50 protein-coding genes and 1 pseudogene are annotated in these 57,357 nt (G+C 35.8%); 35 read left to right on the plus strand and 16 right to left on the minus strand.

From position 1 onward, the window contains the following. Positions 1-167 precede the first annotated feature (167 nt). Complete coding sequence (locus EGI22_RS14580) at positions 168-2,174, plus strand: hypothetical protein (protein WP_255069198.1); 2,007 nt, start codon at positions 168-170, stop codon at positions 2,172-2,174. A gap of 503 nt (positions 2,175-2,677) precedes the next feature. Here EGI22_RS14580 and EGI22_RS14585 read toward each other — a convergent pair. The 3 genes from EGI22_RS14585 to EGI22_RS14595 are packed head-to-tail and all read right to left on the minus strand — an operon-like array spanning position 2,678 to position 5,161. Beyond that, positions 2,678-3,748, minus strand: coding sequence for a hypothetical protein (locus tag EGI22_RS14585; RefSeq protein WP_255069200.1), 1,071 nt, complete (start codon positions 3,746-3,748; stop codon positions 2,678-2,680). A 1-nt stretch (position 3,749) separates the two neighbouring features. Beyond that, entirely contained in the window at positions 3,750-4,589 is an 840-nt protein-coding gene (locus EGI22_RS14590; protein WP_255069201.1) for a hypothetical protein, read from the minus strand. An 11-nt stretch (positions 4,590-4,600) separates the two neighbouring features. Then, positions 4,601-5,161, minus strand: coding sequence for an RNA polymerase sigma factor (locus EGI22_RS14595; RefSeq protein WP_255069202.1), 561 nt, complete (start codon positions 5,159-5,161; stop codon positions 4,601-4,603). 75 nt (positions 5,162-5,236) lie between these two features. Here EGI22_RS14595 and EGI22_RS14600 point away from each other — a divergent pair, with 75 nt between their 5' ends. From EGI22_RS14600 to EGI22_RS14625, 6 genes are all read left to right on the plus strand, one after another. After that, the gene (locus EGI22_RS14600; protein ID WP_255069203.1) at positions 5,237-5,809 is read left to right on the plus strand and encodes a Crp/Fnr family transcriptional regulator; all 573 of its coding nucleotides are present in this window, start codon (positions 5,237-5,239) and stop codon (positions 5,807-5,809) included. Positions 5,810-5,820: 11 nt separating this feature from the next. After that, positions 5,821-6,615 carry an indole-3-glycerol phosphate synthase TrpC gene (trpC, locus tag EGI22_RS14605; protein ID WP_255069204.1) on the plus strand — a complete coding sequence of 265 codons (795 nt, stop codon included), beginning with the start codon at positions 5,821-5,823 and terminating at the stop codon, positions 6,613-6,615. A 125-nt stretch (positions 6,616-6,740) separates the two neighbouring features. Further along, the gene (locus tag EGI22_RS14610) at positions 6,741-7,364 is read left to right on the plus strand and encodes a phosphoribosylanthranilate isomerase (RefSeq protein WP_255069205.1); all 624 of its coding nucleotides are present in this window, start codon (positions 6,741-6,743) and stop codon (positions 7,362-7,364) included. Continuing rightward, a complete protein-coding gene (gene trpB, locus EGI22_RS14615; protein ID WP_255069206.1) occupies positions 7,361-8,548 on the plus strand; it encodes a tryptophan synthase subunit beta in 1,188 nt (395 codons plus the stop codon). The genes EGI22_RS14610 and trpB overlap by 4 nt, the downstream gene beginning before the upstream one ends. Positions 8,549-8,604: 56 nt before the next feature. After that, positions 8,605-8,943, plus strand: coding sequence for a Dabb family protein (locus EGI22_RS14620; protein ID WP_255069249.1), 339 nt, complete (start codon positions 8,605-8,607; stop codon positions 8,941-8,943). A gap of 1 nt (position 8,944) precedes the next feature. Beyond that, positions 8,945-9,526 carry an alpha-ketoglutarate-dependent dioxygenase AlkB gene (locus EGI22_RS14625; RefSeq protein ID WP_255069207.1) on the plus strand — a complete coding sequence of 194 codons (582 nt, stop codon included), beginning with the start codon at positions 8,945-8,947 and terminating at the stop codon, positions 9,524-9,526. A gap of 4 nt (positions 9,527-9,530) precedes the next feature. On the opposite strand, the gene EGI22_RS14630 is transcribed toward EGI22_RS14625, so the two are convergent. The 4 genes from EGI22_RS14630 to tnpA form a co-directional block, all read right to left on the minus strand. After that, on the minus strand, positions 9,531-10,421 hold the full coding sequence (locus EGI22_RS14630) for a DNA-3-methyladenine glycosylase (RefSeq protein WP_255069208.1): 891 nt from the start codon (positions 10,419-10,421) through the stop codon (positions 9,531-9,533). Positions 10,422-10,487: 66 nt separating this feature from the next. Further along, the gene (locus tag EGI22_RS14635) at positions 10,488-12,488 is read right to left on the minus strand and encodes a plastocyanin/azurin family copper-binding protein (protein WP_255069209.1); all 2,001 of its coding nucleotides are present in this window, start codon (positions 12,486-12,488) and stop codon (positions 10,488-10,490) included. A 39-nt stretch (positions 12,489-12,527) separates the two neighbouring features. Beyond that, positions 12,528-14,198 (minus strand): PA14 domain-containing protein, encoded by a 1,671-nt coding sequence (locus EGI22_RS14640; protein ID WP_255069210.1) that lies wholly within the window; start codon positions 14,196-14,198, stop codon positions 12,528-12,530. A 233-nt stretch (positions 14,199-14,431) separates the two neighbouring features. Continuing rightward, positions 14,432-14,869, minus strand: a complete 438-nt coding sequence (tnpA, locus tag EGI22_RS14645) for an IS200/IS605 family transposase (RefSeq protein WP_255069211.1) — start codon at positions 14,867-14,869, stop codon at positions 14,432-14,434. 653 nt (positions 14,870-15,522) lie between these two features. Between tnpA and EGI22_RS14650 the strand changes: the two genes are divergently transcribed. From EGI22_RS14650 to EGI22_RS14660, 3 genes are all read left to right on the plus strand, one after another. Continuing rightward, on the plus strand, positions 15,523-18,435 hold the full coding sequence (locus EGI22_RS14650; protein WP_255069212.1) for a DNA polymerase III subunit alpha: 2,913 nt from the start codon (positions 15,523-15,525) through the stop codon (positions 18,433-18,435). Between the two features lie 114 nt (positions 18,436-18,549). After that, positions 18,550-20,886 (plus strand): N-6 DNA methylase, encoded by a 2,337-nt coding sequence (locus tag EGI22_RS14655; protein ID WP_255069213.1) that lies wholly within the window; start codon positions 18,550-18,552, stop codon positions 20,884-20,886. Positions 20,887-20,891: 5 nt separating this feature from the next. After that, positions 20,892-21,500, plus strand: coding sequence for a hypothetical protein (locus EGI22_RS14660; protein ID WP_255069214.1), 609 nt, complete (start codon positions 20,892-20,894; stop codon positions 21,498-21,500). A gap of 40 nt (positions 21,501-21,540) precedes the next feature. Here EGI22_RS14660 and EGI22_RS14665 read toward each other — a convergent pair whose 3' ends face one another. Next, positions 21,541-21,753: a type II toxin-antitoxin system Phd/YefM family antitoxin gene (locus EGI22_RS14665; protein ID WP_255069215.1), complete on the minus strand. Its 213-nt coding sequence runs from the start codon at positions 21,751-21,753 to the stop codon at positions 21,541-21,543. Positions 21,754-21,789: 36 nt separating this feature from the next. After that, positions 21,790-22,482: a DsbA family protein gene (locus tag EGI22_RS14670; protein ID WP_255069216.1), complete on the minus strand. Its 693-nt coding sequence runs from the start codon at positions 22,480-22,482 to the stop codon at positions 21,790-21,792. Between the two features lie 53 nt (positions 22,483-22,535). Here EGI22_RS14670 and EGI22_RS14675 point away from each other — a divergent pair, with 53 nt between their 5' ends. From EGI22_RS14675 to guaB, 7 genes are all read left to right on the plus strand, one after another. Then, a complete protein-coding gene (locus EGI22_RS14675) occupies positions 22,536-24,671 on the plus strand; it encodes a S9 family peptidase (protein ID WP_255069217.1) in 2,136 nt (711 codons plus the stop codon). Positions 24,672-24,893: 222 nt separating this feature from the next. Further along, positions 24,894-25,442: an SPOR domain-containing protein gene (locus tag EGI22_RS14680; RefSeq protein WP_255069218.1), complete on the plus strand. Its 549-nt coding sequence runs from the start codon at positions 24,894-24,896 to the stop codon at positions 25,440-25,442. Next, positions 25,439-26,539, plus strand: coding sequence for a GDP-mannose 4,6-dehydratase (gene gmd, locus EGI22_RS14685; protein WP_255069219.1), 1,101 nt, complete (start codon positions 25,439-25,441; stop codon positions 26,537-26,539). The genes EGI22_RS14680 and gmd overlap by 4 nt, the downstream gene beginning before the upstream one ends. 35 nt (positions 26,540-26,574) lie before the next feature. Continuing rightward, positions 26,575-27,147, plus strand: a complete 573-nt coding sequence (gene def / locus EGI22_RS14690; protein ID WP_255069220.1) for a peptide deformylase — start codon at positions 26,575-26,577, stop codon at positions 27,145-27,147. A gap of 6 nt (positions 27,148-27,153) precedes the next feature. Beyond that, on the plus strand, positions 27,154-27,924 hold the full coding sequence (locus tag EGI22_RS14695) for a nitrilase-related carbon-nitrogen hydrolase (RefSeq protein ID WP_255069221.1): 771 nt from the start codon (positions 27,154-27,156) through the stop codon (positions 27,922-27,924). Positions 27,925-28,041: 117 nt separating this feature from the next. Next, a complete protein-coding gene (locus EGI22_RS14700; protein WP_255069222.1) occupies positions 28,042-29,043 on the plus strand; it encodes a hypothetical protein in 1,002 nt (333 codons plus the stop codon). 176 nt (positions 29,044-29,219) lie between these two features. Further along, positions 29,220-30,689: an IMP dehydrogenase gene (gene guaB, locus EGI22_RS14705; RefSeq protein WP_255069223.1), complete on the plus strand. Its 1,470-nt coding sequence runs from the start codon at positions 29,220-29,222 to the stop codon at positions 30,687-30,689. Between the two features lie 44 nt (positions 30,690-30,733). Here the strand turns inward: guaB and EGI22_RS14710 are convergent, their stop codons facing one another. Continuing rightward, on the minus strand, positions 30,734-31,042 hold the full coding sequence (locus EGI22_RS14710; protein WP_255069224.1) for an SCP2 sterol-binding domain-containing protein: 309 nt from the start codon (positions 31,040-31,042) through the stop codon (positions 30,734-30,736). A 294-nt stretch (positions 31,043-31,336) separates the two neighbouring features. On the opposite strand from EGI22_RS14710, the gene EGI22_RS14715 reads away from it, so the two are divergent. From EGI22_RS14715 to EGI22_RS14785, 15 genes are all read left to right on the plus strand, one after another. Next, positions 31,337-31,939, plus strand: a complete 603-nt coding sequence (locus tag EGI22_RS14715) for an RNA polymerase sigma factor (RefSeq protein ID WP_255069225.1) — start codon at positions 31,337-31,339, stop codon at positions 31,937-31,939. Beyond that, complete coding sequence (locus tag EGI22_RS14720; protein WP_255069226.1) at positions 31,936-32,127, plus strand: hypothetical protein; 192 nt, start codon at positions 31,936-31,938, stop codon at positions 32,125-32,127. The genes EGI22_RS14715 and EGI22_RS14720 overlap by 4 nt, the downstream gene beginning before the upstream one ends. Then, positions 32,120-32,947, plus strand: coding sequence for a hypothetical protein (locus tag EGI22_RS14725; RefSeq protein WP_255069227.1), 828 nt, complete (start codon positions 32,120-32,122; stop codon positions 32,945-32,947). Before EGI22_RS14720 ends, EGI22_RS14725 begins: the two co-directional genes overlap by 8 nt. A 43-nt stretch (positions 32,948-32,990) precedes the next feature. Beyond that, positions 32,991-33,971, plus strand: a complete 981-nt coding sequence (locus EGI22_RS14730; RefSeq protein WP_255069228.1) for a DUF3078 domain-containing protein — start codon at positions 32,991-32,993, stop codon at positions 33,969-33,971. A 34-nt stretch (positions 33,972-34,005) separates the two neighbouring features. After that, complete coding sequence (mscL, locus tag EGI22_RS14735) at positions 34,006-34,407, plus strand: large conductance mechanosensitive channel protein MscL (protein WP_255069229.1); 402 nt, start codon at positions 34,006-34,008, stop codon at positions 34,405-34,407. 168 nt (positions 34,408-34,575) lie between these two features. Then, the gene (locus tag EGI22_RS14740) at positions 34,576-35,745 is read left to right on the plus strand and encodes an FtsW/RodA/SpoVE family cell cycle protein (protein WP_255069230.1); all 1,170 of its coding nucleotides are present in this window, start codon (positions 34,576-34,578) and stop codon (positions 35,743-35,745) included. Further along, on the plus strand, positions 35,742-36,848 hold the full coding sequence (murG, locus tag EGI22_RS14745; protein WP_255069231.1) for an undecaprenyldiphospho-muramoylpentapeptide beta-N-acetylglucosaminyltransferase: 1,107 nt from the start codon (positions 35,742-35,744) through the stop codon (positions 36,846-36,848). Before EGI22_RS14740 ends, murG begins: the two co-directional genes overlap by 4 nt. Next, positions 36,845-37,621, plus strand: coding sequence for a GNAT family N-acetyltransferase (locus tag EGI22_RS14750; RefSeq protein ID WP_255069232.1), 777 nt, complete (start codon positions 36,845-36,847; stop codon positions 37,619-37,621). The genes murG and EGI22_RS14750 overlap by 4 nt, the downstream gene beginning before the upstream one ends. Continuing rightward, positions 37,618-38,382: a cell division protein FtsQ/DivIB gene (locus EGI22_RS14755; RefSeq protein WP_255069233.1), complete on the plus strand. Its 765-nt coding sequence runs from the start codon at positions 37,618-37,620 to the stop codon at positions 38,380-38,382. The genes EGI22_RS14750 and EGI22_RS14755 overlap by 4 nt, the downstream gene beginning before the upstream one ends. Positions 38,383-38,440: 58 nt before the next feature. Next, a complete protein-coding gene (ftsA, locus tag EGI22_RS14760) occupies positions 38,441-39,823 on the plus strand; it encodes a cell division protein FtsA (protein WP_255069234.1) in 1,383 nt (460 codons plus the stop codon). Positions 39,824-39,846: 23 nt separating this feature from the next. Beyond that, the gene (gene ftsZ, locus EGI22_RS14765) at positions 39,847-41,178 is read left to right on the plus strand and encodes a cell division protein FtsZ (RefSeq protein WP_255069235.1); all 1,332 of its coding nucleotides are present in this window, start codon (positions 39,847-39,849) and stop codon (positions 41,176-41,178) included. A 132-nt stretch (positions 41,179-41,310) separates the two neighbouring features. Beyond that, entirely contained in the window at positions 41,311-42,837 is a 1,527-nt protein-coding gene (locus EGI22_RS14770; RefSeq protein WP_255069236.1) for a carboxylesterase/lipase family protein, read from the plus strand. After that, the gene (locus EGI22_RS14775) at positions 42,834-43,805 is read left to right on the plus strand and encodes an aldo/keto reductase (RefSeq protein ID WP_255069237.1); all 972 of its coding nucleotides are present in this window, start codon (positions 42,834-42,836) and stop codon (positions 43,803-43,805) included. Before EGI22_RS14770 ends, EGI22_RS14775 begins: the two co-directional genes overlap by 4 nt. Positions 43,806-44,012: 207 nt before the next feature. Then, positions 44,013-45,395: a D-arabinono-1,4-lactone oxidase gene (locus tag EGI22_RS14780; protein WP_255069238.1), complete on the plus strand. Its 1,383-nt coding sequence runs from the start codon at positions 44,013-44,015 to the stop codon at positions 45,393-45,395. Continuing rightward, complete coding sequence (locus tag EGI22_RS14785) at positions 45,396-46,886, plus strand: DUF1593 domain-containing protein (protein ID WP_255069240.1); 1,491 nt, start codon at positions 45,396-45,398, stop codon at positions 46,884-46,886. A gap of 6 nt (positions 46,887-46,892) precedes the next feature. Here the strand turns inward: EGI22_RS14785 and EGI22_RS14790 are convergent, their stop codons facing one another. The 5 genes from EGI22_RS14790 to EGI22_RS14810 form a co-directional block, all read right to left on the minus strand. Beyond that, a complete protein-coding gene (locus EGI22_RS14790) occupies positions 46,893-47,879 on the minus strand; it encodes an NAD(P)H-dependent glycerol-3-phosphate dehydrogenase (protein ID WP_255069241.1) in 987 nt (328 codons plus the stop codon). A 109-nt stretch (positions 47,880-47,988) separates the two neighbouring features. Continuing rightward, complete coding sequence (locus tag EGI22_RS14795; protein ID WP_255069242.1) at positions 47,989-49,380, minus strand: efflux RND transporter periplasmic adaptor subunit; 1,392 nt, start codon at positions 49,378-49,380, stop codon at positions 47,989-47,991. Between the two features lie 5 nt (positions 49,381-49,385). Continuing rightward, positions 49,386-50,843: a TolC family protein gene (locus tag EGI22_RS14800; RefSeq protein WP_255069243.1), complete on the minus strand. Its 1,458-nt coding sequence runs from the start codon at positions 50,841-50,843 to the stop codon at positions 49,386-49,388. 110 nt (positions 50,844-50,953) lie between these two features. Continuing rightward, positions 50,954-51,805, minus strand: a complete 852-nt coding sequence (locus EGI22_RS14805; RefSeq protein ID WP_255069244.1) for an AraC family transcriptional regulator — start codon at positions 51,803-51,805, stop codon at positions 50,954-50,956. Between the two features lie 10 nt (positions 51,806-51,815). After that, positions 51,816-53,417 (minus strand): amidohydrolase family protein, encoded by a 1,602-nt coding sequence (locus EGI22_RS14810; protein ID WP_255069245.1) that lies wholly within the window; start codon positions 53,415-53,417, stop codon positions 51,816-51,818. Positions 53,418-53,525: 108 nt separating this feature from the next. Between EGI22_RS14810 and EGI22_RS14815 the strand changes: the two genes are divergently transcribed. The 3 genes from EGI22_RS14815 (at position 53,526) to EGI22_RS14825 (ending at position 56,414) form a co-directional block, all read left to right on the plus strand. Next, complete coding sequence (locus tag EGI22_RS14815; RefSeq protein WP_255069246.1) at positions 53,526-53,951, plus strand: hypothetical protein; 426 nt, start codon at positions 53,526-53,528, stop codon at positions 53,949-53,951. 117 nt (positions 53,952-54,068) lie between these two features. After that, entirely contained in the window at positions 54,069-54,503 is a 435-nt protein-coding gene (locus EGI22_RS14820) for a hypothetical protein (protein ID WP_255069247.1), read from the plus strand. Between the two features lie 234 nt (positions 54,504-54,737). After that, entirely contained in the window at positions 54,738-56,414 is a 1,677-nt protein-coding gene (locus tag EGI22_RS14825) for a hypothetical protein (protein ID WP_255069248.1), read from the plus strand. Between the two features lie 219 nt (positions 56,415-56,633). Here the strand turns inward: EGI22_RS14825 and EGI22_RS14830 are convergent. Further along, a pseudogene (locus tag EGI22_RS14830) lies at positions 56,634-57,357 on the minus strand (DDE transposase); the annotation flags it as partial.

A 57,357-nucleotide genomic window follows, 5' to 3' on the forward strand; every position in this document is an offset into this window, starting at 1 on the left:
TGGGCAGTCTTATCCCGTGATATTTCTCTTAAAAGTTTTTCAAGCTACTTTTTTGACTTGTTTTTGTTGCCGTTTTGATAGTCGGACGACATTTGCAGTAAAGATTCCGAAGAACATGTACCGTTGCGACTGGAAAAATTTCGGTTTCTTCACCAACTGGTGTTGGAATGAGCTATAGCATAGATGGTATAAGTTTTACAAATACAACTGGAATATTTAATAATCTGGCTGCTGGAAATTATACGGTTTGGGTAAAAAAATCGGACTGTATTTCTGATACTTCGAAAGCAGTTATTCTTCCTCAACCAATCAAGCCAGATGCTGGTTTAGATAAAGTAATATATTTGCCAATTTCAAGTACAGTTTTAACCCCAAATCCATTAGGTGGTACGTGGGCAGTATCAACTGGAAATATATTTAGCAGCTCAATTAATAATTCCGGAACTGTTTCAGGGTTGAACAATGCTGGAGGATATAATTTTGTGTATAGTTTAAATACTTGCTCCGACACCGCTAAAGTTACGGTCATTTGCACTAAACCGACATTGACACTTGGAAATATCAAATGTGAAGGTTCTACTTACAGTGTGGCTTTCTATAGCAGTACTCCTAACATTTCACCTAGTGCTGGTACTATTTCAGGTGATCGTATCATTAACATTCCAACTGGCACAAACCTTTCGGTAAAAGCCAGTAATGGAACTGGATGCGAAACTGTTTTGGATGTTATTAGTCCTGAACCATGTGATTCTTCTTGCGAATTCTCGAATCTTTATGTTGGACAGCCGATTTGCAAAGGAACAACCTATAGTGTATCATATAAAGTTGATATTGGAACAATTACTTCAAATGCGGGAACGGTTTATGGCGATAGCATAGTGAATGTGCCAATCGGTACTTATTTGGTAGTAACAGCTACGAATACTATCGGAACAGCCATTTGTAATGTACATATTGCGGTGCCAAGTCCTGAGTCTTGTTTGAATGAGTGTACAAATCCTGGAGTATCTATAAGTGGACCGATTTGCTCAGGAAATAATACATTCTCTGTAAACTATAACTTGGTTTCGGGTGCATCTATTACAACCAACTTCGGCGTAATTTCTAATTCTAAAATTTCAAACATTCCTTTAGATAAAACACTTATTATAACTGTTAAAAAACTGGGATGTGCTGATAAACAAATAAGTGTTTTACCTCCTACCAATTGCACTCCGCCATGTTCATCAAATGCTGGAACAGACAAAATAGTAGTTTTGCCAGTAAATACAACTACTCTTACGGGTACACCGACTGGAGGACTCTGGAGTGCATTGGCTTCCAATGCTCATTCAAGTAACATCAACTCAAGTGGTGTAGTTACTAATCTCAACACTGCTGGAGATTACTATTTTATGTATAAAGTTGGTACTTGCTCGGACACCGTTAAAGTTACGGTCATTTGCACTAAACCGACATTGACGCTAGGAAATATCAGATGTGAAGGATCAACTTATAGTGTGGCTTTTTATAGCAGTACTGTAAACATTTCACCTAGTGTTGGCACTATTTCTGGAGACCGCATCATAAACATTCCAATTGGCACTAACCTTTCTGTAAAAGCTAGCAATGGATCAGGATGTGAAACTGTTTTGGATGTAATAAGCCCTGAACCATGTGATTCTTCTTGCGAATTCTCGAATCTTTACGTCGGACAGCCGATTTGCAAGGGAACAACCTACAGTGTATCATATAAAGCTGATATTGGAACAATTACTTCAAATGCAGGAACGGTTTATGGCGATAGCATAGTGAATGTGCCAATCGGTACTTATTTGGTAGTAACTGCCACCAATACTGTCGGAACAGCGATTTGTAATGTACACATTGCGGTGCCAAGTCCTGAGTCTTGTTTAAATGACTGCACAAATCCTGGAGTATCTGTAAGTGGACCAATTTGTTCTGAAAACAATACGTACTCTGTGAATTTCACTAAACAAAATGATGCGTCTATAAGTATAAACTACGGAGCGATTGTCGATTCCAAAATCACTAATATTCCAACAAGTAAGGCTTTAATCATAACAGTTATTAAACCTGGATGTGTGGATAAGCAAATTGTGGTAAACCCACCGACAAATTGTGTTATGCCTTGCAAAACTATCTGCGTGCCTATTTCATTTAGAAAATTATAAATTCTTAAACATTTAAATTATGATAAAGAGAGTCGAAAACGGCTCTCTTTTTTAGTTTTTATACCAATGATTCTTTTAATGATTTAAGCAAAATTCGAAGTTTTATAAATCAATAAACTAAAAACACAATACAATCATTTCTGACTTAATATTCTTTTGAATTTGAGATGAGTAAATATTTTATAAAGAAAGTAAATGGCTACAAATGCCTCTAAAAAAAGCCCTAAACTTACAAAAAACCTAAAATAGCTTGAATTGTAATGCATAATTTTTACAAAAGCACCCAACAAAATAGAAATAATGCCTAAAGACAAGATCAGGATTGCGTGCTTAATTTTCATTTGAATTTAAATCAAATTATAATATTGAATCTAAATCTACTAAGAGTAAAATTCATAGATTCAATTCGAGAAAGAATTTTCAAGAAAAGTATTCAATTTCTTTTCCAAAAAAAATAGAGAGCCAATATTGACTCTCTAATTTTTAAGATATAAATCGCTTATTTACAATCTAAACCCAACACTGAAGGCTTGAAGATCTTGAGCGTAAGTTTGATTAGATTTGAATAACTTGTTAAGGTCATATCTAGCAAAAACTGTAAGGCCATTTCTTTTGCCTATTTCGGTTGTTAAACCGTAAATAACGTCGTTGAATCCAAATGAGCCTTTAACTTTGTTTTCGCTACGTCTACTGTATTTTTCCATTGAATATCCGCCCACTCTGTATCCAGCATAACCACCAAAGCCTATCTTAAATTTGTCTTCTTTAAACCCAAAATTCAATAAAACTGGGAAGTTTAAATATGGCATAACCAATTTGCTTTTATCGGTTTCTTTAGCATTTTGTACAAATGAAACTTGTCCTGATTCATATTTTGCAAGGTTGTTGTTTTGCAGCATGAAGTTGTACCAAGCAATTTCAGGCCCATAACTGAACGCAACATCTACTTTATTCCCTTTAATCAAAGTGGCGTTTTTACGAAGTGACAGAGCCACATATCGAGACTGCCAAGGTCTAAGTTCGAACAATTGGTTTGGCGAAGCTGGCTGAGGCTTTACAAAATTGTTTAATCCAAGATAGATAGCGAAATCACTTCTTGAAAAGAACTTCTTCACCTTTGGAGCTTTATCACTTTTGTTATGATGATCTCCAGGCTTATAGTTTTCATTTTCTTCTACATATGTCTCAATTTCATCTTCTATTTCCTCCTCCATTTCTCTCTCGCTTGAGCCTTTTATAGTAGTATCTCTTTTAGAAATAATATCCTTTGTAATAATTTTAATTCTTTGACCTTCGTGCGAAAACAATAGAAGAGTATCTTTTTTTGTACCTCCTTTCGAGATCATTACAAACGCTCTTTCTCGCTCATTAGAATCTACACCTACTGCCTTCAACACACTTTCGAGGTTGAGTTTCATGGGTAATTCTATCGTTTTGTTTGTGTTAGAAATTACCTTCACGCTGTTGTTAGTCGCTTTATCATTAAACTCTATAATGGTTGTGTCTTTTTTTATAGAGGCTTGAGCAGCCATCCCTCCTCCTAACAATACTGTCATTAATAATACCTTTTTCATATCAATTGTTATTTAATCTTGATTTTATCCAGTTTAACTTTTCTTTTATTTGGTGCGATTCGGAGACTATAAAACCGTCTTGATTGAGTGCTAGCTCCTCAATGGGTTTAAATCCTAACTTATTAAAATCTACTTTCTCGCCTTTTTTCAAATTTTTAACTTCATCAATCACTCTCACAAAGAGTGACTTTTCTTCAGAAAAATAATCTTCTTTATTTTCTGAATTACTTTGCAAAGCCTTCATTGTTAAGGCTTTTTGGTGTGGATTCATTGCTCCATTCATAGCCAACATCGGAGTCAGAAATATTAATGTTTCTTGATTAGGAACAATTGCCGAGGCTACTTGGGCTTTTTCATCAATTTTCGCAATTTGTACAGATTTAAGAACTTCCTTTGTTGGCTGATATTCAGAAAGTTGACTGCTTTTATCACTTACTACCAAATCTTGCTCTTCAACTATTTTGGAAGTATGCTTTACGGTTACTGATTTCGAAAAACCTTTTTCTCCCACTTCTTTCAAAGGTTCCAAAACATTTTCTTGAGATTTTGGAAGAGTAGAATTTTGTATCTCGGCATTTTCTGACAGTTTTACATCTTCTTGTCTTTTTTCAGTATTTTGAGCTAAATCAACTGTATTTTGTTTTTTAGAAGAATAAAAATAAAACCCAGCAAACCCAACTATTAATAACGAAGCCGCCAAAGACATAGTCCACCAAAAAAGAGGCTTTTTCTTCTCTTCTTTTTTTTCTATTTTACTCAAAAACAATATATTAGCCCTATCAGAAGGTTGAACCTCATGATTTTTTAATTTATCCGAAAAAAGCTTATCTATAGGATCCATCTCTTTAATATTTATATACTATATCCGTATTTTTCATTTTTTTTTAATTGGTCTTGCAAAATCACCCGAGCTCTACTTAGTTGCGATTTTGAAGTACCTTCCGAAATCCCCAACAACTCCCCTATTTCGTTATGATTATAGCCTTCTATGGCATACAAGTTAAAAACAGTTCGGTAGCCATTAGGCAAAGCCTGAATCAACTTCAGCAATTCCTCTGATTCAAAATCCATGTTTTGAGAATAAGAATTCTGCAATTCATGCATATCTTCCATAGTCACCTCAAACATTTTTTTGCTTCTCAGATACATCAGAGCCTCGTTAACAACCAACCTTTTTGCCCAACCTTCGAAACTTCCCTTGAAACCAAATTGATTCACTTTCTCAAAAATCTTCATCATGCTTTCCACCATAATATCTTCGGCAGCCATCACATCACTTATGTACCTACAACAAATTCCTAAAAATTTCCCCGAAAACTTATCGTAGAAAGTACGCTGAGCTATTGGGTCTCTTTTTATAAGAGCCTTTGCCAAATCGTATTCTGTTTCGAAAATTGATAAAATTTTTGTCATATAACTGGTTTCAAAATAAAGATGCAATTATTTTATTAGATGGTTGCATTATATTTGTAAAAAATATCGTGCAATATGTATACACCTTTCGTAGAATCACTAAAAGCCATATATCCAATAAATAAAGAAACAGAAAAATTATTGCTGAAGCGACTTACTAAACATGTAGGAAAAGCCGGGGATATTATTGTTAAAGCTGGAGAGATAAACGACCGACTATATTTTATCGAAAAGGGTATGGTGAGGTCATATTATACTATTGAAGAGTCAAATACGGAAATAACCTCATGGTTTGTGGGCGAATTTGGGTTTATATACATTCCCCACAGTTATATTCCGCAGGTGCCGTCGGTTGAGACCATCGAGCTTCTAGAGGATTCGGAAATGATTTCGATAACCTATAAGGGCATGCAAGAGCTTTATGACATGGTGCCTGAAGCCAATTATATTGGGAGAATATTGACAGAAATGTACCTTGTAATGTACGACGAAAGAGTGAGGTTTTTAAGAATGATGAGTGCACAAAAAAGGAACGAAGTGTTCCAAGAAATGTTTCCAGATATATACGATCGTGCACCGAAAAAATATATCGCATCGTTTCTGGGTCTTTCACCTGAAACCTTAAGCAGAGTACGAAAAAAACATTAAGAAAAAACAGAATGACGATTTTAGATCAAATAATAGAAAACAAAAAGGTAGAGCTGTTTCGTGCGAAAGAAAAGATTTCTTTGGAAGAACTAAAAGCGTCAGAACATTTCAACCGAAAAACGAACTCGCTGAAATCCAATTTATTATCTTCAAATTCGACTGGAATAATAGCTGAATACAAGAGGAAGTCGCCATCTAAAGGTGAAATAAATATGGGTGCTGGCATAGTTGAAACCACCGAAGGCTATACTAAAGCTGGTGCGGCTGGTATAAGCGTACTCACGGATACAGTGTATTTTGGTGGATTTAAGGAAGATCTTTTTTTGGCAAGAGCAAATAATCCAAACACGCCTCTTCTTAGAAAAGATTTTATGATAGACGAATACCAAATCTATGAAGCCAAAGCTTGGGGAGCTGATGTAATACTATTGATAGCGGCGAATTTAGAAGCAGAAGAAATTGCGAATTTGAGCAAAAAAGCTCACGAACTGGGTTTGGAAGTTTTGCTAGAAGTGCATGACAAAGCTGAAATCGACAAAAGCCCAATGGAAAATGTGGATATCATAGGTGTAAATAACAGGAACCTGAAAAATTTCGCAGAAAACAATGTAAATGCTTCGCTTGAATTATTTGATTTCATTCCAATCGACAAAATCAAAATCTCAGAAAGTTGCATTTCGCATCCAGATACCGTAAAACAGTTAAGAAAAGTAGGTTATCAGGGTTTTTTGATGGGAGAAAATTTCATGAAAACCAATAACCCAGCCGGAGCTTTGGAAGAATTTGTAAGTTTGATTAATGGGTAATTAGTATATTGGTTTTTAGGAAATTGAATTGAAACTTTGTGCCTTATGCCTTCGTACCTAATTCCTTATGCCTTGAAGCCTTTTGCATTAGTGCATTAGTGCATTAGTGCCTTAAAGATAAAAAAATGCTAAAAATCAAAGTTTGTGGAATGCGTGCAAACCAGAATATTCTGGAGCTGGCAGAGCTACGGCCTGATTTTATGGGTTTGATATTTTATGAAAAATCACCGAGGTTTGTAGAAAATGGGGGTGATTTAGAATTTATAAAAAATCTTAACTTAAAAAAAGTAGGCGTTTTTGTAAATGCAGATATTGAAGAAATAAAACAGAAAATAGAGGAATATAAATTAGACTACGTTCAACTCCACGGCCACGAAAGCCCAGATTTTTGTAAACAATTGCAGAAATTAGGAGTTGGAATTTTTAAAGCGTTTTCTGTAGATAGTGCATTTGATTTTGAGAAAACTGAGGCATTTGAAAAAGCAGTTGATTATTTCCTTTTTGACACCAAAGGCGATGGATATGGTGGACATGGAAAATCTTTTGACTGGACACTTTTAAAGAAATACAACCAAAAAGTACCTTTTTTATTAGCTGGTGGTGTATCTTTGGACAACCTCGATGCGGTTTTGGAATTGAAGGATTTGAATCTCGCAGGAGTAGATGTAAATAGCAAATTTGAAACTTCGCCAGGATTGAAAGATATCTCGGCATTGAAAATATTATTCGAAAAAATTAGAAAAAGATGAGTGCAGTTTCGGCTTATGCAGTAGACGAGAGAGGATATTACGGAAACTATGGCGGAGCGTTTATTCCAGAAATGCTCTATCCAAACGTGGAAGAGTTGAGAGAAAACTACCTCTCTATCATGAATGATGAGGCTTTCAAAGAAGAATTTGCGAGATTGCTCAAAGACTATGTTGGTCGTCCAACTCCATTATTTTTGGCAGAACGCCTTTCTGAAAAATACGGAGCAAAAATTTACCTAAAAAGAGAAGATCTTTGTCATACTGGTGCTCATAAGGTTAATAATACTTTAGGACAAATTTTATTAGCTAAAAGGCTAAACAAAAAGAAGATAGTAGCCGAAACAGGTGCCGGACAACATGGAGTAGCCACTGCCACAATGTGTGCTTTGATGGGTTTGGAATGCATCGTTTACATGGGCGAAATCGACATCGAACGTCAAGCACCTAATGTGGCAAGAATGAAAATGTTGGGTGCGGAAGTTAGACCTGCAAAAAGTGGATCAAAGACCTTAAAAGATGCTACAAATGAGGCCATGAGACATTGGATTAACAATCCGACTGACACACATTACATCATTGGCTCCGTAGTAGGACCGCATCCTTATCCAGATATGGTGGCGAGGTTTCAATCGGTTATTTCGGCAGAAATAAGGACGCAATTGTTGGAACAAACTGGCTCAGAAACTCCTGATTATGTGGTGGCTTGTGTAGGTGGTGGCTCAAATGCGGCAGGTACATATTTCCACTTTTTAGACGAACCATCTGTTAAAATAATTGCAGCCGAGGCAGCAGGCCATGGCGTAAACACTGGAAAATCTGCGGCAACAACTTTCCTTGGAAAACCTGGCATATTGCATGGCAGCAAGAGCCTTTTAATGCAAACCTTTGACGGACAGGTAGTAGAGCCGCATTCTATTTCGGCGGGATTAGATTATCCAGGCATTGGACCTTTACACGCACACCTATGGGAAACCAAGCGTGCTACTTTTATGGGCATAACTGACGAAGAAGCCATGAAAGCAGGATTTGAATTGGCCAAATTGGAAGGAATCATTCCTGCCATTGAGTCAAGTCATGCATTAGCAGCCTTAAATTACATGGATTTGCAGAAATCCGACAAAGTAGTAATTGGCCTTTCTGGCAGAGGCGACAAAGATTTAGCAACGTATATGAAATATTTATAATCAACCTTTTACAAAAAATGAAAACAAAAGTTTTAATTCTCATCTCGATATTTGCAATGGCACTAAGTACCGAAGTATTGGCTCAGAAAAAAGAATTGCGTCACGTGGTGATGTTTAAATTCAAAGATAACAGCACTCCTGAAGATATCAAAAAAGTAGAGGATGCTTTCAGAGCTTTGCCAACCAAAATAAAGCAAATTAAAGGCTATGAATGGGGAACAAACAATAGCCCAGAAGGCCTTGATCAAGGATTTACGCATGTATTCTTTTTGACTTTCAAAAGTGAAGAAGACCGTGCAATTTACCTTCCTCACCCAGATCACAAAGCATTTGGCAAAGTTCTTGGGCCACATCTTGACAAAGTGATGGTGCTAGACTATTGGGCAAAAAAATAAAATGCTTAGCCTTTTTCCTTCCGAAAACCTCCTTCCTTTTGATGGCGAGGTGCTTTTTTATGCCGATTTCATAGGAAATGAGTATTTTGAATTGCTGAAATCAGAGATAAATTGGAAGCAAGAAGGCATGAAAATGTATGGAAAAGAGGTGCTTTTCCCGAGGCTAACTGCTTGGTATGCTGAAGAGGGCAAAACTTATAAATATTCAGGATTGGTTAATATTCCACAAAAATTCACCCCCAATCTTTTAAAAATTAAAGAAATGGTAGAGTTGAAAACAGCTAAAAAATTCAACTCTGCCTTACTCAATTATTACAGAAACGGCCAAGACAGCATGGGTTGGCATGCTGACGATGAAACTGAATTAGGCAAAGATCCAGTGATTGCTTCTATATCTTTGGGAGCAGAGAGAAAGTTTCAGTTCAAACACAAAACAATACCCAAAACACTGATAAACATGAACTTATCACCTGGAAGTTTATTGATGATGCAGAGTACCACACAACACCATTGGCTGCATCAAGTGCCTAAAATTAAAGAAGCTGGGGAGAGGATTAATATTACTTTTCGGTGGATAAAATAAATATTCAATCTTTGTCACTCAACCACCTCCACAAATAAAAAACTAAATAAGCTTCCCAGCCTGGGTATTGTGCAAAAATGGCTTCTTGTTGGCTTCGGCTTCCTTTTTTCGGAATATTTTTCAGACCAAATAGTGCTTGGTTTATTCCCGCATCGCCATAAGGAATTGCTTCGGCATTTTTAATACATTTCATGAGTGTGTATTGTGCGGTCCACTCACCAATTCCTCTGAAACTCACCAGATATTTCATCATTTCTTGGTGGGTATTATGAGCTTTTACTTTTTCAAAACTTATCTCTCCATTCGCAAATGAATTGGCCAGATTACACATATAGTCAATCTTTTGTCTCGAAAATTTCATTTCTTTGAGCAGCTCTACTTCGGCATTTTTCAGTACTTTTGGTTTAGGAAATAAAAAGTATTTTTGATTTTCATATTCCAAAAATTCCCCATAATACTCAACCAATGCTCTTTTGATTTTATAGGCAAAAGTGAGATTGATCTGTTGGCCGATTATGCTCCAACTCATCACTTCGAAAAGGTCAGGAATAGCCATTAATCGCAGCCCAGCATATTTTTCAGAAAGAAAAGCTAGGTCGGAGTCTTGTTTTAATAAATCATAAAATTGCGTTAAATCTCGACCCAAATCAAACCAATCTGTTACTATTTCAACGAGCTTTTCTTGGTTTTTCAGCTCCCCTTTTAGGATTTCCATTGCTAAATTTTCTCCTTCATGACTTACCTCTACCAAAACCAATTGCCTGTCTATTTCAAATAACTTCCTGACTTTGCCATTCGCCACTTGGTGCATACATTCGTCAAATCCACGGTCGAGAAACCAGAGGCATTCTGAAAAATTAAAATTGAGAGGTGTCTTTATTTTTGAAAAATCCAAAATTTCGAAATTATTATTTTGCTAAGAAAAAATGTCTTTTAGCAATTATTCCAATAAACAAAAGCATTATTTTACAACATTTATAGTGCCTTGCATAAGTGTATAATGTCCTGGGAAAGTGCATACAAAGGTATATTTACCCGGTTTTTCGGGAGCAGTAAAGTAAATCGTTTCAGAACTCTCTGGTTGTAAAATCCAAGTATGAAAAAGCACTTCATCCATGTTTGGCACATAAGCATTTTTCTCTGCATCTAAACCCATATCGAAGGCCTTCATGCCCACTTTATCAACAGTACCTGGCTTTACAATGAGTAAATTATGCAGCATGTCGTCATTGTTGTTAAAAGTCAACTTCACTTTAGCTCCGGCTTTTACCTGAATACTCGAAACATTAAATTTCAAGCCTGGCTTAGTGCCTATTGATATCGTTTGATCCACTTTGCCATACCACTCCTCTGGCATTGCACTTTGCCTTTTCGCTGAGACTTTAGCTGGCATCATCTTGCCAGCGTCCATATCCATACCTGCATGTTGGCTATGGTCCATTGGTTTAACTTCTGCTACTTTATATTTTTCAATGTCTACTGATCCAGGCTGTTGATTTATCCTGTTTAAAGTATAATACCCAAAATCATGTAGAAGATTATCTCCTTCCGAATTTTTAACCCCTGGCAGTCTAATTTCATAAATTTCTCCTAAAATCAATGAATCCAAAACAATCCTTGCTGAAAGATTATCGTCAGCAACTTTGACCGCTTTTAATATTCTTTTCTGAAGATTAATAACTGGACTGCCATAAATATGATGGTATTTGTAGTTAAAGCTATTTAAAACATAACTTTCTGGATCAAGAAGTGTCTTGGAATCTACCGGTTTCGTAAAGTTTAATTCAAAACCATCAGGCATAGACTTTATTTCTTTTATTTCAAAAGGCGTCTCACCTGTCCAAACCAAGCGTTGCAATCCAAAATCATCTTTACCAGTTGAAGCCCAACCGCGGCTAGTCATACCTACAAACATAGACTGATCAAGGCCCCAACGCAAGCGAAGAATTCCTGATTGAAAGCCTTCTCTAAAAGCATAGCAAGCACCTTGGTAAACTCCATCAATTTTTTCCAAAGTCATTCTCATAATTTTACTATGCCCTTGGTCTCCAACAAAGCATTGATTTTCGAAAGGCCCAAAATTAGCATTATCAGCATTTTCAATTATGTCAGAGGTTGAAATACCCATTAAGGTATGTGGAAACCAAACTGCTGGCACTTTTAAATCGGGCAAACTTTTGGCCACTTTGTACATTGGTTCGCCAGAGTCGATTACATCTTTTTCTTTCAAAGTAAGAGGAGAACCCGGCTCACCTGTCCAAGCTAATCCTGCCACATTTCCAGCAAAATCACCCTTTTCTAAATGTGTAACTCTTCCAGAACCCACCCAGTCGCCTTGGTTTTCTCCATAGAGTATATCACCATTTCTGAGGGCCACATAACCAGCGGGTGACCTTAAACCTGTAGCCCAAGGCGTCATTTTACCATCAGGAGAAATTTTCAACATCCAGCCTCTCCATTTTGTAAGGCTCCCGCCTTTACCTATCCAGTCTACATTTAATGTAAATATCATGTCGCCGTCAGGCAATTGAACTGGGCCATAAGAATATTGATGGTAGTTGCCCGATAGTGGAAACTTGTAAAACGCCTTGTATTTATCCGCAACGCCATCTTTGTTTTCGTCAGTTATTATTGTTACTTCTCCTCTTTGGGTAGCCCAAAGTTTATTATCGATATATGCCAAGCCTAAAGGCTCATGCAAGCCAGAGGCGAATTTTTTGAAACTCGGCAAAGAATTATTGTACATATATGGATTGGAAATCATCCAAATATCTCCTTTTCTTGTACTTACGGCAACTTTTCCGTCTGGTATAACAGCTATCCCTCCTACCTCCAAGTCAATGTCAGCAGGTACTGGTACAGTTACAATTTTATAATAATTTTCTTCAGTTTTGAGCTTATTTTGGGCAAACACAAAACTTACAGAAACTAAAAAACAGATGGTTATATTAAAGATTTTCATATTTTTTTCGAGATTTTTTCGAACAGCTTTTAAATAGAATTACCAAATCAAATTGTAAGAAACTGAGTTTGTAGCCGGAACTAACAAAACACTCTCATCGTCTATTTGCACTATTTGAGCTTTTAATTTTTCATTTATTTGAATGTAGCAATCGCCAACTTTATAGACGCCTTTTTCCACTTTAACTATTTCTTTACTTCTTCCCAACACTAGGTTCGTATTTGAAGTATTTTTAAAGTTGAACATTACATTGAATCCAGCATTCATTGGCAAAATCTGTTCTGTCAATCCAAGACCTTGCTCAGTTTGGTATTCGAAAATTGGAGAATTATCACTGTCCATTTCTTGTCCAAGATAATTTATGCTGACAGGCTTATTGTTTTGATCAAGTAGAATATCTTTTCCAGAAAAATTGACATACATACCATCGGCTTTAAAAGTCTGTGGCTCGCCTCTTTCGTGCCACATTTCGGTCATATCAGTAAAGTTTCCTTTCCAAATCGTCATCAAAGACCCTTTTTCAATGTCAATTGCATAGTTAAGTTTAGACGTAAAACCAGCAGCTAAAGCAGTTGTATTTTTTACCCCATTGTGCATATAGAAGCCTCTTATCACCTCTGTTTGCACTTTGGGATTCAGTTTAATGTTTCCGTAATTTTTTATTTCTGGCAATGAAGTAAGGTCGTTTAGGGCATAAGACTTGGCACCGTTTCCAGAAACCGACAATCCTAAAGCTGGCCTCATCCAGACTTTTAGATATTCTAAATGAAAGTCATGCTTACCTTCTTTTAAGTTTACTTTTTTGCTAAATCGCTGCCTATCTGAAAAGCTTTCGTCAAATGGAAAAATCAATTCATTGTCAATTGTCAACATAAATTTTCCAGATATATCCAGCATAAAATTGTATATCCCTGCCTTGTCAACATTTAAAACTCCGTCATATTTCGCAATAAAGTTTTTTCTAGATAAACCCTGTCCAATATCGTAATTCAAAGCATTTATTTCTGCTTTTGCCATTGATTTACGTCCTTCGGTTGATATTTTATCCCAATCAAAATCTTCCCAAATTTCTCCTTTTAAATCCGTCAGTGTAATTGGCTTTATGTCGCTTTGCTCTAATATTTTGAGATTTTTCAAGGCAAATTTCCCATTGCTAACTTCAAATTTCAAATGATTTTTTTCTAGGTCTTTAGCTGGAAGTATTATATGTTGAAGCACTATTAGATTATTGACTTTCACGAAATTTACAGTAATGAATCCCGGCAAATTCTTTGATTTGTCTACACTTATTTCCACATTCTGCCATAAACCTAAGGCTCTTGCGGCATTTACATCTGGCCTATTTTCAATTCCATTAGTAAGAATTGAGCCAAATTCACTGATAGCCAAACTTAATTTATTTTCGTTTGTAAGTGCCAAATGAGCAATTGATTGAGGCTCCATTTTACAATCAAATGATAGTATATAACTTTGATTTACTTCTGGAAACACCATCGATGCGTTTCCGTCGGCAAGTATCGCTCCTTTGCCACTTTTAACCTCTGCTTTTTTAGAAATAGGTGCAATAGATAAATCCGAAACCTCTCTCCAAGAAGCATTCTTCCAAGCATTTAAATCTACCGGATTTTCATCGTCCAACAAACTTTGAGAATGAACAGAATGAATGCTAAAAGCAAAAAGAAGAACATAAAAAACAAAACGTTTTTTCATAAAAATATTTGAATGATTCAATTTGAAACCCGAAGTTATTAAAAAATAGATTGATAAACCTCAAATGCGTTGAAATGTGGCACAAAATTGTATTTAATTACATTCTGTAACTTTTTTTGAGCTTTAAGATTTTGGAAATCAGTTTCCACTTTTCTATTTAAAACTAAATATTCGAAAATGAAGTCTAATTCGAATTATTGAAAACCATTCATCACAGTGATTTTTCCAAATTATCAATCTTTATGTTTCACAAATCCATATTTATTTATCAACTCATCATATTCCTGCTGCCAAGTTTTTTTTGAATGATGTGCTTCTTGATTTTTGATATAATTTCTTACCACCCCTATTTTAGATTCACTTACACTTACAGCAAAATATTCATCTTGCCATTCAAAATATCCTTCAACCATTTGTTCTCTATTTATCCAAAAGGCAGATTCCCCTTTTATTAATTGCATTACTTTGCTTATTGTTTGCTCTGAACCAAGTGATACTAAACAATGGCAATGTTCTGCATATCCATTTACAAAGTCTATGAATATCCCCTTTTTCTTCGCATTTTCTCTTATGTGCTGCCAGACTTCCGCTCGTATTTGTGGTGTTCTTAAATATGGAACTCTGTTTTTAGTACTCCATACAAAATGGATATATACTTTTATGTAAGGCATGTTTGATTGTGTTTATCTTATTGAAATTAGAATTTTGTATTAAAAATAAAAAGAAAGTCTAGATTTTTTGGCCGAAACCTGATGAAATTAGTTTCTAACCTTTGTCACAACAAATCAATTGCATTCAGCTTCAGATTAGATTTAAATTCATTATTTGATTTTGTTAAATCCTGTAATTGTTTGTTTTGGCTAAAGCCAAATTAGAATCCATTTTAGTATCCACAGGCTAAAGCCTGTGTCAATTGATTCCCAATCTTTGTATCCACAGGCTAAAGCCTGTGTCAATTGATTCCCAATCTTTGTATCCACAGGCTGAAGCCTGTGGCAATTGATTTCTAATCTTTGTCTAACAAATCAATTCCATCCAGCTTTAGCTGGATGTTGATAGAAATTTAAAATCCTTTTTGGTATCCACAGGCTGAAGCCTGTGGCAATTGATTTCCAATCTTTGTCCAACAAATCAATTCCATCCAGCTTTAGCTGGATGTTGATAGAAATTTAAAATCCATTCTGGCTTTAGCCAAATTTTCTCAATCTATACAAAACCCATTATGCTAAATTTCACGGCAATCACTTGCTAATATATTCACCATATTTGTACCCAACAATGTGCAAAAGCAAAAATGTATCTCAACTGTCACACTTTCTACTCCATGCGGTACGGCACCATCTCGCCCGAAGCACTTGTAGCTCAGGCCAAAACTCTTGGCGTGAAAAGACTGGCATTGACAGATATCAACCTTAGTTCAGGTATTTTTGATTTTGTAAAAGAGTGTATAGCTGCCGAAATAGAACCTGTAGTAGGCGTAGAATTTCGCAACGGCGACGACCTCAAGTATATCTGCTTGGCCCAAAACCACGCTGGATATGTAGAAATCAACCAACACCTGACAGCACATTTATTATCCGAAACCGTCTTTCCTAGTCAATCACCAAATTTCCAAAATGTCTATGTCATCTATCCAATCGAAATTCTCGACAGCTACCGCCAGCTTAAGCCCAACGAATTTGTCGGTGTCCGCCACTGGGACTTCAACAAGCTCTTTCGTTATAAATCAAAGCTGGATGCCAGCAAGCTCGTCCTCTGGCAGCCAGTCACGTTTCTGGACCGCCCAAATTACAACCTGCACCGCCTGCTGCGAGCCATCGATCACAACGTCCTACTGAGTCGCCTCTCGCCTACTGGCCACGCCACGGCTCACGAAAGTTTTGTAACTCCCGAGCAGCTAAGGCAACTTTTTAAAAGCTATCCCGAGCTTATCGAAAACACCGAGCGGATACTCGAAAGCTGCAGTTTTGTGTTTGATTACAAAAGTCCGAAAAACAAGAAAATATTTACCAGCACCACCGCAGACGACCTCGACCTACTACGTAAACTGGCCTACGACGGCATACTTTATCGCTATGGCAAAAACAACAAAGAGGCCATAAAACGGGTAGAGCGTGAACTCAAAATCATTGAAGAACTTCACTTTGGCTCTTATTTTCTGATTACCTGGGACATCATCAAATACGGCAAATCACGGGGTTATTACCACGTAGGGCGAGGCTCTGGTGCCAACAGCATTGTGGCCTATTGCATCGGCATCACTGACGTAGACCCCATAGAGTTGGATCTGTATTTTGAGCGATTTATCAACCCACATCGTACCTCTCCGCCTGACTTTGACATTGACTTCAGTTGGGACGAACGCGACGAGATCATCGACTATGTATTCAAACGCTACGGCCGCGAGCACGTGAGTCTTATGGCCACTTACAATACTTTCAAAGGTCGCTCTATTTACCGTGAGCTAGGCAAAGTCTTTGGCCTACCCAAACCCGAAATAGACGAACTCATCAACAACCCCAACGCCAACCACCGTAACGAGCACACACAGTATATTTTCAAATATGCTCCCATGATGATAAACTTCCCCGAGCACCTGTCAATACACGCCGGCGGTATGCTCATAAGTGAAGAACCCATGGCACATTATTCGGCCCTACAGCCTATGCCGAAGGGTTTCCCTATCTGTCAGTTTGATATGTATGTAGCAGAAGAAATAGGCTTTGCTAAGTTCGATGTACTGTCGCAGCGAGGGCTTGGCCACATCAAAACCTGCGTGGACATCGTAAGAGAAAACCACAAGGTAAACATCGACATACATGCCATTCAAGATTTTAAAAAAGACCCCGAAATCAGGCGGCAATTGGTAGAACACGAAACCATGGGTGCATTTTATGTCGAGTCGCCCGCTATGCGGCAGCTGATATGGAAACTCCGCTGTGACAACTACCTCACGCTCGTGGCGGCCAGCTCTATCATCCGCCCTGGCGTGTCTGCTAGTGGTATGATGAGCGAATACATCAAACGCCACCATAACCCCACCGAAATACAATACATACACCCAAAAATGGAGGAACTCCTCCAAGAAACCTACGGCGTGATGGTGTATCAAGAGGACGTCATCAAAGTAGCTCACCATTTTGCAGGGCTCACGCTGGCAGAGTCAGACGTTTTACGTAGGGCCATGAGCGGCAAGTTTAGGTCAAAGAAAGAGTTTGAACGTATCATAGAAAAATGGTATGCCAACTGCAAGGAACGCGGCTACCCTGATGACATAGCCAAGGAGGTTTGGCGGCAGATTGAGAGTTTTTCGGGCTATTCCTTCAGCAAGGCACACTCCGCGAGTTTTGCGGTAGAAAGTTACCAAAGTCTTTATCTCAAGGCACACTATCCACGAGAGTTTATGGTGGCGGTCATCAACAACTTCGGGGGATTTTACAATACCGAAATGTACGCCCACGAAGCCCGCCGTTACGGTGCCAAAATAGAAGCTCCCGACATTAACGAGAGTCACTATCTCACTCGTATAGAGGGCATTATTATCTGGCTAGGCTGGATACACATACAAGGTCTGGAAAGCCGAACAATAGATGCACTTCTAGACAATCGCCGCAGCGAAGGCCAATATCTTAGTTTTCAAGATTTTGTGCATAGGGTATATTTGGGTTTAGAACAGCTTACTATTCTGATACGCGTTGGAGCATTTAGGGCATTTGGACTAAGCAAAAAAGAGTTGCTATGGGAGGCACATTTTTTTCATCACAAAACCCAAAAAATGGTTGAAGCCTCGCCTGCTTTGTTTGAATGGGAAGAGCAAAAGTTTGAATTGCCCGCACTCATCAGCCATGGTCTCGAAGACCGCTACGATGAAATAGAACTGTTGGGTTTTCCGCTAGAGTCTGCCTTTACAATGATCTCCGAAGCACCGCTTTCCAAGCTATCCGCTGCACAGCTGGGGACTTTGGTTGGTCGCCACGTAAAAATCTACGGATACATGGTCACCTACAAAGCTATACGTACCAAAAACAACAAAAAAATGGCCTTTGGCTATTTTATAGACCACGAAGGGGAGTTTTTCGACACCACACATTTTCCACAAAACATCGAGCGGTACCCCTTTCGAGGCAAAGGCGTGTACTACATAGAAGGCAAAGTAGTAGAAGAATTCGGCTTCCCGTCTGTAGAAGTGCTAAGCATGCGAAAATGCGGGATAAAAATGGACCCGCGGGCGGGGTGAGAATGAGTAGATTGATATCTAAATAATTTCAAATAAGGTTTCGACAAAACTAATTAACACGAAATATCAATATTGAATTGGCAATTATTTTTAAATTATGTATATTTTTGCAAAATGAGGGCATTATCGAATACAGATTTTTGGAAAAGTGAATTTGGACTTCTACCAATTAAAATCAATCCACTAGATGGGTTGAATAGATTTCTTATGCTCAATGGTGGAAGCGGTGATTTTTGTCTTCAAACTGATGAAAGAGAAGAATTAGAAACTGATTTTTATGAAAATTCATGGTCAACAAACACAAAAAACTTTGTTGTTGTAGGAGATAAAAAAGTAAAAGTATTCAATTGGTTAAATAAATCATCAGAAGAAGTTGAACTTGAAAAGGTAGAAAACAGTAAAGAGAAATTTTATAAATACTTAGTTTCAAAATCATATAAAACAGAAAATGATGTAGTCCCTTTTATAATCGATATTTTCAGACAATTAAGAAATTTCACAAAAGAGAAAAGAAATCCATCTGTTGCCATTAACATTCTCTATCAACTTTTGATAAGCATTGAAGAAGATGTTGCCCAAATAAAATACAACGATTGGGAAATTGAAAATATAAAATTACCTGACGAGTTTGAAAATTATTCTGAAAGGTTAAAAAATGGGGTAAAAGGCATCAAGCCTAAATTAGATTTAATATTAAGACATTCTTCTGGAGCCTTGTTTCAAGAAGCTCATAGAGAAGTTGTATATTTTGATTCACAACTTGATTTGTTTAATGGAATTTCCAGTAATATTAATACAAAAAAAGATGCATATTCAAGCGTACATTATACACCGCAGTATTTAGCGAGGTCTATTGTAGAAAATTGTTTGAAATATTTAGATTTAAAAAAACCATTATTGAAAATTTTTGACCCTGCTTGTGGTTCATCGGAATTCTTAATCGAAGCATTAAAGCAATTAAAGAATCTTGGATACAAAGGTATTGTTAAAGTTGTGGGTTGGGATACATCAGAAAGTGCAATTAACACCTCCAAATTTCTTTTGCAATACGAAAACAGAAAACAATGGAATAATAAATTAGATTTTGAAATTAAAAAGGTAGAAGATTCTTTATCAGAAAACTGGGAAAACGATTATGACCTTCTTTTGATGAATCCCCCATTTATTTCTTGGGAACTATTATTTAATGCCAAGTCAAAAGAGGCTTTAGCAAAAGCATTTGGTAGCCAATTAAAAATGGTAAAGCCAAACCAAGCAAGTGCTTTTTTCTATAAATCTGTATCTGCATTAAATTCTGAAGGAATTATTGGTTGTGTTCTTCCCACTTCAATTTTCACCTTTGACTCCTACAAGCATTTGCGTAATGAAATAAATGAGCAATTGTCACTAAAACTTTTAGCTAAATTGGGAAATTTCGTTTTTGAAGATGCTCTAACGGATGTGAGCTTTTTTATTGGACAAAAACCCCAAAAGCCATTTATTCCAAAGGTAATATGGACAAAAAATGATAAAGGTATTGCACAAGAAGCCCTTAGAGAATTTAGGAAAATTGAAGCTAATGGAGCATTTTCAAAAGACGATAGAAATTATAGTATTTATAATCCCTCAATATTTCCTACAGTAACTGATACGTGGAAAATAATTTCCTTGAAAGAGAATAATACTTTAAAGGATTTAGAAAGATTCGTATCTGAAGGATTGCTATCCAAAATTTCGAATATTTTTATAGTTAAACAAGGCATCAGAACAGGGAATAATTCTATTTTTATACTTCCTGAAACTGAATATGAAAAAATTCCTAAATCAGAAAGACAATATTACAGGAAAGTAATAATTAATGATTCAATTAAAAATGGTAATTTAAAATTAACGAATTATGTTTGGTATCCTTACAATAAAGATGGATTGAGTTTAAGAAATGAAGTCGATTTTGAGAAGCATGCAAACTACACATTTACTAAATTTATCAAATATAAACATGAACTTTCAAATAGGCCGCGTGTTAAAATTGAATCTTGGTGGCAATTAAGTGAACATAGAGCATGGTTAAGAAACCAAGCAATTCGACTTTTTTCCACGGAATTCGGAAAATCCGATTCTTTCGCATTTGATAAAAATGGCGAATACGTGGTTGAGAGAGGGAATGGTTGGATACCTAAAAAAGAGTTTTTAACTGAGGACTATTATTTTTATTTATCTGTATTTTCAAGTAGCATATTTGATATCCTTTTGTCCATTTTTTCAAAACAACTTGCAGGTGGAAACTGGTATGATTTAGGTGCGAAATACACATCTAATATCCCAATTCCAAATGTACATTCAATTTTAGTGAAAGATAATTTGGCATATAAAAAACTAGTTGAGCTTGGTATGGAACTTTCTAATGGAAATAGTTATGTAAAAGAGGCAATTGACAATGTTTTGAAAAAATCATTTTATCCAATGATGTAAAAAGTATGTTAGATCGTTTAAAATTTATCAAATCCATAAATGACAGTTGTAAGCTTTTATTTCACGAGTCTCATTTTTATCTAAACTTGACGGGAAGTTCTTCAAACAGTTATGTATATAGATTAAATAATTCCAATGATAAAGCAGTCAATTATTACAATAATGGTGGTGAACAGGTTTCTGTTTTAAAATGGTTCAATGATTTTTGGGTTTTTATTGAAATTAGAATTGGCCAATTTGGAATATTTATCACCATTTCTATTTTTCAAGGAAATGAAAATGACAATATTAAAAATCAACTATTTAGGATGGAATGGGATGATAGAATTGAGCATACTGAAACCCACCCACAACCTCATTGGCATATTACAACTGATAAAGCCATTGGTGAAAAATTAAAGGATTTTATTTCTGAAGGAGAAAATCCGACTTTTGATTCTTTTGAATTAGTAAAATCTGAAATAATTGAAATTAGTAAAATCCATTTTGCAATGAATGCAAATTGGCAAAATGAAGATACTCATATCCATAAAATTAATGATGAAATAAAGATTGCTAAATGGTTTCGAGGCCTCTTTAATCATTTAAGGCATGAACTCGAAACTTTGTTTTAACTTCATAAGCTTTTTTGAAGAAGTTCAAATAAAAAAGCACTCATTCAAACCCCTCAATACTCCTCAAAAGCCTTTCAGCATTTCTTGGACTTTTCAACAAGTACAAAGTTTCCTCCCAGCTATCATATTCAGATTTTGACATAATCATAACAACATTTCCATTCGCTTGAGTAACAATAATTGGAAAGTGATTTGCCTTGTCCAAAAAGGCATTTAAATTTTGCTTGAATTTTAAAAAATTAACTGTCAGCATTTTACAAAAATAATTGAAAACCTTTACAAACAATCACTAACACTCCCCACCTTCCACATCACAACTCTCTCCAGCTGCAATAGTAGTTTCGGCGGCCATTTCTTGCTGGATCTGTCGGAGCGTATCTACAAGTGTTTGTGGAGGTTGAGCACCGCTGATACCGTATTTATCGTTAAAAATAAAAAACGGAACGGCACTCACACCCCTTGATTGAAAGTAAGCAATCTTAGCTTTTACCTCCTCCATCATTTCGGTATTTGACAAAACACTTGACACTTTTTCGGTACTCCAGCCATACTCAGCCATGATGCTTACCAAGTTTTCCGTTTTGCTCAAGTCTTTGGCATCTTCAAAATATGCCTTAAAAAACCTCGCTTTTAGCTCGGACTTAAATCCTTCTTTTTCAGCTTCTAACATCAAAACATGTAGCGGAAGGGTATTCATCGTTCGTTCCATTTTGCTAAAATCAAAAGCAATTTCCTCCACTTCACCCACTCTTCCCATGTGCTCAAATATCTCTTGCACTTTTTCGGCACTTCCAAACTTCGCCTCATAGTAAGGCTTCAAGTCTCTTCCCTCTTTTGGTACACTCGGATCAAGCTGAAACGGCTGCCAAGTTATATCTACACCAATCTCCGGCACCATAGCTAGTGCCTTTTCCAAACGCTTTTTACCTACATAACACCACGGACAAGCAACATCCGACACGATATCTATTTTAATATTCATTTTTAAAGCTTAAATTTCGAAATCATTTCATTCAAACTAAATACAATAAACCAATGCGAAAAATTCTTTTTCTCTTACTTATTTGTCAATTTTCTTTTGCTCAGCAGGAAAAAATAACGGTAACGGACCTAACAAAAATCAAAAACATAATATCTATAGTAAATGCGACCGACAAAGTAATCTATGCCTTAAAAACTATTGAAGCCAACACAGAAAAGCCCCTTGAATACGACTATGTCACTAATTTGTATCTGATAAATCTTAACAATCCACAAAAACACATTGCTCTCACAAGAGGTTCAGAGAGTGCTTCGCAACCTGCCATATCACCAGATGGAAATACTGTGGCCTTTGTAAGAACTGCTAAAGAAAAATCCCAAATCTTTATTTTGCCATTAGATGGTGGAGAACCTTGGCAGTTAACTTCTCTTAAAAACGGAGCCTCTTCGCCACAGTTTAGTCCAGATGGAAGTAAAATCCTTTTTTCTTCAAGCTCAAGTCTAAATGAAATTTTAACAGATTCAATTTCTAATCCTAAAAAAGAATTGCCCTTATGGTCTTTCGAAAAGCCAGGTTTTGAAAACAATGCCTTTTTAATCGAAAACAAAAACATAAAGGCCAATCCTGATGGAAATATAGAGGAAATCAGAGCATATCTAAACAAAGATGTGATCGACAAAAAAGCCAAAGTCCTCAACAGATTGAATTTTCAAGGTGAATCAACAGTAGAGCCTGAAATGAGATTTACACATATATATGAAATCCAAATAAAGGAAAAAGCAAAACCAAGACAGATTACGACAGGTTATAATTCATTTCAAAATGCAGTATATATACCTAATACCAACAAAATACTCGCAACCACCGCAAGAGATACCGCACTGCACCCAGACAGAGAACAAAGCAACAAAGTCATAGAAATAGACCTAGGTAACTTAACTCAAAAAACAATTTTGGATATAGAAGGAAAACGATTCGGTGGACTTAGCATTTCGCCTTCTGGCAAAAAAATAGCAACTGTCATGTCTAGTCCAAATCTTCTGTCCTATGGCCAATTGTGTATGTTCAATACTGACGGAACAGCTTTTAAAGAGATAAATTTCGACAGAGTACCAAATGATATCGAATGGGCAAAAGATGAAAAATCTTTATTATTAACCGCCAGTTCAAATGGAGGAATACCGTTTTTTAAATTAGATATTGCATCAGGCAAAGTATCCAAACTTACAGATTACGAATCTGGCAATGGCAACATGACTATTACAAATAATAACAAGGTAATATTCGCCAAAAACGATGTTTCCAATCCTCATGAGATTTATTTAGCGGATTTAGACTTAAAAAATCAAACAAAAATTAGCAATATAAACGGCGATTGGGTAAAAACTAAAAAACTGAGTTACCCAGAAAAACACACATTCAAAAACTCAGCAGGGCAAGAGATTGAATTCTGGATAATGAAACCGACGGATTTTGTAGCTGGTAAAAAATATCCACTACTACTCCAAATGCATGGTGGACCAACTGCCATGTGGGGGCCTGGTGAGGCATCTATGTGGCATGAACTCCAATATTTTTGTGCTCAAGGCTATGGTGTTGTTTACCCAAATCAACGTGGTTCGGGCGGCTATGGCAAAGATTTCCAATTTTCTAACTACCGTGACTGGGGCACAGGCCCGCAAGAAGACGCCCTCGGAGCATGTGCAATAGCAGCAGCTGAATCATGGGTAGATACTTCAAAACAAGTGATTACAGGAGGATCCTACGCTGGATATCTTACAGCCTGGATTGTTGCTCATGACAATAGGTTCAAGGCGGCATTTGCTCAAAGAGGTGTATATGATTTAACAACTTTTATGGGCGAAGGAAACGCTTGGAGGCTAACACCAAATTATTTCGGCTTGCCATGGGATGACGAAGCCAAAACAAAAATAGACGCAAACTCTCCTTATACTTTCGTCGATAAAATAAATACGCCATTATTAATAAAACATGGCGAAAACGACCTACGTACGGGAGTTATCCAATCAGAAATGATGTTTAAAAGTTTAAAATATTTAGGTAAAGATGTAGAATATGTAAGAATGCCAGGTGCTACTCATGAGCTCTCAAGGGCAGGAAATGTCCGCCAAAGAATAGATAGAATCTTAAGAATTTATGAATTTTTTGAAAGATACATTTCAAAATAATCACATTTGATTAATTAAATTTTTTTATTAAATATTTTTCTATATATTTGCAGCAAAGGAAGAATTAAAACATCACCCTTAATACTAAGGTGATTTATCATAGGTTAAAGTATTTTCGTCTTGGAAAGGCATTTGGGACTCCCGAATGTCTTTTTTATTTGCCTACAATCGTTTCATATACAAGACTAAATTGTTAATTTTGCGTCAAATAAATCGGTTTTTATGAAAAAAAATCTGCTTTACTTATTCATTTTGTCTGCTTTCATGAGCTGTACAAACAGACTTACACCTAATAAGGGGGAAAAAAGCTACGAAAAAATAACAGAATATTCAGAAGACCTTTCTGTTTTTTTACCAAAATATGAGACCGAAAACTCAACTGAAGAGATTGTCGAAGTTCCAAAAAAACAAGAAAAGCCCAAAGACAGCAATCCAAAGAAAATAAAAAATGAGAATGTAGCTGTAGATGCTGTTTTAGACCAGATGAAAGAAAAAAATCTGAGTGTTACAGATGGCAAAGGCTACAGGATACAAGTATTTTCAGGTAATAATAAATCAGATTTTGAAAGTGCAAGAAACTATCTTTTGAGATATTTTCCAGAATTAGAACTATACGAATCTTACAGTCAACCTACATACAAAATCAAAGTTGGAGATTTTATAAATGTAGATCAAGCAGATAAATATATAGCTAATTTAAAGTCTAAATTTGGAACTGCAAGGATAATTGGAGATAAAATAAACGTAAAAAAGGCAATAAACATTAAATGAAAAAAGCACTAATTACAGGAGTAACAGGGCAAGACGGGGCATATTTAGCTGAGTTTTTATTAGAAAAAGGATACGAAGTACATGGCATAAAAAGAAGAGCGTCGCTTTTCAATACTGACAGAATAGATCATCTTTATAAAGATCTTCACGAAAAAAACGTAAAGTTCATATTACACTACGGAGACCTTTCGGATTCAACCAATATCATAAGAATAATTCAAGAAGTAAAACCTGACGAAATATACAATCTCGGTGCAATGTCTCACGTAAAAGTGAGTTTCGATGAACCAGAATACACAGCCAATGTCGACGGTATTGGCACTCTAAGAATTCTTGAGGCAGTAAGACTTTTGGGACTTACAGAAAGTTGCAGAATCTATCAAGCTTCTACCTCTGAACTTTACGGCTTAGTTCAAGAAGTTCCGCAATCTGAAACAACCCCATTTTATCCAAGATCGCCGTATGCGGTGGCTAAACTTTACGGATATTGGATTACAGTAAACTATAGAGAAGCTTACAATATGTATGCTTGTAACGGAATTCTTTTCAATCATGAATCACCTTTAAGAGGCGAAACTTTTGTAACTAGAAAAATCACCCGAGCTGTTTCTCAAATTGCCTTAGGTCAAGAGGAATGCCTTTTCTTGGGAAATCTGGACGCTAAAAGAGACTGGGGACATGCGAAAGACTATATTGAAGCGATGTGGTTGATTTTGCAACAAGATGTTGCGGAAGATTATGTAATAGCAACAGGAATTACAACTACAGTAAGAGATTTTGTAAGAATGGCATTTTCTGAAGTTGGTATTAGTTTAGAATTTAAAGGTGCAGACGAAAACGAAGAAGCATTTGTATTGGCTTGTTCTAACCCAGAGTTTCAATTACCAATTGGCAAAAAAGTTTTGGCAGTAGATCCTGTTTATTATAGACCAACTGAAGTTGAACTTTTAATTGGAGATCCTACAAAATCTCAAACCAAATTGGGTTGGAAACCAAAATATGACCTTCCGGCGTTGGTAAAAGAAATGGTTGCAGCGGATTTAGATTATTTCCAAAACCAACCTGTTTTCAACAAAGCAGGAATTAAAATAAAATAAAAGACGTTCAATATCAAAACATTAGATTTAATAAAATGATTTATCCTATAGTAGCATTTGGTGCCCCTGTATTAAGGAAAGTTTGCGAAAACATAAATCCAGGAGAAATAGATGTAAAGAAAATATCGGAAGATATGTTTGAAACTATGTATGCCGCTTCTGGTGTAGGTTTGGCTGGGCCACAAGTTGGTCTTGCATATAGGATTTTTGTTGTGGATGGCGAAATAATAAACAAAGGAGCAGAGTCCGAAGACGAAATAGACGAAACGCTGATTGGATTCAAAAAGACTTTTATTAATGCAGAAATTATAGAAGAAAAAGGGCCAAAATGGGCTTTCGAAGAGGGCTGTCTGAGTATTCCTGGAATCAGAGCAGATGTAATGCGACCTGATACTTTAACAATTAAATATGTTGATGTTGATTTTGTAGAGCATACCGAAGAATATACAGGAATGGCTGCAAGAATTATTCAGCACGAATATGACCACATACAAGGAGTTTTATTCACAGACCTTATAGCACCATTAAAAAAACAAATGCTTAAAAAGAAACTTGGACAAATACAAAAAGGCATAGTTGATGCTGATTACCGAATGAAATTTGCTTAAAAAACCATGGAAGATATCCTCAAAGTTAGCCTGATTCAAACGGATATAATTTGGGAAAACCCAGAGGCGAATTTTGAAAATTATCAAAAAACAATAAATACAAAAACGGAAAACCCCGATTTGATAATTCTACCAGAGATGTTCAATTCGGGGTTTTCTATGCATTATTCTGAAGGCCTAAATGGAGAAAGTTCACAATGGTTAAAAAACACTTCTAAAGCCATAAATGCTCACATATACGCTTCTTTAGCTATAGAAATTGGAGGCAAGAAATACAACCAAGGACAGTGGGCCTCTCCTAACGGTGATATTTCTATCTATAACAAAAAGCATTTGTTTTCTTATGGAAGCGAACATCGTCATTTTTCTTCAGGGAATGAAAAAATAATCACCAACATAAGAAATTGGAAATTTAAACCATTAATTTGTTATGACTTAAGATTTCCTGTTTGGAGTAGAAACACCGAGCCCTTTTATGACATTTTGATTTATATTGCATCATGGCCAATGGCTAGAATTGACGCATGGAAAACACTTTTAAAAGCACGAGCAATTGAAAACCAATGCTATGTAATCGGCGTAAATCGACTTGGAAAAGACGGTAATAATTTAGAATATAATGGGCAATCCATGATTTTTGATTTTTCGGGCAAAAAATTATTAGATGCAGAAAACCAAAATGGAATTTTCTCTGCCCAACTTTCGTATTTAGACCTACACAATTATCGCATAAAATTTCCATTTTTATCTGATGGAGATTCCTTCGATTTTCTATAAAAGGCAAGATATTTGTTAATAGAAAAACAGCTTTCATTTAGATTGTAAACATTTTTTATTATTATTGCCATTTAGATGAGAACCTGAGTATTTATAGAATTTTTAAGCCAATATCACTTGAATAGACTTTTACTACTTTTACTCTTTATTACAGGCGTTTCGCAATCAAAAGCACAAGACATTTCGGTAGATATCTTGCAGCAGGGATCATCATTTTCTGACTCTTCCTATTATGATATTGCAAAAGTTGAAGACAAATTTTGGATTTGTGGCAAATACGGCATTCTCAAAAGCATTGACAAAAATGGGAAAATTGAAAATATAGAATATCCTAGTGAGAATTTGGATATTTACAAACTTGAAAACCTTTCAGATGAAACATTAATTGCTAGTGGAGATAAAGGCACAGTGTATTTCCATGATATTAAAACCAAGAAATGGAGAACGGTAAAAGTTAAAGGATACGAAAATGCGTGCTTTTATAACCTCACTGTTGACTATAAAAAAAACATTTATCTAAGTGGTGGCAATTCTAAAATTGCACATTCTGGAAAAACAGTCCCGAACGGATTTATTTTGGTATCATCAGACATGGGTAAAACTTGGACGAGAATATATCACAACTTGTTCAATATGGTTTGGTGCGTTAAAGTCAATCCTTATGATCAAAAAGTGTATGCTTTAATGTATTCACCAAATAAGACTGATATGTTTGTTTATGAAAATCAGAAATGGAATAAAAAACAAAAACTAGGAAATAGTATATTTCATGAAATCCAATTTGAGTCTGAAAGTCAGTTTGTAGCAACCGGCGGCTGGATAGGCAAAAAAGGCAGAATTTACACATCTAGCCACAAAAAAATCATAGAGGGCTCAGGTTTGCTTTGGGGCAGAGTCAAAAACGAAAAATATACGCTCTACACTGGGTGTAACGGAAATATCATTTTAGACCAAAACAATTCAAATTTAATATTACACCACACAAGTCTTAACCTTCCTTTCAGTCTTTATGAAGCTATTTTCATTGACGAAAATTCTGCCTATGCTATTGGCTCAGGTCGTACATTATTGAAAATTAACATCAAAGAAAACCCAGTTTTTGAAGTAAAAAATCAGTAAATACGCAAAGACTTCAAATAGTTTGATTTTCAAAAAAAACACATCAAAATAGCACTTTTCTTATCATTTAATTGGATTTTTACAAAAAAGAAACTTTTGTTTATACACGCATAAGCATATTTAATATTTTTTTCATAGCTTTGCGTGGCAAATAATAAAACTGATTTATTTGCCATATGTTAGACTCATCAAAGCTTCTTTTTGAAGCACTCACCTACGACGACGTTCTCCTTGTTCCTGCGTATTCCGAAGTACTTCCAAGAGATACAAGCACTAGAACCAAGCTCACTAAAAACATAGAAATTAACATACCATTGATATCTGCAGCAATGGATACCGTTACCGAACATGAAATGGCCATTGCTATAGCTCAAGAAGGTGGAATTGGCATAATCCACAAAAACATGAGTATAGAGCAACAAGCGGACCAAGTCAGACGTGTAAAAAGATCTGAAAGTGGGATGATATCAGACCCTATAACGCTTAATATCAATGCTGTTGTAGGAGATGCCTTAAAAATCATGCGAGAGTTTAAAGTTGGTGGAATACCAGTGATAGACGAAACAGAAACCCTCAAAGGTATAGTAACTAATAGAGATCTAAGATTCCAAACTGACATGAGTCTTCCTATCAGAGACATCATGACTATCAATGGATTGGTTACAGCAAACGAAGGCATAAGTCTAGAAGATGCTGAAAGTATTCTGATGCATAAAAAAATCGAAAAACTTCCAATAATTGATAGTAAAAACAAATTAGTTGGCCTAATTACCTACAAGGATATTTTAAAAAAGAAAAACAAACCACATGCAGCCAAGGACAAAAGAGGAAGGCTTTTGGCAGGTGCAGCAGTGGGTGTAACTCCGGACCTTGAAGACAGAGTAGCGGCTTTAGTAAAAGCTGGGGTAGACGTAGTAAGTATAGACACTGCTCATGGACACTCAAAAGGCGTTATTGATGCCCTTAGAAACCTAAAAGCTAAATTCCCTAATCTTGATGTAATATGCGGAAACGTAGCAACAGGTGAAGCAGCAAAGGCTCTTGCCGATGCAGGTGCTGATGGCATAAAAGTAGGTGTAGGACCAGGAAGTATCTGTACAACACGTATTATTGCTGGTATCGGAATGCCACAATTATCGGCTGTCTATCTCTGTGCTAAAGCACTTGAAGGCACAGGTGTTCCAGTTATTGCGGACGGAGGAATCAGATTTTCCGGAGATATAGTAAAAGCGATTGCTGGTGGGGCGAGTACCATCATGATGGGATCATTATTAGCTGGAACTGAAGAAGCTCCAGGCGAAATAGTAATATTCGAAGGAAGAAAGTTCAAATCTTATAGAGGAATGGGCTCGGTTGAAGCCATGGAAGATGGATCAAAAGACAGATATTTCCAAGACGCTACAGACGATGTCAAAAAACTAGTACCTGAAGGCATTGTTGGAAGAGTACCGTTCAAGGGATTGGTAAGAGAAATAATATACCAAATGACAGGAGGACTAAAAGCCGGAATGGGCTATTGTGGTGCGGCAAACATAGAAGCTTTACAAGCAGCTAAATTTGTAAAAATAACTTCATCTGGCATGAAAGAATCACATCCACATGACATTCAGATCACAAAAGAAGCTCCGAATTATTCTACAAGATAAAAAGCAAAAAAAACCCCAATTTGAGTATAAATTGGGGTTTTTTTTCACATTAAACCTAAAATTTTAGCGTACTTCATCATAGCTCCAGGGTTTGAAATTTTCAATTTCCCCATCATCATTGCCATCATAGGATTGGTGTCGCCATTAATAACTGAAAGCAAATCGCTTTCTTTAGCTGTAATACTTACCTCTGCACTTTCAGCTGAACCTTCATGAACTGTGATTGCATTGTCTTTGACTATAATGTGGGCATCTTTACCTTTCATGTCAAAATTTATAACGGTATCTATTCCCTCTAAAACCTCAGGCTTTACACTTGTAGTTAGTTTTCCAAAATAATCTTCTATAGTCATAATTTATTATTAATCTAAAATAAAGTACAAGCATACTTATATTTTTAAAAAATAACCAGTTTTCTTAAAGAATTATTTAAATAAAATTTTTTTCAAAATGAAAAATAAATATTTGAGTTTTTTCAAAAGCTGGTATAAACAACCTCAATCCACCCATTTACTAACAAAATCCTCCAAATTTAAGTTGATTCAAATTTTTTAATCTATTTTTGTTAATCAACTACCTTATAATAGTTAGCATACCAAAAAAAAATTTAAACCCAAAGTTACTTTTTAAATAATAATTGGTCAAAATTGAAAAACTCTAAACTTAAACATTTAAGCGACGAAGAACTTGTATCCTTGTACGTAGACTCTCAAAGAAATTCCTACTTTGAAGAGATATATGAGCGTTATTCAAACAAAGTTTATAGAAAATGTTACTCCTTCACCTATAATCAAGAAAAGGCGGAAGATTTTACGCATGACATTTTCTTAAAGCTAATAGTTAAGATAGGAACATTTAAAGAAAATGCAAAGTTTTCCACTTGGCTTTACTCTATAACCTACAACTACTGCATGGACCAAATCAGGGTCAATAAAAAGCAACAAGAAGTTAGTTTAGATGACAATTTTGACCTTGAGGAAGATCATGGGGAAAGTGAAATAGAATCTATGCATAGCGAGGGACTTAAAAAGAGCATGGAGAAAATTCCTAGCGACGAAAAAGCCTTGCTTTTGATGAAATACCAGGATGATTTTAGCATAAAAGAAATTGCGGATACATTAAATATTTCTGAAAGTGCTGTTAAAATGAGATTGCTAAGGAGTAAAGATAAACTTAGAAAGTTATACCTTGAAAACATCGCTGTTGTCGGTTTAATAATAATAAAGTTAATTTTATTTTGGAAAAAATGAATGGATTTGATGATTTCTTTGATGATGACTTAAAGGCACCAGAGGCTTTAAAGGATATGCTTGTATCTGAGATTGAACTCATTAGAGAATCAATGGTTATCGTCAATATGTTCCTAGGAGAACCACTAAAAGCAGGCTTAAAATACTTACAAGAATTCGAACCAAAAAAAACAAATGACAATGAATAAATTACCCAATATTAAAGATATCCTAATAGATACTTTTTCAAAACTTATAGAACAGTTCAGTACTTTTACTTCAAATTTTATAAGTGCTATAGTGATTTTATTGGTGGGTTGGATAGTTGCAAAAACAGCTTCGATAATTATCAAAAATGTCCTTTCTAGAGTTGGAATTGACAAAATTGGTGATAAAATCAAAGACATAGACGCTATAAAAAAATTCAATTTAGATTTTAAATTGAGCAAAATCATTGCTACGATAGTTTACATTTTCATAATGTTGTTCTTATCTGTTTCTGCTGCTGATAAACTTGGAGTTCCTGCCATTTCCAATATGTTTTTAATGTTGGTAAATTTCATACCTAAGGTAATGGTTGCTAGTGTAATGACACTTTTGGGATTATTCCTATCTGATTTGGCTAGAAATTTTGTTGTAGCTCTTTGCAAATCATTCAACATAGCTTCTGGAAAACTAATAGGTATGGGAATATTCTTTTTCTTATTATTTATTACCATAATTTTAGCTTTAGGACAAGCAGGCATAAACACTGCATTACTAGAGTCTAGTTTTAATATTATTATTGGAGGAATGGTTTTAGCATTTTCTATTGGATACGGTTTTGCTTCTAAAGACATTTTGCTAAATATTATCAGTTCATTTTATTCGAAAAACAAGTTTATTGAGGGTCAAGTAATAGAGATATTGGGTGTTAAAGGTAAGATTCTAAAAATGGACAATACAAGTATAGTTCTAGAAACAGAGGGAGGACAGACAATATTTCCACTAAAAGTTCTTCAATCCGAAAAAGTGACTTTATTCAATTAAGGTTGTCTTAATTTAAAATATTACAAAACAAAAATTCTGCAAAATGAAAAAAATTACACTTTTAATGTTTGTGTTGCTATCAAGCCTTACAGTTGTAAAAGCTCAAAAAATTGAGAAACCTGTACTAAAAAACATGGAGGATTCTTTAAAATATGGATGGTGGACTAAAGGGACTCAATTGGGAGCCAATTTTAGCGGATCCGCATTTAGTCAATCATGGCAAGGTGGTGGTGTAAACAATATTGGTCTTGGTACGGTTTTTAGCAACAAAGCAGTATTTACAAAAGGAAAAGGGGCATTTACAAGTGATTTACAGCTCCAGCTAGGTTTTTTAAATAATATGCCAAAAGTAAATGGCGTAACAGAGAAAGAATTCAGAAAAAACATTGATAGATTATTCTATGATGCTAAATATGCTAGAAAAATTAACGATAAATTAAATTGGTTCGCTGGTGTAAATTTACTTTCTCAATTTTTGAAAGGGTATGACTATGCCGATACTAAAAAACCAGTAATTTCTAGCCTTTTTGCACCAGCATTTCTTTCAGAAGGAGTTGGGTTGGAATATAAAGCCACTCCACATTTAATGCTTTCTTTTGGTGGAGCTACATTACGTCAAACATTTGTAATGAACAACGAAGTTTTTGAAAACACTAAAAAAGCCGGAACAAACAAGGATGGAGATGCCACTTTCTTCTCCTATGGTGTAGAGCAAGGCAAGAAAATGTTATTCGAAGCGGGTTTTCAAGGTGTAGCAGCTTATGATAGAAACATTACAAAAAACCTTAATATCAAAGGTAGATGGCAATCATTTTATGCTTATGCACCTGTTTCTAAACCTATTGATCACAACGTAAACATAATACTAACTGCGAAACTTAATAAATACATCAATCTTAATATGGGATTAATAGGAATTTTTGACAGAGATCAAATATCTAAATCTGAGGTTGATGGTGGTAAATATAAAAGTACATGGCAGACAAATGGTGGCCTCAACTTAGGATTCGGAATACAATTATAATAAACCCCTTTTTTAAACTTAAACCTTTTTTACTATGTTAAAAGAATTCAAAAATTTCATTATGACTGGCAACGTTATTGACCTTGCCGTCGCAGTTATCTTAGGAGCAGCACTTGGTGGCGTTATTAATGGATTTGTGACAGATATCGCAATGCCGTTTGTTGGACACTTTACTGGTGGAGCTGATTTTTCACAATTAAGCTTTGTACTTGACCCTGCTGTAATTGGACCAGACGGAACGGTCGTTACACCAGAAAATGCTATTAAATATGGTTCATGGTTAAATGCAATTATTAATTTGGTCGCAGTTGGATTAGTTTTGTTTATTATAGTAAAAGCTTATAACAAAACCAAAGCTCCTGTGGAAGCACCAGCACCTGCGGGGCCGTCTGAAATTGACCTTCTTACTGAGATTAGAGATGCTCTAAAAAAATAATTTTAGGACAAAAATAGAAAAAGGGGAAATCAAGCGAGATTTCCCCTTTTTTGTTTAGCAAAGAATTTATTTTACCATTATTGCTAATTTTTATAGAATTAATAATATATTTTTGTTTCGAGAATTTTGCGATTCTCTTACGTGCAAAAATATAAAAATCTTACCCGAATGACTTCTTTTAAGTTAAAAAACCATCTGCAAGGTGACAAGCAGATTTGGTGGATTTTACTGCTATTGTCTATTGTCAGTGTAGTAGTAGTCTATAGTTCCGTTAGTGCATTAGCATACAGAAAAACTGATGGTAACGCCGAAGTATATCTTCTAAAACATACCTTTTTTTTATTGGTAGGCTTAACTATCACGTTCATCATTCATAAGTTTGATATTACCAAATATGCTGGTTTAGCTCAAATATTCCTTTGGGTTACTCCATTTCTAATTCTTTATACTTTAATGTTTGGAATAAGTGTTGGTGGGGCAAGGAGATGGGTTTCTATTTTTGGTTTTTCCTTTCAAACCTCAGATTTTGTAAGGCTGGTTTTAATTACAAATCTCTCTGCAATGCTTGCTAGAAGACAGCATATAGATTACAAGGCGAAAGATCTTACAGTAATGATCATTTGGATAGTAATAATAGTTGGCCTATTGTCTATTTCCAGCTTCTCAACCTCTGTTATTCTAGGTATAACTTGTTTTTTTATTATGTGGATCGGTAGGGTTCCTAAAAGATACCTTACCAAAATGGTGGCTTTTTTATTGATAGGCCTAATTGGCATACTTTCACTGGGTTTAATTGTAAAACGAGCAACTGGAACAGAATTGGGTAGAGTTCAGACGGTCATAGACCGTACGGAAAGTTTCGTAAACAAAGACTTGGATGGAGATCTCCTTATAGGAGGTGAGCATGGAAGCATAAGTGATCAAAAAAACTATGCACTTATTGCAATTGCACGTGGTGGGTTTTTCGGAATTGGGCCTGGTAATAGCAGCCAAAAAAATATTCTACCCGACGCATTTTCAGATTTTATATATTCTATTCTAATTGAAGAATGGGGACTTCTGGGGGGCTTAGTGGTAATGGGGCTATACCTTTGGTTACTTGAGCGAGGCGTCTGGAATATCAAAAATACCAAACGAGCTTTTGGTGGCTTATTGAGTATTGGACTTACGTTAAGCATTGTCTTGCAAGCATTTGCACACATGTTTATCAATGTTGGCTTGGGTCCAGTTACTGGTCAAACCTTACCATTAATTAGTATGGGTGGAACCTCGGCTTTATTTACTTCGGTTGCAGTGGGTATAGTATTGAGTGTTACTAAAAGCGAAGATAAGATATGAAAAAGGGGCTTAAAATAATTATATCTGGAGGTGGTACAGGTGGGCATATATTTCCAGCAGTAGCCATTGCGAACGAAATAAAAGCACAAAGACCAAATGCGGAAATATTGTTTGTGGGAGCTTTAGGGAAAATGGAAATGGAAAAAGTCCCAAAGGCAGGATACGAAATAGTTGGACTTCCAGTAGCAGGTTTCAATCGATCAAACATGCTAGCCAATGTTGGTTTTCCTGTAAAATTGATAAAAAGCCTATGGAAAGGAATGCAAGTTCTTAGGGCTTTCAAACCCGATATCGCTATTGGTGTTGGTGGTTTTGCGAGTGGTCCAACACTCAGAATGGCCAATATTTTAGGAATAAAAACCTTGATTCAAGAGCAAAATTCTTATGCAGGTGTAACAAACAAAATTCTTTCAAAAAAAGCAGAGAAAGTTTGTGTTGCTTATCCTAATATGGACAAGTTTTTTTCAAAAGAGAAAATAGTTTTTACTGGTAATCCTGTTAGAAATGACTTGATAAATAGTTCAATTAAAAAAGAAGATGCCAAAGCACACTTTGGCTTAGAAACTGACAGAAAAACATTGTTGATAGTTGGTGGAAGTTTAGGTGCTTTAAGTATCAACAAAGGAATTGCTTACGGTCTTCAAAACTTACTTAACAACGATTTGCAAATCATATGGCAAACAGGTAAAACATTTATCGATCAAGCCAAGGAAATTGCAAACAATTTACAAACCAAAAGGGTGTACGTATCGGATTTTATATATGAAATGGACCAAGCTTACGCCGCAGCAGATTTAGTTGTCTCACGAGCAGGAGCACTTTCAGTATCTGAACTTTCACTAGTAGGCAAAGCATCCATTTTGGTTCCGTATCCTTTTGCAGCAGAAGACCATCAAACGCAGAATGCACTAAGTTTGACTTCTCAAAATGCGGCATTTCTTGTAAAAGATGCTGAAATATCTGATAAACTTATAGACACAATAATAGAATTATTGGAAAATGAGGCCAAACTGAAGAGTTTATCAGAAAATATAGTGAAATTTGCAAAACCTTTTGCAGCAAAAGAGATCGTAGAAGAAATTCTAAAAATAACCCAAAAATGAAAATCTTTTTCTCGGAAAATAATGCCGATTACGGCACTTATACATTTAATTATGCAATTTATGCTCAAAAAGAGTCTGAAGCAGAATTGAATGAACTCTATGAAAAAGGTTTCCTACCGTACACTGGAAACATACATATCGAAAAAGAACTTTTTTATTTAGCAAGAAGTCTTAGAGTAAATCTCGAAAATTTCGATGATACTTCAGAAAACAGAAGAGTCAATCGCCAAATAGAATCTCTAAATATCAAATTAGATTTAATAGAAAAATCTAGTTTTGAATTAAGCGATCCTGATTTTAAGGTTTTTTGTGCCAACTATATAAATGAACGTATCGGAGAGGACAATATGAGCCTTGAAAGATGGGATTACATTCTAAAACAAACTACTGGCACGCATCTTTTCAAGTTTAGCAATTCAGAAAAAACACTAGGTTATGTTTTAGCTTCTATTACTGATGAATATGTTCATTATTGGTTTGCTTTTTTTGACACAGAATATATGCGTTCTCATTCACTTGGCAAATGGATGATGTGGCGAGTAATCCGCTGGAGCAAAGACAATAATAAAAAATACACTTATCTAGGCACTGCCTACAAACCTGCCGCACTTTATAAAATCCGAGACCATAAAGGTTTGGAGTTTTTTGACGGAAAAGGTTGGAACAACGATAGTAAAACGCTGAAAGAATGGTGCCAAACTGACCTTGAGACAAAAGATGCAGATAGGTTTAAATTGATTGAAAATCCCAATAATTTTTTAGATCAATTATGAAAATTCCAAAATTTAAAAAAGTATTTAGCTATGCCATCGGTGGCACTTTAGCTGTTTTTGCTGTATTTTTAATATTAGCAGCCACAAAAAACAATTCCGACAAAAGGTGTAAAGGAATCATAACAAATATTAAAGACAACTCTGAGCAGTTTTTGGTAACCAAAGAAGATATCGAAAAATGGGTTACGCAATATGGCAATGACCCTTTTGAAGGAAAAATAATGGAAAACATCGCACTGTCTAAGGTAGAAAAAAGAATTTTAGAGAGCGGAAAAGTTAAAAAATGCGAGGCATATTTTGACCTTCAAAGCCATCTTGTTCTCGATATCGAAACTTTTAAACCTATTGCCAGAATATTAAACCATAATCAAGTAGCAGATAGATATTTGGATGAAGATGGAAACATTTTCCCTTTTTCAAAGCATTTCACGCCAACGGTATTATTAATAAGTGGTAATTATTTACAAAATTTAAAAAACCTAAAATCCGATAAAAATAAGGATTTATTGAAGTTATTAAACACTATTAATGAGGATGAATTTTGGTCAGCACAAATTTCACAAATTGACGTTGATAAGCTAAAAGAAATAAAAATGATTCCTCTTTTGGGCGATAATATAATTGAATTTGGAAGACCTGAAAATATAAATTCTAAACTAGGAAAACTATTAATTTTTTATAAGCAGATATTGCCTCAAAAAAAATGGAGCGAGTTTTCAACAATTAGTGTAAAATATGAGGGTCAAATAGTTTGTAATTGAGTGATTTTAAATAAGTTTGTATAAATATTAATACGCGGTTTAATAACATAAATCTGACATGGAAGAAGATAATTTAGTAGTTGGGCTTGACATAGGCACTTCTAAAATTAGTGCTGTTGCGGGTTCTTTACAAAAAGACGGCACAATAAAGCTAAATGGCTTTGTTGAAAAACTTGTTGTACCTGAAGACGAAGTTTTGAGAAACGGGGAAATTGAAAACGCTCAAAGAACCATAGAGATAGTAGATGCCGTGCTAGAAGAACTTGCCGACAAACTTACCATTAATCTTGAGTCTGTAAATGTCAATATCTCTAATCCTGATATCCAAGGACACTTCCACAAAGGCAAAGTAACCAAGTCAGGGGATAATAAGCAAATTCAGCAGTCTGATGTAGATAGGCTTGCTGAAGATGTTAGGCTAACCTTCAAAGTTCATCCAGGTCGTACAGTTTTACACTGCATGCCACAAGATTTTTATGTTAACGACGTAAAAGCTGGCGAAAAAGTAGTAGGTAAGTTTGGTGTGCAAATTGGTGGGGATTTTTTCTTTCTAACTTCAAAATCGGAAAGTCTTGAAAATCTATACTATACGCTAAAAAGTGTAAAAGCCAAAACAGATGACCCTAAACAGCCATTTATACAAATTGAGAATGTATTAATTAGCTCAATTGCTGACTCGTTTTCGCTTCTTGATAGCACAATTGACGATAAAAGAAATGGTGTAGCTATAATAAATATCGGTGCTGAAATGACTGAAATATGTATTTTCCAAAAAAATGGAATCAGATATTTCAAAGCGATACCAATTGGTGGAAACGTAATAACGAAAGATTTGGCAGATACTTTTCATATCAGTTTTGACGAAGCTGATATGCTTAAAAAAATCTGTGGAAATATCCCCTCAAGCAGCATAAGCGATACTGAGACAGCAGTTATAGAGCGTAAAAAAGATCTTGCATCAGTTGAAATTATCTTGAAAAATGCCTCTACGGTAGTAGAATGGAGATTAAAAGAAATAGCCGCCATAGTAAAAAGTGAACTTATTAGGTCTGGGTATGAAGGTATACTAACTAACGGATTGATTTTGTCAGGCGGGACATCTTCTATGGGTATCATCAAAGATATTTTTGTAGAAGTGTGCAAGATGAAAAGTGTAAGAAAGGCTAAAATAAATAATAGAATTAACTTCAACGGATTTGAATATTTAAACAAACCTAAATATTCTACACTTCTAGGTCTTCTTATGGCATCCAACTTAGAATTTGATAATCGAATAGACAATCGAATTCTGAAACATACACCTTTGAAAGCAGCGGAGCCAGAAAAAGTAGAAAAGAAACCCAATGGAAAGTCTGAAATAAAATCTCCTAAGAGACCTTTATTTGAAAGACTAAAAGACCTCATTATTGATGATAAAATGAACGACGATTACAATAGATAAACAGTAATCTTAAAAAGAATTTTATGATCTTAGAACCCGAATATACACTTGATTTTAAGTCAGATATGCAAAAAATAATAAAAGTAATAGGTGTAGGTGGCGGTGGTGGAAACGCCATGCTCAACATGTACCATCAAGGTGTTCATGATGTTGATTTTGTGGCCTGCAACACCGACGCACAAGCTTTAAAACAATTTCCGGAAGACGTTATTAAACTTCAACTAGGTGCTGAACTCACCAAAGGTCTTGGAGCAGGAACTGACTGGAAAGTTGGAAAACAAGCTGCCATAGAAAGTGAAAAATCTATAAATGACCTACTTGAAGACCCAACCGAAATGGTGTTTATCACCGCTGGAATGGGTGGTGGAACTGGAACTGGAGCTGCTCCAGAAATTGCAAGATATGCAAAGTCTAAAAAAAGACTAACTATTGGCGTTGTAACGGATCCTTTCAGACACGAAGGATTAGACAAGTTTGAACAAGCCACCAACGGAATAGCAAAACTTAAAGATTTCTGTGATACAGTTTTAGTAATCAAAAACGATAGATTAGTAGAAATGTACGGCGATTTGGACATAGAATCTGCCTACAAAAAAGCCGATGAAGTTTTGGCAAATGCCGTAAAAAGTATTGCAGAATTGATAACCCGACCAGGTATAGTAAACTTGGACTTTGCCGATGTGAAAACTGTATTAGGTGATGCAGGCCATGCGGTAATGGGCTCAGCCGAAGCTTCTGGTCCTGACAGAGCTTCGATAGCTATTGAGGCTGCTCTTAACTCTCCTTTGTTAGAAAACAATAACATCAAAGGAGCGAAACGAATTTTGGTTTCGATTGCCTATTCTGACGAGCTACCAGAATACAAAATCAAAATGTCAGACCAAGCTAAAGTGACGGATTTTGTGGAAAGCCAAATAAAATCTAGAGCAAAAATATTCAAACACGGTTTTGCGATAGATAGAACTCTTAAAGACAAAGTAAGAGTAACGATAGTAGCTGCAAGGTTTGACGAAATCTTTGAAGATATTGAACCAGAAGAACCAAAAAAAGTTGAGGAAACTAAGCCAGAAGTTGGAAAAGGCATACATGCAATTATTCCAGAAAAACCTGCAAAAATATCTTTACCAAAACCTACTAACCAAATTGGGTTATTCGAGCAAGAAGATAAGTTTTTGAAAACTATCCAAGAAATGACGAAAAATGGCGTTGATGTAGAAACTTTGATAGAATCTCCCGCTTATAAAAGATATGGAGTGGAGTTGTTAGATGCAGATGAAATTGGAGAAGAAAATTTAGAGAAAATAAATTTGGTTGACTTATACACTGAGCTAAGCAATCAAAAGCTCATTGATTAAAATAATATTGAGAATAAAATTGGCCTTGAATTTTAAAATTCAGGGCTTTTTTTATGGTTTAAATTATTATTCTTGCAAAACTTCCATAGTCTTTTTACCTTGGACAAATATTCAACCTGAGAAAAATAACCCATGAAAATCTTTAGCATTTTCTTATCTGTTCTTGTTTCTGCATCGCTATTTGCCCAATCTCCTACTGCGACCATCACCGGTGGGAAAATAGTAGGAGAAATTAAAGAAGAAATTCAAATCTATAAAGGGATTCCTTTTGCAGCACCACCAGTTGGCGATTTGAGATGGAAAGCACCTCAGGCTGTAATTCCATGGAAAGGCACTAAGTCTTGCCTAAGCTTTGGACCTAGTCCAATGCAAGACCCACCTGTTCCTTTTTTTTGTTGGACTGAAGAATATCTAATACCTAAAGAGCCAATTAGTGAAGATTGCTTGTACTTAAATATTTGGTCAGGAGCCAAAACCAAAAAGGAAAAGAGACCAGTGTTCGTTTATATTTATGGCGGAGGTTTTAGAAGTGGAGGAGCTGGTTGTGCGATATATGATGGAGAAGCTATGGCCAAAAAAGGCGTAGTGTTTGTTACTATCAATTATCGTGTAGGTGTTTTTGGCTTCCTAGCCCATCCTGAATTAACGAAAGAGGCTGAATATAATTCTTCAGGGAACTATGCACTTTTAGATATGCTTGCGGCATTAAAATGGGTTCAGAAAAACATAGCTCAATTTGGTGGCGATGCTTCCAATGTAACTATAGCCGGTCAGTCTGCAGGTGCTTTTGCTGTAAACAATCTTGTGGCTTCTCCCCTATCCAAAGGACTTTTTCATAAAGCTATCGCCGAAAGTGGTGGTAGTATATTAGATAGTCCATTAAGACCAAAATTAACATTACAAAATGCCGAAGAGCAAGGAGCCAAATTTGCTGAAAATCTTAACTGTAAATCTTTGGCAGAACTAAGAAAACTATCTTCAGAAGAGATTCACAAAGGAAAAGGAGGTTTGAGTTCCCCCATAGTAGATGGTTATTTTTTACCAGAAAGTATTGGTGAAATATTCAAAAAAGGAAAACAAAATGATGTACCATCGATAGTAGGATGGAACGAAGAAGACAGGGTGTCTGGTAAGCCACTTTCTGCAGAAAATTTCAAAGAAACTTCACGAAAAAGATTCGGCGAGTTGACTGATGAATTTTTAGCAGTTTATCCAGCGGAAACGGACGAGCAAGCTTATAAATCACAAATGGGTGTAGGAAGAGATGAGTATTTTGGGGTTCAAGATTATGTTTGGGCTAAAATGCAAACTAGCACTGGAAAATCTAAGGCCTATATTTATAATTTTAACAGAAAACTACCAAGCTATACGCCTGAAACAGACTTTGGTGCATTCCACACGGGCGAAGTTCCTTATGCATACAATAACCTCAAAACAGTAAACCGTCCTTGGGAAAAAGTGGACTTCGAAATAGCTGATAAAATGTCTGAATATTGGGTAAATTTTGCCAAAACTGGAAATCCAAATGGGGCTAATTTGCCAAAATGGGAAGTTTATGATCCAAAAAATGAAAATGTGTTAATAATAGATAAAGAAATAGTTTCGAAACCTTTACCAACAAAAGCCCAGATGATGTTTTGGGAGAAATATTTAAAATGAAATACAGGAAATTTGGCCGTACTGGCTGGCAAGTAAGCGAAATGGGCTACGGCATGTGGGGAATGGCAGGCTGGACAGGCTCAGAAGAAAAAGAAGTGAACGAAGCTCTAGACAGAGCTATAGAATTAGGTTGTAATTTTTTCGATACGGCCTGGGGCTATGGCGAAGGAAAAAGTGAGGAAATATTGAATGCTACATTAAAAAGAAATGCTTCAAAAAAACTTTATGTAGCTACCAAGATTCCACCTAAAAACAGAATTTGGCCATCGAAAAGTCATTTTGACATTAAAGACGTTTTTCCTGCAAATTATATAGTAGAATACACCGAAAAGAGCTTAAAAAACCTTGGCGTGGAATGCATGGACTTGCAGCAGTTTCATGTTTGGGAAGACGCTTGGGCTCAACAAGATGAATGGAAAGAAACCATAAGTAAACTCACAAAGGAAGGAAAAGTAAAAGCTTGGGGTGTAAGTGTAAATCGCTGGGAACCCAACAATTGTCTAGAAACAATCAAAACCGATTTGATAGACGCGGTACAAGTGATTTATAATATATTTGACCAAGCTCCTGAAGATTTATTGCTTCCACTTTGCAGAGAAAAAGACATTGCCGTAATAGCTCGCGTGCCTTTTGATGAGGGAACGCTGACAGGTACTTTTACAAAAGATACCACTTTCCCTGAAGACGACTGGCGTTCGAAATATTTTGTGCCTGAAAACCTAAGTTCTAGTGTTGAACATGCGGATGCTTTAAAGCCATTAATTCCTAATGAAATGACTATGGCACAAATGGCTTTAAGATTTATCTTGGCAAATCCAGAAATTTCTACCATAATACCTGGAATGAGACGCATTAAAAACGTAGATATGAATATGGGTTGCTCTGATGCTGGACCTTTAGATTCGTCATTGTTAAGCGAACTTAAGAAACACCGTTGGGACAGAATACCGACAGAGTGGAGTATGTAAAATAGAGGTATAATTGAGGATTTAAAATTAGGAAAGCTCTAAAATCTAAGACTGCCGCAGCGGCAGGGATGGAGCCTTTGTTTGAGCTCCTATGGTGGTCTGGCCTTGGCCGAACACCAAAGAGCGAGTGGCGAGAGCCCGACCTATTGGTGCCGCCCAAATTTTCTTAACTATGATAAGTATTCAACCGAAAAAATATAAGCATCTATGAAAAAAAGAGAATTTCTAAAGTCAGCTTCGCTATTTGCTGCTGGGGCGGCTTTTCCGCAATTGATGAGCTGCAATAATGCAAATGAAAACACCACATCGAATGAAACTATGGGAGAAGCGATAAAAGTAGGACGAACAAACTGGGCTGGGAACTATACCTACAACACGGACAATTTGGTGGCTCCGCATTCTGTAGAAGAACTGCAGGAAATGATAAAATCGTATGACAAGGCCAAGGGATTGGGCACTATGCACTGCTTCAATGGTATAGCAGACAGCAAGTTTAATCAGATTTCGACGGCGGCGTTTAATAAAGTGATTGGCCTTGACAAGGAAAAACATACCGTGACGGTGCAGTCGGGGATAAAATATGGAGAGTTTTGCGAATATTTAGACGAAAACGGGTTTGCGTTGCACAATTTGGCATCTTTGCCACATATTTCGGTGGCAGGAGCTTGTAGCACTTCCACACATGGATCGGGCATAAAAAATGGCGGCTTAGCTACAGCGGTGACGGCATTGGAAATGGTGAATGGAAAAGGCGAATTGGTAAAACTGAGTAAGGAAAAAGACGGTGATGAGTTTAGGATGGCCGTGATAGGATTGGGTGCTTTGGGTATTGTAACGCAGGTGACTTTGAAAGTGGTTCCGACTTTTAAGATGAAACAGATAGTTTACCAAAACATGCCTATGGCGGCTTTGGAGAAGGATTTTGAGAAAATAATGGGAAGTGGATATAGTGTGAGCTTGTTTACCGACTGGAAAAACAAAAACGTGAGTGAGGTTTGGATCAAGAGTAAATCAGAAGACATGAAGGAAATACCGAAGGAGTTTTTTGGAGCTACGCTTGCCACAAAAAACCTGCATCCGATAGAGTCTGCTGATGCTATAAACTGCACCGACCAAATGGGCGAGGAAGGACCATGGTACAAAAGGATGCCACACTTTAAGATGGGTTTTACGCCAAGTAGCGGCAAAGAACTGCAATCGGAGTTTTTTGTGGACATAAAACATGCCTATGAGGCGTTTATGGCTGTAGAAAAACTCAATGAAAAAGTGGCTCCTCTACTTTTTATTACAGAAATAAGAACAATAGCTGCCGACGACTTGCCGATGAGCCCTTTTTATAAAAAGACTTGTTTAGCCATACATTTTACCTGGAAACAAGAAATTGATGCCGTAAATGCACTTTTGCCTGAAGTAGAAAAGGCTTTGGATCCATTTAGCCCTAGACCGCACTGGGGCAAGGTGTTCAGAATGGAACCAAAAACACTACAATCTAGAATAAGTAGATTGGACGAGTTTAAAGCTTTGATGGCGAAACATGACCCTGATGGCAAATTCAGAAATGATTATATAAATACTAACCTGTTTGGGTAAATGAAGAAAATACTATTTTTAATGTTAATTTCCTTGGTCAGTTTTGGGCAAAATAATTCAAAGCCAAGAACGATTGTAACAACAGATGGCGAGTTAGACGACGTGGATTCATTTGTGAGGTTGCTGTTATATGCCAATGAATTTAACATAGAAGGCTTGATAATCAGTAGCTCACAGTGGCACTACAAAGGCGATGGGAAAGGCACGAAGTTTATTTCAGAAATGGATATGACAAAAAAAATGTACGGCGAACGAACGGAATTGCGTTGGCCCGGCACAGACTGGATTTTTGAGTTGGTGGATGCTTATGGCAAAGTATATCCAAACTTGAAAAAGCATTCAGTAGACTATCCGAGTGATACTCATTTAAAAAGCCTAATAAGAATAGGGAACATTGACTTTGAAGGTGAAATGGAAAAGGATACCGAGGGGTCAGAATATATAAAAGCCAAACTGCTTGACGATAATATGGAGCCGCTATATCTGCAAGTATGGGGCGGTACAAATACCATAGCGAGAGCAATGAAATCTATTGAAGACGAATATAAAAACACGGCTTCATGGGAAAAAATCTATAAAAAAGTGTGTCAAAAGGCTATAATTTATGCGATACTTGACCAAGATGCTACTTATAGAAAATACATATCGGTTAATTGGCCAGATGTGAAAATATTTTATAATTCAAATCAATTTTGGTGTTTTGCGTATTTTTGGAAAAAGGCTGTTCCTGAGGCTTTTCATAAGTACTTAGAGGGTTCTTTTATGGGTGAAAAAGTAATTTTGAATCATGGAGCATTAACCAAAATGTATTATAGTTATGGTGACGAAAATCCACCCAAAGGCGAAATAGAAGACATCTATAGCGATCCTGAAAAAATCAAGAATAACCAGTGGGGAAGTTTTACGAAATATGATTTTATCTCTGAGGGAGATTCGCCCGCATTTTTACATTTGGTGGATATTGGACTTGAGAACCTCAAAAATCCGCAAAATGGAGGATGGGGAGGACGATTGGTGCAATCTAAAACTCATCCAAACAGATGGGAAGATGGTGAAGCCGCTTCAGATTACAATCCATTTACACAAAAAATTGACCTAGGATTTGCTCAAGCACGTTGGGTGCCAGCTATACAAGAAGACTTTGCTGCACGGGCAGATTGGTGTGTGAAAGAATTCAATGAGGCAAACCATGCTCCTAAAATAACAGTAAAAGGAGGGAAAAACCTAAGTGTAAAACCAGGACAAAAGGTAAAAATCAATGCAGAAACTGCAGATCCAGATGGTAACAAAATTGCAGTAAAATTTTGGCAGTATGAGGATGTTGGAACATCAAAAGAAAAGTTGATAATAAATACAAAAGGAAATACTGCGACCTTTACATTACCTAAAAAAACAGCAAGCGGAAGCACTTTTCATGTAATTGTGGAAGGGACTGATGATGGATCTCCTGCTTTAACACGTTACCAAAGAGTAGTATTGACGGTAAAATAAGAACAATTAAATCAATTGTTCTTTTAGTTTTTCAAAAGCTTTAAGAAGACTTTGGTTTTTATATAAAACACCATAAGTAAAATCTAAAATTGGCATTTTGACACCCAAATGTTTATTGATTTCGTGAATACTTTTTACGGCATAATAGCCTTCGGCTATCATTTTCAGTTCTATCTGTGCCGTTTTAACCGAATATCCTCTGCCTATCATATTACCGAAAGTACGGTTTCTGCTAAACTGTGAATAGGCTGTCACCAACAAATCACCTAAATAAGCAGACGAATTTATTTCCCTTTCGGCAGGTGATATCTTATTAACAAAACGTTCGATTTCGAGCATCGCATTGGAAACCATAACGGCTTGGAAATTGTCGCCAGCACCCATTCCGTGTGTAATTCCGCAAGCTAAAGCAACGATATTTTTCATTACAGCAGCATATTCCACACCGTCAATATCTTTAATAAAGGCTGTTTTGACAAATCTACAGGCTAATAACTCAGCAAAATCTTTTGCAGTGTCTATGTTTTCAGAAGCGATAGTAAGATAAGATTGTTTTTCAAGAGCAATTTCTTCAGCATGGCACGGACCGGCTATGGCTCCGAAATTTCCTTTTGGAATATTGAATTTTTCAGAAAACCAATCTGTAACCAAAAGATTATGAGAAGGCACCATACCTTTAACACCAGAGATTATTTTTTTCCCTTGAAATAGTTCTGGGTTTACATCAGCTAAAGCTGCTTCCACAAAGGCCGCAGGGATTGCCAAAACCACCCATTCTGAGCCTTTTAGAGCTTCTTTTAGATTGTGATAAGGTTTGATTTTAGAAGGATGCAGCTCTACACTAGATAGGTATTCGGGATTGTGATGATGTTTCTTAATATGTTTTATAGCCTCAATATTCCGAAGCCACCATTTTATTTTAATGTTCTTCTCAGAAAGAATTTTTATCAATGCCGTAGCCCAACTTCCTCCACCTATTACCGTTACACTCATTTGTTTTTGAAATGATTTAAAGGCAAAAATAGCACATTTGCCTTATATATTTAAAAAAAAAGAGTGACCAAAAACTGTCACTCTTTTCCGATAACCCTAAACCCTATATTTATTTTTTAACTTCTTTTGCCTTTTTTAAGGCTACTTTATCACCGTCGTTAAGTTTTTTTGAAACTTCTAAAAATGGCCCTGATATTATCTCCTCTCCATCTTTTAAACCAGAAACTACCTCTATCATGCCAGCACTTGTATCTGTTATGCCAGTTTTAACTTCGCGTTTTTTTGCAATACCCTTGTCATTTACAAAAACTATTTCTTTCGGCTTATCCTTTTTGATTTCACTTTCCTCAGCAACTGCACCTAGACCCATTCCATCTTCCTCTTTTTTATCTTTCTTGTCTTTACCCTCAACTCTGGTAGTAACTGCTGAAATTGGCACAGAAAGTACTCCTGGCTTGGTAGAAGTTACAATATCAACTGTTGCAGTCATTCCAGGTTTAAATGGATATTTTTTACCTTCGCTGATATTAATTAAATCACTATATGAGGAAGGCAAAATTTTGATTCTAACTTCAAACTCTGTAACAGATTCAGTTGAATTGCTTGAGCTTCCCGTCAATGATCCACCAGCTCCATTTGCTGTATTTGCTACTTGTGATACAATTCCTCTAAACTTTTTATTAGAAGAAGAATAAGCATCTACATCAACAATTACAGTATCTCCTTTACTAACTCTAATGATATCGTTTTCATTTACGTTTACTCGAACCTCCATATTGTTAAGGTTTGCAATTCTCAACATTTCGGTACCTGTCATCTGAGATGTACCCACTACTCTTTCACCCAACTCTACCGCAAGTTTAGAAACAATACCATTCATTGGAGCATATATATTGGTTTTCCTCAAGTTTTCGGAAGCATCTTTCAAAGCTGCTTCAGCACTATTTATTCCATATTTTGCAGCTTCAAAATTTGATTTTGCAGCGTCTACATCTTGGCGAGCAATCTTCATATTAGTTTCTGCAGTTTCAAAATCTGACTGAGAAATAACTTTTTCAGCTAATAGTTTTTTCTGACGATTGTACTCCATTTGAGCTCTTAGCAATTGCGACTCCGCTCTAGAAATAGCAGCTTTGGTTTGTTCTGCATTTGCTCTTGATTGATTTACACCTGCTTTGAATCTATCAACAACAGAAACATAGTTTTCAGGTTGAATTTTTAATAAAAGCTGACCTTTTTTAACAGAATCACCCTCTTTTACATAAAGTCCAATAATTTCACCAGGAACGTCAGGCGATATTTTCACTTCAACTTCCGGCTGAATTTTGCCAGATGCAGAAACAGTTTCTACCAAAGTACCTTTAATAACTTTAGACAATTCTACTTCTGTTGGCTTTTCCTGCATTATCCAACCTTGTTTTTTAGCTACTAAAAACAAAATCAAAAGGGCCAACAAAACACCTAAAAGTATATACCAAATTTTATTCGATCTCTTTTTCATAATTCTTAAAATGCTAATGGTTTATTCTGATAAAAATCTAATATTTTAATTCGAAATATGTAATCGTATTTAGCAACAATCAGATTCGACTTTGCTCTATCTAAGTTTGTTTTTGCCAAATTATAATCTACAAATGTGCTCGACCCAGCATTGTATCTAGATTCAGCAGCCTTGAAGGACCTTTCTAATGCATTGGTTTGCATCAATGTAGCCGAATACCTTTTTTGTGCATTTAGCATCGTGATGTATGCTTGATCTATATTTTGCTTTATTTGCAATTTTGTGGCGTCATTTTGCAAATTCACCTGCATTTTTTGAATTTTGGCAGCTTGTGTTTGATATTTCTGATTGTATCCATTGAAAATCGGAATCCTAGCCGATAAACCAAGGTTTAAGTTTTGGTTTCCAGTCAATTGTTTAAAGTATGGAATGCCTTCAGATGTATAATTTGTTTGCGGAAAATTAATAACAAAAGGAATTGTCTGTCCTTCAAATTCGGCAGAAACAGGAATTTGGTTAACAGTAGGCGTACTAGCTATCAATTTTTTGGCCACGCTAGATACAGCAGTTCCCCAGTTAGTAGTTGCAGATATTGTCGGCAAACCTACACTTTTGGCTATTTCAATATTTTTATCAGCGGCTTTTACTCTTAAATCCCCCGCTTTAATTTCAGGCAAATAACCAACTGCCGTTTCGTAAATAGCGTTAGGTGATTCGCCATAATTTATAATATTTGGATCCGGTACATCTATTCTTGAAACCTGCACAATCATTTCTGTTGGAGCATTCATGGCTTGCTTTAGAGTCAGAATAGCAGATTCGTGATTGTTTTGTGCATTTATCAAACTCAACTCATCATTTGCCTGCTGAGCTTCTAGGTCAAATATATTTGTTTCTGGCAAAGCTCCTGAGCGAATTAGTATTGCTGTTCTATCTAATTGCAGTCTAGTAACTTCTAGCTGCTTTTGTGCCACATCTATTAGGTCTTCTGTAGACAATACATTAAGATATGCCACAGCAACTTGTAGAGAAACATTGTTTTTCTGGGTAGCAATGTCCATTTGAGCAGCTTCCAAACTCAATTGGCTTCTATCTACAGTGTTTTTTATTCTTCCACCATTATATATTGGCATGCTTAATCCAACACCCATGTTATTGGTACCGATAGTTTGTGTTACTACACTGTTTGTAAATGGGTCAACATTTCTACCGGCGTTGCCATTGAGATTAAACTGCCCGTTGGCAGTAGGGAGATTGGCAACTTTGGCTTGATTTAATGTCACAATACCATTTTCAACGGCCATTTGAGATTGCTTAAGCGAAATATTATTATTTAAAGCATAATCTATACATGCTCGCAAGGAATATTTCTGAGCTACTTCTGAACCCGTTACTTTGGTTTGAGCTTGGGCAACCATACCGCAAGTCGCAAAAAGAATAATTAGTAATTTTTTGAATTTCATACTTCGATTCAATAATTGAATACAATTTTAACATCTATATGGCACTCAAAGCCATTGATTTTATTTGAACGGTAAAATAGATGAAATAAAGGTAAGGATGTGGTTTAAATTTATTTACCAATTTTGTTTGGCGTGACACCATACTTATCTTTGAAGCTCTTAATAAAATGCGAAACGCTTTCGTATCCAATCATTTCTGCCACTTCTTCTACGTTGCTTATTTTGTTTTTCAGCAAGAAAGCTCCATGCTCTAATTTTTTGTCTTTAATCCAAATTCCTGGCGACATACTAAACTTTTCTTGAAACTCCCGTTTAAAAGCCGAAAGACTTCTCCCCGAAAGTTTTGCGAGTTCGTTGAGGTTGAGTGGTTTCAAATAAAAAGTATTAAGGATAAAATCTAAGTCAGCTTTTTGACCTGCATAAATAGAAAAAAGTAAATTTTTGAGTTGATTTTTCGGATCAAACTCCAAAAGATGAAGGAGAAGTTCTTGTACTTTTAGTTTCAGAAACTGATTGAGATACTTCGTTTTAGTCTTGAAATAGGGTTGAATGGACTCTATATATTTCCCAAAAGTTTCGTTAGACTTCAAAGTTAACAACCATGAACTATTAGGGTCTGAGTCAGTTATGTTTTGAAATAATTCTAAATTTTGGCTCACAAATTCTTTCAATATTTTTTCATCAAAAAAGAAAACCAAACTTTTATAGGCTTCATTGATAGACTCTGACATCAAATAATAACCTCGTTTTACAAAAAGCACATCGCCCTTTTGCACTCTCACTTCTTGACTAGAACTGCTAAAGATTTTATCTCCTTCTAAAACATATATTACGGCGTTCTCTTCAAAAAACACATCGTTTTTAGAAGGATAAACATCACTTCTGTATGCAACAAAAGTATTATCTTGAATCTTTAGAGACTCAAATTGGTGTGCTTGTATTTCGGAGGGGATTCTTAGCATATATTCTGTATCAATTACCGACTTTCCCTTCTCCTTGTTTCTTTATCCCTGGTTGCAAAATCTCAAAATTTTCTTCTGCCTTGGCTTTTTCCACCATTACTTTTACATCTTCCAAAAGTTTTTTGGCATCATACACTATTCCGTCTTTTACAGTATATTTCACGCCGCCTACTCTTATTACTTCGTTAGCATCATTTACTTTTATGGCACCTGTACCATAAAGCGTCTTTAGATTGGCCAAAGGATTTTCCTCCATTATCGCAAAATCTGCTAGTTTCCCAACTTCTACGGAACCTATCTCTTTGTCCATACCCAATGCCTCCGCACCTTTAATAGTTGCTGCTCTGATAACCTCCAATGGATGAAAGCCCGCCTCCCGCAATAACTCCAACTCTCTTATATAAGCAAAACCATACAACTGATAGATAAAACCAGAATCGGAACCTGCAGTAACTCTTCCACCTTTATTTTTGTATTCGTTTACAAATCTCATCCAAATCTTATAGTTTTCTTTCCATTGCACCTCTTGCTCTGTGCCCCAGTTGAGCCAATAGCTACCATGAGATATACGGCTAGGCCCATAAAAACGCCAAAGCGAGGGTAAAGTATAGTCTTCGTGCCATTCTGCCCTCCTAGCCAACATAAACTCCCGATTGGCCTCATAAATATTAAAAGTCGGGTCAAGCGTAAAATCTAACTTCAAAAGCTCGTCCATCACTTGGTACCATTTAGCAGAGCCTGGTTCGGCGGCTTGTTTCCAAAGTTTACCAGCTTCCTCAAACCTATTCTGTTCGTTGTTGTAATTATAGTCTGCTGGGTAATTCTGTAGCGTACGCTCATCAAACAAGGCCTCTGGCAAGCCATACCAATGCTCCATAGACGTTAAACCCGCTTTTGCAGTGGCCAATACGTTCATTCTAGCTACTTCTAATTGAGCATGATGACAGGCGGAACGAAGTCCTAAAAGCTTATTTTCGGATAGAGCAGCCCTAAAAACCTCAGGTTCAGCACCAAAAAACTTAATTCCATCTGCACCTTTTTTGGCATTGTTTCGCACCCACTCTCTCGCTTGCTCTGGCGTAACAATTGGCGTATCAGAACCCATTCCGAAAGCCGTATAAGCCAATATCCTCGGAGCAGTGATTTCATTCTTTAAACTTTTTTGCTTGTGTTTAAGCGTCCAGTCTAGGCCGTTTCCAGCCGATGGTTCTCTGATAGTAGTTATACCATGGCCCAACCAAAGCTTAAAAACATATTCGGAAGGTGTGCCTTGGGAGCTTCCTCCAATATGCCCATGCATATCTATAAAACCAGGCGTAAGGTACATGCCGGTACAATCTAACTCTTTGTCACCAGCTTCGGCTTTGGGTCTTCTTTTAGGGTCAATAGGCACACCAGGGTATCCCACTTGTTTTATGGCCGCGATTCTATTTTTCTCAACCACAATGTCTACCGGCCCCATAGGAGGTGCTCCCGTGCTATTAACCAAGGTTACTCCTCTAATTATAAGTTTATTATATGGCCCTTCGCCTTCCACACGGTTTGGAGCATCTTTGATTTGACCAATCGTTATGAGCGGCAGACATACCAAAAGTAGAAATATCTTTTTCATGAGTTTCAGGTTTGAATGAAATGAGGAAACAATTTAGGAATATTATGACAAAAGTTAGAGGAAAACAAAAAATAGATTACTTTTGAAATATTAAATCCAAAACAAATAATGCGTTTCTTATCTCTTTTTATATTCCTTAACTTCTCCTTTAACCTAAATGGCCAAATAAGTCTTTTCAAAGATATTAACCAATTAGAAGATGGGTCTTATCCTTCTAATTTCAGAGAAGTAAACGGTAAGATATTTTTTACCGTAAAAATAAATGGAAGATTAGAACTTTGGGTAACGGATGGCACCAATTTAAACACAAAAAAAATTACAGATAAAACCCTTAAATTTTCTTCATTTTTTTACACAAACCTACAAGTAGATAATGGATATCTTTATTTTTGGGTCAACAAAACATATCCTCAAAATGGTTTTGAATTATGGAGAACCGATGGAGTATCAGAAGAAAAATTACTTGACAATAGCCCTTTCAATTATTTATATTTTATCAATCATGTTCCTTATCATATTTCAACATTTAATTAATTCTATAGAATAGAAAACGGGCAGGAAACTTTAGTCTCAAGTGAATTAATAGGCATTAGTGAACTTTCTAGACTTGGAAATCCAGAATATTTAGGACAAGAGGCAATTCTCTTGCAAATGGAACCTCAAATTCCTTCTCTTTCATTATCAAAACTAAAAATATGGAAAACCAATGGAACTGAAAATGGCACAAACTTAATAGAACAAATTGATAGTGTTATTACAAATAATTATTCTTCCTCTAATTATAATATTTTTCAGAGAACGATTCAAATTGACAATCAATCATACATTTTAATAAAAAGGGTTTACTATGTAGAAAATTCACCATTTCTTGTTAATACTGATCTTTGGAAAACGGATGGAAATACTATAACATTGGTTAAAAGAATCAGCTCTAATTCTAACTATAACTTTAGCGAAGAAATAATTAGTTTAGCAAAATATGGAGACAAAATAATTTTCAATTTTGACAATAAACAGCTTTGGATAAGCGATGGAACTACTTCTCGTACATTTTCACTAAGAAATGGAACACTGAAAGGAGATTAAAATAATAAAACTTGGGGTTTTAACAATAATAAATTTTACTTTTCTGCATCTGAAAACAATGATTTTGAGCTTTGGGAATCTGATGGAACCGTTCAGGGAACAAAATTAGTAAAAGACCTAAACTCAGGTACTTCATCATATCCTACTAATTTCGAAAGTATCAACGGTAAGGTTTTTTTTAAAGCTAATGTTGATGAAATTTGGACAACTAACGGAACGCCAACGGGTACTTTTATGGTCAAAAAACTCTTACTTCCATTAAATTATGCCATAGACACTTATCCTCCTCAATATATTTCTGCCACAAATGGCACCATTTTTTTCCAAAATTATGATCCTATCAATAATTTTGAGCTTTGGAAATGTGATGAAAACTTTCAGAATGAGGAACTCCTTAAAAACATAAATACAATAACACAAAGCTCTAAAAATTATGAAATATCAGCGAAAGCAGGAAAATACTGGTATTTTAGTGGTACAGATATAAATGGAACTGAGCTTTGGAAAACAGACGGAACTTCTGGTGGAACAAAAATGGTAAAAGATATTTCACCATTAGACCAAAGCATAAGAATTTTCGAAATAGTGGCCGTAGATACTTCTGTAATTTTTACAGCTACAATTAATAATTTGGGACCTAAAAAGTTATTTAAATCGGATGGAACTGAAATGGGTACGGTAGAAATCAATCTGTTAAATTATCCCAACATTGAACCTCAAGAATTAATTTTAATAGATTCCAAATTGTTCTTTTCAGGATTTGACATTAATCTTTTAAGAAGAGTTTTATGGACCTACGACATTACAAATGGGAATATTAATTCCGTCACAAATGACCAATATTCTCCTTCAAACAAAATAAGTATTAGCAATAAATTAATCTATGCGGCTGACGATGGCCTGTTTGTAAGCGATGGAACATTAGCGGGCAGTAGTCAGTTTTCTGGTGGCATACTATCTGGGCCTACCTACATGAAATTTCCTGTAGAGTATAACGAAAAAATACTATTTTTTTCCCAAGGTGCGTTCCCTACTCCAGATTTTTCTTTATACGAAACAGATGGTACGATTGCAGGTACAAATCAAATTAAAATCCTAGGGGATTATTTTATGTTCTCCTCAGCAAACACCCTATTCTTAACAAAACTAAACGGTAAATTGATATTTTCTGGTCATTTAAATCAAAATAATGAAGGTACTTTTTTAGAACTTTGGAGTACCGATGGTACAAATGAAAATACCAATAAATTCACAGAATTAAAAATTGAAAATTCCAGTCCAACCAATATAAATAATTACAATATTAAATATGTGAAAAACGAAAATGAACTTTTCGTTTTTGTGAAATTTTATAGCACAAATTTGAATAAATTCATGTTCAAAATTTACAAAACAGACGGTACTAATAATGGAACTCATTTGATCTTAAGTAGGACGAATGTTGATTTGCCTTATGAAATGACAACATTTGATGGCAAAATATATTTCAGTACTCAAAATTCAGAAAATGGTTATGAATTATGGAGAAGTGATGGAACATCACTTGGCACTTATTTGATTAAAGACTTAAATCCAGGTGTAATAAATTCTAATCCAAAATATTTTATGCCATTTGAAAACATTCTACTCTTTTGGGCTTTCCATCCTCTATATGGTTTTGAACTCCATCAATATATCTCAAACCCATGTGAGGCAGACAAAAATTATACCATGCAGTCTGGAAATTGGTCAGACCCAAATACTTGGTCTTGTCAACATGTACCTTTGGAAAGTGAAATTGTAATTATCAAAAATCCCCATAAAGTAAACGTTTCACTGGGTTATAAGGCTGTGGCAAATATTCTATGCACCGAAATGGGTGCAGTTTTAGATATTCCAGCAGGAGTTTTGGTGGAATTTAAAGCCAACTAAAAAAAAATATTAGACATTGAATTATAGACTTAGGGCGTCCTTGATAATTGCAAAAAAAATACTGTTTTTCAAGAATCCAGTCTTTCACGAGTCTGGATTTTTTGTTTTTTGGCTTTGAGAATTCTTGAAAAATTTACATTTTCATTTTTTTGTTTGCAATTCTTGTTTTTTAGATGAGTTTGGGCAGTCTTATCCCGTGATATTTCTCTTAAAAGTTTTTCAAGCTACTTTTTTGACTTGTTTTTGTTGCCGTTTTGATAGTCGGACGACATTTGCAGTAAAGATTCCGAAGAACATCCACACGATTTGTGTTTCTGGTGTTTTTGCTTTGATTTTCCTTAGGCCATAGTTTTCTTTTTCCGTGCCAAATGAGCCTTCTAGGCGTGTTCCTCTTTCTATAGAAAGGATGGTTTTAACTTTTTTGATATTTTTATCTGTTACTTTTTTACCCTTTGCAACAAAATTGGTTTGCAGTTTTTTAGTGGTACAAAACCGCCTATTGCTATTTGTTGGATAAATCCCATCTGCTGCTAAATGTGTACAAGTTCCAATCATCAATCGATGTTTATAGTAAGCATGCTTTAGTCTGGTAGTCTCGTTGAAGGCATTGAAACTGTGGTGTTCAATGATGTTTAGCCCTCCAACTTGCATTATGTGAGCTTTTATACCAAACTCAACTGGTTTGTTTTCTTTTCCTCTTACGATCGGCCTTATGTGTGGTTGTGAAAGACTCACTATTCTATCTTTCACGCTAGTAGTTTTATTTTCAACAAGATAGCTTTGTTGTAGATATACTTTTCGGATGGTTTTAAATTTAGCTGCAACTTTTTCTGAAAGATGTAAACCTTTGGTTTGATCTAAAAGATTCTGATATGCATCAATTCCTTTTTTAAGTAGTTTGAGGAGTGATTTTACTCGCTTTTTGTTAGCTTTGATGCCTATT

The sequence above is a fragment of the Lacihabitans sp. LS3-19 genome (genome assembly GCF_024343575.1).
Lineage (GTDB): Bacteria > Bacteroidota > Bacteroidia > Cytophagales > Spirosomataceae > Leadbetterella.

What these genes read in the sequence shown, in the direction of transcription:
- EGI22_RS14710 (WP_255069224.1), bottom strand. Translation starts at nt 31,042, where the DNA reads ATGACTATAGAAGATTATTTTGGAAAACTAACTACAAGTGTAAAGCCT.
- EGI22_RS14695 (WP_255069221.1), top strand. Translation starts at nt 27,154, where the DNA reads ATGGAAGATATCCTCAAAGTTAGCCTGATTCAAACGGATATAATTTGG.
- EGI22_RS14655 (WP_255069213.1), top strand. Translation starts at nt 18,550, where the DNA reads ATGAGGGCATTATCGAATACAGATTTTTGGAAAAGTGAATTTGGACTT.
- tnpA (WP_255069211.1), bottom strand. Translation starts at nt 14,869, where the DNA reads ATGCCTTACATAAAAGTATATATCCATTTTGTATGGAGTACTAAAAAC.
- ftsZ (WP_255069235.1), top strand. Translation starts at nt 39,847, where the DNA reads ATGATCTTAGAACCCGAATATACACTTGATTTTAAGTCAGATATGCAA.
- murG (WP_255069231.1), top strand. Translation starts at nt 35,742, where the DNA reads ATGAAAAAGGGGCTTAAAATAATTATATCTGGAGGTGGTACAGGTGGG.
- EGI22_RS14665 (WP_255069215.1), bottom strand. Translation starts at nt 21,753, where the DNA reads ATGCTGACAGTTAATTTTTTAAAATTCAAGCAAAATTTAAATGCCTTT.
- EGI22_RS14785 (WP_255069240.1), top strand. Translation starts at nt 45,396, where the DNA reads ATGAAGAAAATACTATTTTTAATGTTAATTTCCTTGGTCAGTTTTGGG.
- EGI22_RS14825 (WP_255069248.1), top strand. Translation starts at nt 54,738, where the DNA reads ATGGTCAAAAAACTCTTACTTCCATTAAATTATGCCATAGACACTTAT.
- EGI22_RS14815 (WP_255069246.1), top strand. Translation starts at nt 53,526, where the DNA reads ATGCGTTTCTTATCTCTTTTTATATTCCTTAACTTCTCCTTTAACCTA.
- EGI22_RS14675 (WP_255069217.1), top strand. Translation starts at nt 22,536, where the DNA reads ATGCGAAAAATTCTTTTTCTCTTACTTATTTGTCAATTTTCTTTTGCT.
- def (WP_255069220.1), top strand. Translation starts at nt 26,575, where the DNA reads ATGATTTATCCTATAGTAGCATTTGGTGCCCCTGTATTAAGGAAAGTT.
- EGI22_RS14770 (WP_255069236.1), top strand. Translation starts at nt 41,311, where the DNA reads ATGAAAATCTTTAGCATTTTCTTATCTGTTCTTGTTTCTGCATCGCTA.
- EGI22_RS14740 (WP_255069230.1), top strand. Translation starts at nt 34,576, where the DNA reads ATGACTTCTTTTAAGTTAAAAAACCATCTGCAAGGTGACAAGCAGATT.
- EGI22_RS14635 (WP_255069209.1), bottom strand. Translation starts at nt 12,488, where the DNA reads ATGAAAATCTTTAATATAACCATCTGTTTTTTAGTTTCTGTAAGTTTT.
- gmd (WP_255069219.1), top strand. Translation starts at nt 25,439, where the DNA reads ATGAAAAAAGCACTAATTACAGGAGTAACAGGGCAAGACGGGGCATAT.
- EGI22_RS14610 (WP_255069205.1), top strand. Translation starts at nt 6,741, where the DNA reads ATGCTAAAAATCAAAGTTTGTGGAATGCGTGCAAACCAGAATATTCTG.
- EGI22_RS14810 (WP_255069245.1), bottom strand. Translation starts at nt 53,417, where the DNA reads ATGAAAAAGATATTTCTACTTTTGGTATGTCTGCCGCTCATAACGATT.
- EGI22_RS14625 (WP_255069207.1), top strand. Translation starts at nt 8,945, where the DNA reads ATGCTTAGCCTTTTTCCTTCCGAAAACCTCCTTCCTTTTGATGGCGAG.
- EGI22_RS14750 (WP_255069232.1), top strand. Translation starts at nt 36,845, where the DNA reads ATGAAAATCTTTTTCTCGGAAAATAATGCCGATTACGGCACTTATACA.
- mscL (WP_255069229.1), top strand. Translation starts at nt 34,006, where the DNA reads ATGTTAAAAGAATTCAAAAATTTCATTATGACTGGCAACGTTATTGAC.
- EGI22_RS14590 (WP_255069201.1), bottom strand. Translation starts at nt 4,589, where the DNA reads ATGGATCCTATAGATAAGCTTTTTTCGGATAAATTAAAAAATCATGAG.
- EGI22_RS14730 (WP_255069228.1), top strand. Translation starts at nt 32,991, where the DNA reads ATGAAAAAAATTACACTTTTAATGTTTGTGTTGCTATCAAGCCTTACA.
- EGI22_RS14585 (WP_255069200.1), bottom strand. Translation starts at nt 3,748, where the DNA reads ATGAAAAAGGTATTATTAATGACAGTATTGTTAGGAGGAGGGATGGCT.
- EGI22_RS14640 (WP_255069210.1), bottom strand. Translation starts at nt 14,198, where the DNA reads ATGAAAAAACGTTTTGTTTTTTATGTTCTTCTTTTTGCTTTTAGCATT.
- EGI22_RS14670 (WP_255069216.1), bottom strand. Translation starts at nt 22,482, where the DNA reads ATGAATATTAAAATAGATATCGTGTCGGATGTTGCTTGTCCGTGGTGT.
- EGI22_RS14725 (WP_255069227.1), top strand. Translation starts at nt 32,120, where the DNA reads ATGAATAAATTACCCAATATTAAAGATATCCTAATAGATACTTTTTCA.
- EGI22_RS14780 (WP_255069238.1), top strand. Translation starts at nt 44,013, where the DNA reads ATGAAAAAAAGAGAATTTCTAAAGTCAGCTTCGCTATTTGCTGCTGGG.
- trpB (WP_255069206.1), top strand. Translation starts at nt 7,361, where the DNA reads ATGAGTGCAGTTTCGGCTTATGCAGTAGACGAGAGAGGATATTACGGA.
- EGI22_RS14680 (WP_255069218.1), top strand. Translation starts at nt 24,894, where the DNA reads ATGAAAAAAAATCTGCTTTACTTATTCATTTTGTCTGCTTTCATGAGC.
- EGI22_RS14650 (WP_255069212.1), top strand. Translation starts at nt 15,523, where the DNA reads ATGCGGTACGGCACCATCTCGCCCGAAGCACTTGTAGCTCAGGCCAAA.
- EGI22_RS14775 (WP_255069237.1), top strand. Translation starts at nt 42,834, where the DNA reads ATGAAATACAGGAAATTTGGCCGTACTGGCTGGCAAGTAAGCGAAATG.
- EGI22_RS14620 (WP_255069249.1), top strand. Translation starts at nt 8,605, where the DNA reads ATGGCACTAAGTACCGAAGTATTGGCTCAGAAAAAAGAATTGCGTCAC.
- EGI22_RS14580 (WP_255069198.1), top strand. Translation starts at nt 168, where the DNA reads ATGAGCTATAGCATAGATGGTATAAGTTTTACAAATACAACTGGAATA.
- ftsA (WP_255069234.1), top strand. Translation starts at nt 38,441, where the DNA reads ATGGAAGAAGATAATTTAGTAGTTGGGCTTGACATAGGCACTTCTAAA.
- EGI22_RS14820 (WP_255069247.1), top strand. Translation starts at nt 54,069, where the DNA reads ATGGAACCTCAAATTCCTTCTCTTTCATTATCAAAACTAAAAATATGG.
- EGI22_RS14660 (WP_255069214.1), top strand. Translation starts at nt 20,892, where the DNA reads ATGTTAGATCGTTTAAAATTTATCAAATCCATAAATGACAGTTGTAAG.
- EGI22_RS14595 (WP_255069202.1), bottom strand. Translation starts at nt 5,161, where the DNA reads ATGACAAAAATTTTATCAATTTTCGAAACAGAATACGATTTGGCAAAG.
- EGI22_RS14720 (WP_255069226.1), top strand. Translation starts at nt 31,936, where the DNA reads ATGAATGGATTTGATGATTTCTTTGATGATGACTTAAAGGCACCAGAG.
- EGI22_RS14755 (WP_255069233.1), top strand. Translation starts at nt 37,618, where the DNA reads ATGAAAATTCCAAAATTTAAAAAAGTATTTAGCTATGCCATCGGTGGC.
- EGI22_RS14790 (WP_255069241.1), bottom strand. Translation starts at nt 47,879, where the DNA reads ATGAGTGTAACGGTAATAGGTGGAGGAAGTTGGGCTACGGCATTGATA.
- EGI22_RS14805 (WP_255069244.1), bottom strand. Translation starts at nt 51,805, where the DNA reads ATGCTAAGAATCCCCTCCGAAATACAAGCACACCAATTTGAGTCTCTA.
- trpC (WP_255069204.1), top strand. Translation starts at nt 5,821, where the DNA reads ATGACGATTTTAGATCAAATAATAGAAAACAAAAAGGTAGAGCTGTTT.
- EGI22_RS14800 (WP_255069243.1), bottom strand. Translation starts at nt 50,843, where the DNA reads ATGAAATTCAAAAAATTACTAATTATTCTTTTTGCGACTTGCGGTATG.
- EGI22_RS14600 (WP_255069203.1), top strand. Translation starts at nt 5,237, where the DNA reads ATGTATACACCTTTCGTAGAATCACTAAAAGCCATATATCCAATAAAT.
- guaB (WP_255069223.1), top strand. Translation starts at nt 29,220, where the DNA reads ATGTTAGACTCATCAAAGCTTCTTTTTGAAGCACTCACCTACGACGAC.
- EGI22_RS14795 (WP_255069242.1), bottom strand. Translation starts at nt 49,380, where the DNA reads ATGAAAAAGAGATCGAATAAAATTTGGTATATACTTTTAGGTGTTTTG.